Origin of the sequence: Actinoplanes sp. NPDC026670 (assembly GCF_040638175.1) — a bacterium.
Classification (GTDB): domain Bacteria; phylum Actinomycetota; class Actinomycetes; order Mycobacteriales; family Micromonosporaceae; genus Actinoplanes.
Genome location: NZ_JBEZXU010000010.1, coordinates 172401 through 217330, shown reverse-complemented (window position 1 = coordinate 217330; position 44930 = coordinate 172401). Strand labels below are relative to the sequence as shown.

The following is a 44930-nucleotide window of genomic DNA, read 5'->3' as shown; positions in this document are numbered from 1 at the left end:
GCGGCGACCGTCGCCGCCGGGGCCGCCGACGCGGCCCAGCAGGCCGAGACGACCGCCCGCGCGGCCGACGCCGAGCGGCTGCGCACCCAGACCGACGAGGCGGTGGCGGCGGCACAGGAGGCCAAGCAGATCGCGTCCCGGCGACCGGTCACGATCCCGTGGGACGACCCCGAGTCGGTACGCGTCGACGAACGGACCGCGGCCCTGCTCGCGGAGGCCGTCGCCACCGGCACCGACCCGCAGGTCGCGCTGCGCAGCGGACGGCAGGCGGCACTGCGGCTGATGACAGCCGGAGGGCCGTGGAGCCGTTCGGCCGCCGAGTCCGCGCTGGGTGGCACCGAACAGGACCTGCGCCACTGGCTCACCACCGGCCGGGCGCTGGCCGCCGAACAGGACGACCGCAGCCGGGTGACGCAACTGGCCGACAACAGCAACAAGGCAGCGCTCAAGGCGGCCGCCGTCACCGCGCTCGGCGGCACCCACGCCCAGGTCGTGGCGTTCCTCCGGCTGCCGATGTACACGGGCAAGGAGACCGACGACCGGGTCGCGGTCGCGCAGATCATGAGCCGGGGCGGGCAGGCCACCAAGGCCGCGGCGACGGCCGCGCTGCGCGGCACGGTGGCCGACATCCACGCCTTCCTGCGCACCGGGCAGTACGAGGCGGCCGACACCGACGACCGGGTCTCGGTGGCCACCGCGATCGCAGCGGGCGGACCTGAAGTGGACGCGGCCGCACAGATCGCGCTCGCCGGACCGCGGGAGTATCTGCGCCGGTTCCTGACCGTGGAGCTGCCGCGGGCACGCCAGCGCGACCACGATGCCGCGGTGCACGTAGCCACCGTGCGCCGGTACGTGGCGGAGGCCTCCGAGTCCGCCGTCACCGCCCGCAAGGACGCGGCCGAGGCGGCCTACCTGGCGGCGATCGCCCGCCAGGCGCAGGAGGAGGCCGCGCGCTGGGCCGAGCAGGCCCGCCAGTCGGCGGCGCAGGCCGCGGACTTCGCCGAGCAGGCACGGCTGGCCGCCGTGGCCGCCCAGCAGTCCGCGGACCAGGCAGCCGCCTCGGCCACCGCGGCACGCCAGGCCGCCGCGGACGCCGCCCGCGCGGCACAGACCGCCACCAACGCGGCGACCCGGGCGACCGCGTCGGCGGCTCAGGCGAAGGCCTCGGCCGACAGCGCCGCCGGCGCCGCCGCGCAGGCACGTGACTCGGCGATCCGGGCCGGGCAGGACGCGGCCGGCGCTGCCCAGGCGTTCCTGGACACGTACCAGATCTGGGTCGAGAAGCAGCGCGCCGAAGACCTCGCCCAGCTGCGCAACGGGGCGGGCCGGGACGTGGTCACCTACGACGACGGCGACACCGATCCCACCACGCCCGGTGAGAACGGCCCGTTCGGCGGCAAGGACATCCCGTGGGACGAACCGACGGCGGCCATGGAGATGCGAGCCCAGCTCTGGATGACCATCCAGGGGGTGTGCGAGGTCAGCGGCCGCGACGGCCAGGCCTGCGCGCTGTGGTGGCACTACTACAACCGCACCGGCGCCGACTTCATCGCCAGCGTCGACAACTACCTCAAGGACCGGCAGTTCAAGGCGGCCGTCGACGAGTCCCGGGAGCAGATGCTCGCCCAGGCCCGCAGCAAGTGCGTCAGCAGTGGGCGCGCCACCTGCGAGTACTGGATGGACAGCCTCTGGTTCGGGGTCAGCATGACCGAGAACATCGACTACCGGCTCGGGGTACGCGGCGTCCAGCTGCGCCTGCGCGGGCCCATCACGGTGACGGTGACGAATGGTCAGGCCACGGTCAGCGGACAGTACGCCGTCGACGTCTACAAGGACTGGAACTTCGACCACGGTGAGGAGATCTGGGGCATCTCGTTCGACGACTACGCCGACATGCACAGTTACGGCATAGCCCGGGAGTTCACCGTGCGGGGTCGCAGCGCCGTGCAGAACATCTAGGGTCGGTTCCTGTGAAATGGCGTCTTGTCACGGCCCTGGTCGCCGTGGCCGTACTGGTCGCGGGCGGGACGCTGGTGGCCGCCCGGGGGGCCTGGCTGCTTGATCAGCGGGCCTACCCGGGCAGCCGGTTCGGCAGCAGCCTCGACGAGTTGCTCACCCAGTTCGGCCTGCGGCTGCCCGGCTGCCCGGTCGAGGAGCTGCGGTACTGGTCCGGCGACAACATCGAGGACACCTTCTACCTGACGTTCACCGCGGACCCGTCGTGCGTGACGGCGTTCGTCACCGACAACGGCCTGACGCCCGGCGAACCGCTGCCGGGCGACCGGCTGGCCCTCGGCAAGGACAGCCGGGTGCGCGGGTGGGGCTGGCCGTTCACCGGGGCGGGCGTCTACGCCACGTTCAGTGGCGAGCCGAAACCCGAGGTCGATGTGGACGTGGTCGTCGATCCGCCGGGCCGGCGCGTGTTCGTCCACGCCTTCGAGACCGGATAGGACACGCCTTCGAGACCGGATGGGAACAGCGCGGTCGGCGCCCGCATCGGGCGCCGACCGCCTTACTGTTGCCCGTCGCAGCTCAAGACGGGCGAGAGACCTGGTGAAGTGCCAGTGTCATCGATTTCCCGGCGGTACGGCACCGATCGTGCCGAAAACCACACGGACCGGCTCGTTGCTCCCCTCGGGACGTTCTGCCCGGTGCGGTCAGGCCCGGTGGCACAGGCGGCCCACCTGTCGCCGGCGAATACTCGTCCATGGAGGCACGTGGGCCATGGCAAGCCGCGGGAAGGGACGGAGATCGTGATGAAAGCACTGGTCGTCTACGAATCCATGTTCGGCAACACCGCCGAGATCGCCGCTGCGGTTGCTCGCGGCCTCTCCGACTCCTTCGACGTCACCCTCACCGACGTGCACGACGTGCCGCCGGCCGCCGGGGTCGACCTGCTCGTTCTCGGCGCGCCGACGCACGCGTTCGGCATGAGCCGACCGAGCACCCGGGCCGACGCGACGAACAAGGGAGAGGTACGGCCGGGCGCCGAGAAGGTGGGCATCCGCGAGTTCCTGGACCGGTCGCCACAGCTGACCGGGCTGGCCGCGGTGGCTTTCGACACCAAGGTGAACCGGCCGATGACCGGCTCGGCGGCCCGCAAGGCACTGCGACGGCTGCGGGCGCTCGGCTGCCGTACGGTCGCCCCGGCGGAGAGCTTCCACGTGACCGGCATGACCGGCCCGCTGGTCACCGGTGAGGCCGACCGCGCCCGCGACTGGGCCCGGAACCTCGCGGCGTCGCTTGCGTCTCAAGCCGCTTGAGATCGCACCGGCTCGCCGGCATGTCCGACGAGGAGCGCGACAGGTTGATCGACGAGTTCTGGACCGAGGTCACCACGGGCTGGGAGCCGCCGGAACGGATGGTCGAATGGTGGCGCTCGGCCCGTCCGGAACTGCCCGAACACCCGACCGTGGCCCAGCTCGAGGCGTGGATCGATCTGGCCGAACTCGTCGGTGACGCCGGGGTACGGATGGCCGTACGCGATGAGCTTCAGCAAACCTGCACGACCGGCGCCGGACCGCTGATGACATCGCCGCAGATGCTGGACAGCCTGGAGGCGGCCACGCCGATCGGGCAGGCGGCGATGGACGCGGCGCGGGCCGGGGTGTCGCCGTCGTCGCCGACCGCGCGCGAGATCGCCGACCGCTGGATCGGCTGGCTCGCCGGCATCTTCGCGACGCCGGACAGCCCCGGGATGCCCGATACGCCGGAGTTCCGGATCCAGGCGGCCGATCACATGCTGGCCGGCGCCGAATGGGACCGCACTCCCCCGGAGCCGCCGGGCCCGTTCGACAGGTACATGGCACTGGTCGCGGTGGTCAACGGCAAACAGACCGAGCATTTCCCGTACGAGTGGCTGGCCGCCGCCCTACGCGCATCCGCCTGACCAGAATGCTCTCAACTCGAAATTCGATGGCTCGGGGCCGGTGGGTACCGCTACGGTCCAGCCGACTCAGTCGACGAGGTGGGGACGCGCCGTTGTACATCCTGTGAGACATCCCAAGCGCTGATCTGCAGCGCGCCGCGCCAAGCGCCGCGCGCTTCCTTTTGCTGCGGAATCTCTCACTGGAATCGGTGTATCTCCATGTCCATGACCTGGGCCGTCGTGCCCACCCGCATGCCTCTCGTCCTTCGGCGCTGCCATTCGTGCGCGTCGCAGCGGTTCCGGCCGAGCGGCAAGTTTCGGGTCAACGCCAATCACAAGCTCCTCGACGTCTGGATCCTCGTCCTCTGCACCGGATGCGGCGACACTGCGAAACTCACGGTGCTGGAGCGGATGACCGTCCGTTCCATTCCGCCGGAACTGCTGGACCGTCTGCACGACAATGATCTGGCCCTGACCGCCGAACTGCTTCAGGATCCGCACGTGCAGCACCGCAATCGCATCGCCCTCGACTGGGACGGCGCCTGGCGTCTCGACATCGGGGAGGCGGCCTGTTCGGACGACGACGTGATCGACGTCCGGGTCCGTTTCGCGGCGAGGATTCCGGTCCGGCCGGTCCGGTTGATCGCTGAGGGTTGCGGCCTGAGCCGGGCCGAAGTGGACCGGCTGATAACCGAAGGCCGCATCGTGTCGGCGGTCCGGTTGACCGGAAAACTGTCCGGCGATTTCACCTTCACGCTCAAAATCTGATCCGCACCGGAGGGGCCTGCCCGGCGGTCACCGCCGGGCAGGCGCGTGTTCGGCGACATGGATGGCGTACGGGTCCAAGCCCACTTCGGCACGCCGCTGATCCATTCGTTCCGGATCCACACAGGGCCACGGAACGGGCGCACCGTCGACCACACCCGCGATCTGGGTGCCGTAGATCTGCGCGCGGCCCTCGTTGACAAGCACCCGGTCGTGCAGCATGGCCACCTGGGTCCGGTCCTGCGCCGCCTCGGTCATCAGGCTCAGCACCCGCCGTTGCAGGTGTAGCTGCCGGTCGGCGTGCTGCGCCACCAGCCACGCCCGGCGCGCCGCTTCGGGGCCGACGAGTTCCGGGGTGGGCCACCCGTACTCGTCGATGATTTCGGCAAGGCGGTCGCCGTTGCGGACGGTGACCCGCCGGTAGGCCAGTTGGGCGGCGAAGTCGTCGCCGAGCGCGCCGGCTTGCAGTCGCCGGTCCTCGTCGGTCATGTCGATCAGTTCCTGTGCGAGCGCGTCATCGACCATGCTCCGCACGCTAGAGGAACGGAATTCCACGCCTCGCCACCCCGAGCAGGCAATAGACAAACGTCAATCAGGAATACTTGTAGAGGCGGAAGTGTCCAGCAGGGTTCGGAGAAAATCGTTCACCGCCTGCTCGCGAAGGACCAGTCCGGCATACGTGGTCCCGTGCGTGACCGCCAGGAACCGGTCGGTCGTCGACAGCGCCGCCCGCACGAACGCCCGCCCCGAATCCGCGGTCGCGTCCAGATCGGTGGCAACGGTCCGGAGAACCCCGTGGAACAGGTCGTCGAGCCGCACCACGGTCAGCGCTCCCTGCCTTCCGTCCTCCTCGATCTGCCGCAATTCCGTCGCGAGGATCTGCTCGTCGGCATAGGGTCTGCGCCGTTGGCCGTCGAAGACGAGATAAGCGATCTCCGGCCGCACCGGATTGCTGACCGGCGGCGCGGCCTGCGGAGACGCCAGTTCCCAATGCCGTACGGCCACCGCCGCCCGTTCGTGTGCGGCACGGAAATCGGGGCGCATGGCGAGCAGGATGTCGAGAAGCTCACCGGGTTCCGCCCACCCTTTGAACTCCCGTTCCACACCGGGAGCGGAGGCCACGAAAACGATCGCGGTCGGCCGGGCCTGCCGCACCGCGCCCGCACACAACACGAGAAGGCGGGTCTCCCACCAATTCGTACCGTCTTCGAGATCGACCACCGCGACCTCATGACGCGCCGACGCCCGAAGCGTCTCCACAATGGCGACCGTGCCGCTGTCCCCGAGCAGTTGCCCGAACGCCGCGGTGTCCCCGGGCGAAACCACGACCTCCTGCTGGACGTGCTCGTCCGGCGCGAATTCGATCCGTACCCCGAAGGCCTCCACCGCCCCGCCGGAAACGACATTGCCCAGCAGAATCAACAGAAGAGGCAGAAGAGCGAGAACAAGAATCCCGATGAGTACGGCACTCTCGCGCTCGGGTTCAGGCCAGTCAGCCACCGCCCGCGTGATGGCGAACGCGACGAGCAGCACCACGAGCACAACCGGCACCGCGATGACCGCAGCCCGCACACTCCACGGCCACAGCCGCCCACCCGAACCCCTCATCACCCGACTCCCATGCCTTCACTGTCACGCCGTGGCACCCGGGGGTCAACGCCGTCGTGGTGGTCCCTTTCGGTGGAATGGGGAATCCGTGGGGTCGAATCTGAGACAGGACACTCCTGATCACCGGGCGGACGGCGTACAGGTGAGGCCATGGGTCAGAAGGAATCGAGTTCGTCCGCATCGGAACTGACCGACGGGGCGTGTGCGGTCGAGGCGCTCAACGGGTCGTGGCTGCTCGAAGTGCAGCCGGGCAATCCGAACGTTCTCGCGCCCGTGGTCCGTGGCCAGCTGCGGATCGAGGTCGGGCCGGCGGCGCTGCGGGTCTCCGGTGACGTCTACACCCGCCGGGCGGCCCTCACACCGTCGCTGCCGGGTGTCGGGGTCTCCTCGGCGGTGGTCCCGGAACCGGACGACACCGGAATCGTTCCGCCCTGGTATCCGAGTTTCCCGAAGTCCCAGTACTCCTGGTATCTCCGGTCGGCCGGGGCCGCCTACGCCGACGGGGTGCTGACCGTGGCGATCGTGCGGCACCTGTGGAACGGGTCCGCCCAGGAGTTCGCCGCCACCGACACCGGCGCCCTCACCCTGCGCTGCCGCCACAGCCTGGTCGCGGGCCCGCACCTGATGGACGGCACCCTCCAGATCGGCGGCTCCGGCTCGGCCGTCGTGGCCACCAAGACGTCGGAGATGTTCCGTGGCTGCCACGTCGAGGTGGACACCATGGTGAACCGCCGGTTCCCGGTGTCGGCGACGACCGGGTCGGGCGCGGTCGCCACGTTCCAGTCCGTCTACGCCACGGCCGGCTGGGATCTGCGGGTCAGCATCGACGAGATCGACCTTCCGGAGGACGCCGACCTCACCAACGCCGAGCTCCAGGCGTTGCTCACCGGTCACCAGCAGCCGGCGGACGACGAACTCTGGCGGCTCTGGCTGCTCGTCGGCTCCGCCCAGAACCGGCTGCTCGGGATCATGTTCGACGATGACACGGCGCCCCGGCAGGGTGCGGCCGGGTTCGCCGACGCCACCCTGGGCAGCGGCCCGAGCATCGCCGTCGCCGCACGCAACCAGCCGTTGAACAACGTGCCCACCGCGTTCCTGCGCACCCTGGTGCACGAGGCGGGGCACGCGCTGAACCTGTTCCACCCCAAGCACGACGTGCACGCGCCGGCCATCGGCACCGAGATCATGAACCAGACCGGTGACGTCACGGGTTTCGCGAGCGCGGGTGACCCGTACCCGGGAAATGCCTCGTTCTTCTTCAGCGAACACGACCGGCTCTCTCTCGTGCACGCGCCGGACCCGCAGGTGCGGCCTGGCTGGAAGAACTTCGGCTGGGGTCACGGGAGTCTGTCCGCGGGTGTGCCGGACGCGGTCGACGTCGCCGGGCTCGCGACCGGCGACGGTGACGAGGAGCTGGCGCTCACGCTCGGGCTGCCCGCCCAGGCGTATGTCGGGGAGTTCGTCACCGCCGAGGTGGTGCTGACCAACACCGGCAGCGCCGCACGCGACGTCACCGGGCTGCTCACGCTGGCCGAGGGGGACCTGGTGTTCCTGCGCACCTCCCCGCAGGGCCGCCTCGATCACCTGCTCGACGTCACGGTGGGTTGCGGCCCGCGGCCGATGGTGCGTCTCGAACCCGGTGAGTCGGTCACCGGGCGGGTGCAGGTGTACTTCACCAACCAGGGGGTGACCTTCGAACTGCCGGGCCGGCACACCGTGCTGGCCCGCCTGGTCGTCGACCCGGTGACGACGGTGTCGTCGGCGCCGGTGTCCATCGACATCCGGACGCCCGCGTCGGACACCGAGGTCGCCATCTCGGCCCGGACCCTGTCCCCGGGTGTCGGCCGGGCCCTGGCGCTCGGCGACTTCACCCGCGACGAGACGGCCCGGACGATCCTCACCGAGCTGGCCGAGTCGTACCCGGACACCGACACCGGCGCCGCGTCGGCGCTGGTGATGGCGAACTCGCTGGCCCGCTCGTTCACCGATTTCCGGGCCGACACCACCCGGGCGGCCGATCCGGGCGAGGCGGCCCGGTTCCTCGACCTGGCGATCGAAGGACGTTCGGCGGTACGGGCGGTCGAGCTCGCGGTGACCGTCGCCAGCCCGACCGAGAAGGACGCCCCGGTCGTCGCCGGCACGCTGGCCAGGATCCGCCGTCAGGCCGCCCCGGCCGCCGACACCGCCGACGACAGCGACCTCGCCACGGCGGAACGTGTCGCCGAAGACTTCACGCAGGCCCGCGCCCGCTGAACACGGCGGTATCGGGCGTCCCCGTCACGCATTTGATATCGCCGCTACGAGACAGCCTGCCATCGCCAGGAGCGCGCCGGCCGTCGCGTGCCCGATCGCCACGCCCATCACCGTCACGTATCCGGCCGCCGCCACGAGCGACTTCCGCCAGATCGCGAGATCGTCCGGCAGCAGTGCCACCAGCAGCACCGATCCCACCGCCACCGGCAGCCAGTAGTAGCCGAACGCCAGCGGATCGGTGACCACCCGCAACAGGCCGGCCGCAGCCGGCGCTGCCGCGACCGCGACGAGACGTCCGCGCAGCAGCCAGGCGACGGCCGCGCAGCCACCGGCCACGATCACCGCCTGCCCCAGCCGGGTCGCCCACGTCACCTCCCGCAGCCCGAGCAGATACGGCAGCGTTCCCGGATCGACCGGCCACACGTGCCCGAACATCTCGAACCGCCCGCTCACCACGAACGGCACATACCCCACCACCGCGATCAGGCCCGCAACCACCCAGGTCCGCACGGCCCGCACGATCCCGCCCACCGCGTCTCCGGTCCGCGCCGCCGCCCCGCCACCCACCGCATTTCCGGTCGGCGCCGCCGACGATCCGCCGCTCACCGCGAGCATGCACGGAAATCCCAGCACCGCGACCGGCGCGATCCAGACCGATACTCCGAGCATCAGCGCGGCGGCTGGCCACCGCCCCTTCCGATCGACAACGATGGCGTACGCCCAGAGCACCCCCACGATCGACTCGACCGGATGACCCGTCCACGGCATCGGCCCGATCAGCCACAGCAGCGCCAGCACGGCGACGACGACCTCACGTACCGCCCGTCCCCGGCAGGCGGCCATCGCGCCCAGCATCAGCGCCACGTCGATCACGACCATCACGAGCGGATGCGGCACCCCGTCCGCCCCGCCGATCAGCAGAACCCGGCTGAGCACCAACTGAAGCGGCCCGGCCTGGGTGAACGTGCCCGCATAGACCTCATCGAACCGCCCGCCCAGCACCTTCGTACCGAGCGCCGCGAAGTCGACCAGATCCGCCGACGAGGAAGGCGGCACGACCAGCGGAACCAGCGCGGCGAGAATCCCGGCCACCCACCACCGGTGCACGCTCCTCACGTGGATACCTTCGGCGCACCGGCAGGTGGTCCTTACCCGTGAGGGACCACCCACCGACGCGTCGAACGGTGACAAAAGGCGCACAAACCGCCAGCCGTCGCTCACCCCGGAAACGCCGCCCGCATTCCAGCGCTCAGCGACGGCCGACGGCCTCAGCCGTCGCTCACCGCGGCCAAACCACCCGCATTCCAGCGCTCAGCGACGGCTGGCGGTCTCGGCCCTGGCCGGCGCCTCCCGGCCCCGAAAGCGCCCCAGCGGTCGCGGTCCGCCGCCGGTCGGCCTAGGCTGAATCCGATTGCAAAACACAACCAGTTTGGATGATCATGAAATTCGTGACGATCGGGTACGGCGACCAGGCAGGCTACGACGGCACCGAGACGGCCCTGCTCCACGCGGCGCACGCGCACGACGCACGGCTGCGTGACGGCGGAGCGGTCATGGGGATCGCCGGCGAGCCCGTACAGGTCCGCAATCATCAGAACACCGGGACGACCACCCGGTCCGGGGCGTTCCTGGGATCCGATCTGCCGCTGGCCGGGTTCGCCCTGATCGAGGCCCCGACGCTCGCCGACGCCATCGAGATGGTGTCGCATTCCCCGTGCGCGATCGCGAACGGGGTGGTCGAGGTGTGGCCGCTAAACGACTGACGGGGCCCGTTCGGAGATGGCCTCCCGGAGCTCGGCGATGACGTGCCGCGGCGACAACGGCTTGAGCAGGTAACGGTCGGCGCCCGCGGCGAGGCCGGCGGCGATGGCGTCCGGGTGGACGTTGGCCGAGAACATCACGATCGTGGTGTCCCGGTTGGCCGGGTCGTCCCGGACCAGGCGGCACAGGTCCAGGCCGTCCATGTCCGGCATCTCCACGTCGAGGATCATGGCGATCGGCTCGGCGGTGACGATCATCCGGGCCGCGGTACGGCCGTCCGGCGCCCCGACGCACTCGTATCCGGCGTTGCCCACCAGATGCGTCAGCAGTTCACGCATGTCTGCGTCGTCCTCCACGATGAGTACGATCTCCCGGCTCACTGAGCCCCCTCCAGCGCGTCGTCGTGCTTGTCGAATTCGGGCAGGGTGATCCGGGCGGTCAGCCCCTCACCGGGCGGGCTGGTCAGCGACAGCGCTCCGCCGTGCGCGTGGACGATGCCCCGGCAGATCGACAGGCCCAGCCCCAGGCCGGGCACCTGGTCGTCGCGGGCCTGGGCGCCCCGGACGAACGGGGTGCCGAGCGAGCCGAGCTCGTCCGCGCCGAGGCCCGGCCCGCTGTCACGGACGGTGAGGGCGGGCGCCGGTTCGGCGGTGAGGGAGACGGCGACCGAGCCGTCGGCGCCGCTGAAGCGCAGCGCGTTGGCGAGCAGGTGCTCGACCGCGACCTGCACGAGCCGGGCGTCGGCCAGCACCTGGACCGGGTCGCCGGGCAGGCGCACGTCGAGCCGGTCACCGGGGTCGCCGACCGCGGCGGCGGCCCGCGACACGATCTCGGCGAGATCGACGGCGCGCCGCTCGCCGACGAGCTGCCCCATCTGGAGGCTCGCCGCGTGCATCAGGTTGTCGACGGTTCGGCAGAGCCGGTCGGTGTTCCGCCGGATCGCGTCGACACGGCGGTCGGAGCCGGGCACGTCGGCCGTGGTGTCGACCAGCATCTCGGCGAACCCGACGATGTTGGCCAGCGGCGTACGGATCTCGTGCGAGATCGCCGAGACGACGTCGTGGTGGTCGGCCGCCGCCGGGAACGGCTGGTTCGCCGACCGGTGCCGCAGCCTGGTCTCCTCGTCGACCCGGCGGGCGATCGCGGCCAGCAGCCGCCCGGTCTGCTCGCCGTCACAGCGCGGCAGGTCGTCGAAGACCCCGAGAGCGCCCACCACATGGCCCTCGTGACGGAGCGGCGCGGCCACCATGAACCGGCCGTCGTCGATGACGGTGAGCCGGCCGGTGGCCTTCACGTGCTCCCACAGCAGGGCCGGGAACTCCGCCGCGCCGTCCCGCCCGTAGGTGACGACGCTGTCCGCGCCGGTGGTGACCACGATCAGGGCGGTGGGCGCCTGACACGCCTCGGCGGCGAGGTCCAGGATCTGCGGGACCTCCGCCATCGCGGCCCGATATCGGGCGGCGGCCGCCCGGCGGGCGTCCACCGGCCCAAGGGTCGTCGTGACCGTCACAGTTGCTCTCCTCCGCGCCCACATTCGCCAGGAAGCAGGCGGTACTGAGGATCGGCCGGTCCCCGGCAAACCTTAGGAAGGCGGTCAGCCGGCCACGTGCGCGGTGTTGCCGAGCCAGTGCCGGACCAGCTCGGCGTCGCCGTCGACGGTGACGCGGTGGCCGCCGAGCGGGAGCCGCCGGGTCAGGGTCAGCAGAAGCGCGGACGCCGGGCCGGCCACTGTCACGTCGGCCGGCCGGATCGCCTGCTGCCAGTTCGCCCCGTCCGGACGCCGCTGTACGAACCAGGCGCCGTCGATGTCGGTGGCCCGCCATTGCAGGGTCTGGCCGTCGCCCCGGAGCGCGTGCGCCGACTCGGACCGCAGCATGTTCCAGGTGGGCGAGGTGAGCATCGCGAGGTGGTTGCTGACGAGCGCGGCCGCGACGCCGGCGTCGATGTCGGTGGCCCCGGAGACGTCGAAACCGTGGACGACGGTCTCGTTGAGGACGCTGGACATCCAGAATCGTGCCCCGGTCCGCTCGTCACCGGCGGCGTTGAACACCTCGGCGTCGAGCGCCTCCCCGGCGAACGCGTTCGCGACCCGCTCGGCGGACCCGGCCAGCCACGCGGGCCAGTCCTCTGGATCGCCGGGCAGCACGGCCATCCCGGTGGGCAGTTTCGCCGGGTCGGTGATGCGGCGCTCGATGATCTCCGCGACCCAGTGCTGGGTCTGGCCGAGATGTTCGACCACCTCGGTGACGGTCCACCCCGGGGTGGTCGGTACAACGGTGTCCGGCCCGGAGGTGACGGCCGCGTCCGCCATCCGCCTGGTGTATTCGACGATCGCACGCCGGGCCTGCTCAGCGGTGAGCTCGTTCATGGGAGGGTCCTCTCGGTGGCTGGTCTGCGCTGGATAGGACCGGCCGGACCCGCTCAACTCATCGGTGGGCCGCTCCGGCGTTGACCAGGACGGCCGGCAGCAGCCCGGGGAAGCGCTGCTCGACCTCGGTCAGGCGCAGCTCGCACCGGCGGAAACGGCCGACCTGGCTCACCCGTACCAGACCGGCGTCGTTGAGGATCCTCAGGTGGTGGGAGAGCGTCTGGCCGGTCACCGGCACGTCGAAGGCTCCGTCGACCACTCCCCCGGCCGCGGCGAGTTGGCGGACGACCTCCAGCCGGACCGGGTCGGCGAGGGATTCGAGCACGCCGCCGAGCCCGACTTCGGCGAGGTCGGGATGCACCCAGCCACGCGGACGCCGCTGCCGTACCGCATAGGTCATCGGCCACCCTCGCTCTCTTCCGACTGATGAGCCGCCTCAGCGAGGCGATCTGCTTGGTGAGTCGCCTCAGCGAGGCGATCTGCTTGGTGAGTCGCCTCAGCGAGGCGATCAGTTCCCCGTGGATACCGCAACCGCGGTACACCACATCACCGCATCGGGTTGACGATCCGCGACGCCGGCGACGCGACGCTGATCAGGCCCTGTTCGACCGCCTGAAAGGCCACAGCCTTGTCGACCCTCGCACACTGGTGCTCCCGCCGGCGGTTCGCCGTGCTCGGAGCCTGGATCGTCGCCCTGGTGGCCCTCGCCGCCCTCGCCGCCGGGGGCGGAACCGCCTTCACCGACGCCGCCGAACTGCCCGACAGCGAATCCGCGACCGCCTACGCCCTGCTCGGCGAGTCCACCGGGCAGACCGGCACGATCGTCTGGCACACCGACGGTTCCGCCGTCGACTCGGCCCAGGTCAAAGCCAAGGTCGCGGAGATGCTGACCAAGATCAAAGACCAGCCTGGGGTACGGACGATCGCGAGCCCTTACGACAAGGCCGGATCCGCCCAGCTCGACACGACGACGAACACCGCCTACGCCCGGATCGTCCTGGCCGCCGGCGCCGACACCACGCCGGTGACCGAGACGGCGCTCGGCTACGACAGCGCGGGCTTCGACATCGAGACCGGCGGCCAGGCGTTCACCGAGCAACCCGGCGCCTCGCACGGCACCGAGGCGGTCGGCATCATCGCCGCCCTGGTCATCCTGGTGCTGATGTTCCGCTCCGGCTGGGCGGCCGCCCTGCCGATCCTCACCGGCGTCGTCGGGGTCGCCGCCTCCCTGCTGCTGGTGATGGTCGCCTCACACGTGGTCGACCTCGCCGCCACCAGCCTCACCATGGGCGCCCTGATCGGCCTGGGCGTCGGCATCGACTACGCGCTGTTCATCGTCAACCGGCACCGCAAGGGCCTGCTCAGCGGCCGGCCGGTACGCGACAGCATCGCCGACGCCCTGGACACCTCGGGCCGGGCGGTCGTCTTCGCCGGCGCCACCGTGATCGTCGCCCTGCTCGGCATGTTCGTCGTCGACCTCGGCATCCTCACCGGCATGGCCCGGGCCGCCGCGGTGACCGTGCTGTTCACCATCATGGCCGCGGTCACCCTGCTGCCGGCGCTGCTGGCCATGATCGGCCACCGGGTGCTGTCGAAGCGGCAGCGGGCCGCTCTGGCCGCGGGTGCCTACCCGATCGCGTCGCACCGGCCCACCCTCGGTTTCCGGTGGGCCGCGCTGATCGACCGGGCGCCGTGGCGGGCCGCGACGGCGGCGCTGCTGGTGATCGGTGTGCTGGCGGCCCCGGTCACGATGATGCGGGTCGGGGACGCCGACGCGAGCAGCGACCCGGCCGGCACCCCGGCACGGGCCTACTACGACCTGATGGCGCCCGCGTTCGGGGCCGGCTTCGACGCGTCGCTGCTGCTGGTGGCGCAGGCGCCGGACGCGGCCGCGAGCGCGGCGTTCACCGCGCTGGCCACCGAGCTGAAGTCGGTTCCGGGGGTCGCCGCCGTCGCCTCGGCGGGCGGGAACGTGCTCACCGTCGTACCGCAGACGAGCTCTCAGCAGGAGGAGACCGCCGACCTGGTGCACCGCCTCCGCGACGAGGTGATCCCGGCCGCCGAGGCCGGCACGAGCCTGCGGGTGTACGTCGGTGGCGCCACCGCGACCAGCATCGACATGTCCGACGCGCTGCTCGGTACGCTGCCGCTCTACCTCGGCCTGATCGCCGTGCTCGGTTTCCTGCTGCTGGCCGTCGCGTTCCGCAGCATCCTGGTGCCGTTGGCAGGCGCGCTCAGCAACCTGGCCACCATCCTGGTCGGGCTCGGCGCGGTGACCGCGATCTTCCAGTTCGGGTGGGGCTCGCAGCTGCTCGGGGTCGGCTCCGGCGCCCCGATCATGTATCTGATCCCGGTCCTGGTCGTCGGCGTGGTCTTCGGCCTGTCGATGGACTACCAGGTGTTCCTGGTCAGCCGGATGCATGAGGAGTGGACGCACACCCGCGACAACCGCCGGGCGATCCGGGTCGGCCTGACCGAGACCGGGCAGGTGATCGCCGCCGCGGCCACCATCATGCTGTGCGTGTTCGCCTCGTTCGGGTTCAGCGGCGAGCGCATCGTCTCCGGCATCGGCATCGGCCTGGGCATCGCGGTCCTGGTCGACGCGTTCGTGGTCCGGCTGACGCTGATCCCGGCCCTGATGCGCCTGATCGGCCGGGCCAACTGGTCCTACCCGCGCTGGGCCGACCGGATCACCCCGCGGGTGGCGATCGAGGGCCCGGCCGAGACCCCGGCCGAGCCGGAGATGGCCACCGCCCGCCGATGAACACCGGGCGGCCAGCCCGTCTGTGCTCCCCGCTGCTGGACTCCCCGCTGCTGGACTAACCGCTGCTGGACTAACCGCTGCTGGAGATGTCAGCCGGCGGCGGGGAGCAGCCGCACCGTGTCGCCGGGCCGGATCGTTCCGGGGACGACCACCCGGGCGTTGAGACCGCGCAGACGCAGGCTCTTCGCCTCGTCGGTCCAGACGAACTTGTGGGCGTCGCGGCCGAACCGGGCGGCGAACTTGGCGCAACCGGTGTGCGGCTGGTCGGTCACCTCGATCACGGCCTCGTCGCCGATCGCCAGGCGCGAGCCGGCCGGAAGCGCCTCGAAGCTCAGGTCGAAGTCGACGTAGAGCTGGTCGCCGGCGAGCGCCCAGGCGTCCCGGTCCGGGCCGGCGATCAGCTCGACGAACCGGGCGTTCATCACATTGAGCTGCATGTCCGGATGGGGCGTGTGATCGGGGGTGCGGGAGCTCGGGCGCTTGCTCCAGCTGTCCCCGACCAGCCCGGCGACCAGGTCCAGTTCGGCCTGGGCCAGCACTTCCCGGACGTCGGTGTCGGGCCGGCGCACGGCCAGCTCCAGGGTGCCGGCGCCGCGCGGGGCCTGCCGCACCAGGTGGAGTCCGTCCTGGATCTCCGCCAGCGTTCGATGCCGTACTGCGATGGTGTCGTCCACGGCTCGACTCTGCACGTACCCGAAAGTGAATTCCAAGCCGTTTTCCCGAGGGAAAGAATGATCACGTGACGATCCGGGTGCTTCTCGCCGATGACCAGGCCCTGCTGCGGGCGACGTTCCGCCTGCTGTTGGACGCCGAACCGGACATCGACGTCGTCGGCGAGGCCGGCACCGGCGAGCAGGCCGTCACATTGGCCCGCGAGGCGCGCGCCGACGTCATCCTGATGGACATCCGGATGCCGGACATGGACGGCATCGAGGCCACCGCGCGGATCACCGCCGACGACGATCTGGCCGGTGTCCGGGTGCTGGTCCTGACCACCTTCGAGACCGACGAGTTCGTGGTGGCGGCGATCCGGGCCGGCGCGAGCGGTTTCCTGGGCAAGGGCGTCAACCCCGAAGACCTTCTCCAGGCGGTACGGACGGTGGCCGCCGGCGAATCGCTGCTGTCACCGAGCGCCACGACGGCGTTGATCGGACGCTTCCTGGCCCAGCCGGATCCGGCGCTGGTGGCCGTCGCGGCGGCGCTCGGCGAGCTGACCGTCCGGGAGCGGGAGATCACCGCCATGGTCGGCGCGGGCCTGTCCAACACCGAGATCGCCGACCGTCTGACGATCAGTGTCGCCACCGCGAAGACGCACGTGAACCGGGCGATGATGAAGACCGGCGCCCGCGACCGGGCCCAGCTGGTGATCTTCGCGTACGAGAACGGCCTGGTCCGGGCGGGCACCAGGTGAACGGCGCCGGCCGGTACGCGTGGCGGGTCTGGGGGCCGCCGCTGCTCGTCATCATGATCATGATGGCCGCGGTCGCCTACCAGCACGGCCAGGTGGTGCGCTCACCGAGCAGCGCCCAGCTGATCCTGATCCTGACCGGCGCGCTGGCGCTGCTGTTCCGGCTGTGGCACCCACTGCCCGTCACGATCGTGACCGTGCTGGCCGGGGCCGCCCTGCCGTCCGCGGCCGGGCATCTCGTGCTCGTCGACGTGGCGGCGGTCGTCGCCTTCTTCACGCTCGCCACGCTGCGCGACCGCCGTACCGCCTGGATCGCCGGGGTCATCGGCGCCGGGGTGCTGACCGCGGCGGCCTTCCCCTGGCAGGCGGGTGGCCTGTTCGACCTGGCCAACCTGCTCCCGGCCAACTACGTGCTGATCGCGGTCGCGCTCGGGGTGGCCGCCAGCGACCGGCAGGCGCTGCTCGCCCGGATCGTGGCCCAGGGTGAGCAAGACGCCCGCCTGCGGGTCCGCGAGGAACGCGTCCGCATCGCCCGCGACCTGCATGATGTGGTCGCCCACCACATCACCCTGGTCAACGCGCAGGCCGGGGTGGCGCACCACCTGATGGGCGCCCACCCGGACAAGGCTCGCGAGGCGCTGGCCGGGATCCGCGACACCAGCCGCGCCGCCCTCGACGAGCTACGGGCCACGGTCGGGCTGCTGCGCACCGACGACGACCCGCCGGACAGCCTGCGCCCGGCCCCGTCGATGGCCGAGGTGGACGCGCTGATCGACGGGTTCCGGCAGGCCGGCTACGACATCCGGGTGACCCGCACCGGCACGCCCCGGCCGCTGACCGGCGCCGCCGGCCTGGCCGCGTACCGGATCGTGCAGGAGGCGCTGACCAACGCCGGCAAACACGGCACCGCCCGGCGGGCCGACGTGGTGTTCGAACACGGCGATGCCGGCCTGCGGATCAGCGTCGTCAACCCGGCCCGCCCCGGCCACCACGGCGCCGGAACCGGCCACGGCCTGATCGGCATGCGCGAACGCGCCGAAGCCGCCGGCGGCAGCCTGACCGCCGGGATGCGCACCGACGGAACCTACAGCGTGCAGGCCGTCCTCAGTCGTACCGGCTGAGTTCCTGCTCGTCGGGGGCCTCGAACTGGCGGCGCCACACGTCGAGGTCGGACCGCCGGATAGGTGGTTCCTCCCTGGCCCGCGCCCGGATGCGCCGCCACAGCTCCTCGTCCGGAACGTCGAGATACACCAACCGCACCCCGGCCCCGAGCTCACGCGCCCGGGTGCGGAGGGTGTCGCGTTCCGACCGCGCCCACGTTCCCCACTCGATCACGACGGTGTTCCCGGCGAGCAGAAGATCCTCGGCGACGGACCACTGCAGCGCCTCGACCCGCTCACGCATGGCCGAATCCCACAGGTTGGCGCCGAGCGCGGTCATCCAGTCGTCCGGACTGAGCCGCACACCCCGCCCCTCGGCAGCGATCTCCCGCGCCGTGGTGGTCTTTCCACTGCCCGGCAGCCCGCACACGATGACGAGCAACGCCGGTGACATGGCGCTCACCCTAACCGCCGGGCCGGCGCCCCGGCCGATCTAGGGTGGGAGCATGACGACCCTTGCCGGCCGCACCATCGCGGCCCTGCGCGGCGAACAGGACAACCTCGCCGGCCTCGTCCCCGCACTCTCCGCAGAGCAGCTGACCGGCCCGTCCGGGGCCGCCGAGTGGACCGTCGCCGACGTGCTGTCCCACCTGGGCAGCGGCGCCGAGATCACCCGAGCCGGTTTCCGCGCGGCGATCGGCGAGGCCGACGCCCCCGGTCCCGACTTCAACCAGGGCGTGTGGGACCACTGGAACGCGCTGAGCCCCCAGGACCAGGCCACCGGCTCGCTCGCCGCCAACGAGGCCCTGGTCACCGGCCTCGAGTCGGTTCCCGAGTCCGACCACGAAACCCTCCGCGTCCGCACGTTCCTGCCCGACCCGGTGCCGTTCGCCGCGTTCACCGCCCTGCGGCTGAGCGAGGTCGCCCAGCACACCTGGGACGTCCGGGCCGGCCTCGACCCGGCGGCCACCGTCGCCGCGGGTTCGGCCGAGGTCCTGGCCGAGCACCTGAGCGGCAGTCTGGGCTTCCTGCTCGGGTTCATCGGCAAGCCGAAGGAGGCCCCGGAGTCGGCCGTCGTGGAGATCAGCGGCACGCCGTACCGCATCGTCATCGACGACTCGGTCCGCCTCACCACCGAGACCCTGCCGGCGACGGCCACGTTCACCGGTTCGCTGGAGGCCGCACTGCGCCTGCTGTACGGCCGCCTCTCCCCCACCCACACCCCGGCCGGCGCCGACGTGACCGGCAACATCACCCTCGACCAGCTACGCGCCGTCTTCCCCGGCTTCTGAGACCGATCGTCGCGGAGGCGTCCCGGCGACGGACGCCTCCGCGCGGCCCTCGACCTCCCCATCGGACTCTCCTAAGGTGACGGTGACGCTACGACGCGTGACCTGCACTGGAGGTGGCCTTGCCGGAGTCGACTGGGAAACTGCGGCTGGCCCGGCTGGCCGCCTTCCTGCTGGCGGGCGGCTCGATCGTCTGGATCATCGCCCAGGTCGCACAGGGCCAGTTCGACCTGTGGGGACCACTCGGCGTGCTCACCGCCTGGCTGTCGCTGAGAGGCGACTCGGCGGACCGGCGCCGGCAGCGCCTCGCGCCCGGTCCGTCCACGGATGATCTGGCCACCGAACTCGCCGACATCCTCAAACACAAATGCCGAGCCGAGGTGACCGACCGGAAGCTCCTCGCGGAGTCCGGCCTCCTACCCATCGCCTGGACCGAGGTGGAAGCGGGCGCCCCCGGAGTTCCGGTCGACGAGACCCGGCCGGAGCAGCGGATCCGGATGCGTTTCGACGACGCGGCACGCCGGCTGGCCGAACTGTTCCGCAAGGATCCGACCGGCAGCCTGGTGGTACTGGGCCAGCCGGGCGCCGGGAAATCGGTACTGGCCCTCACCCTCCAGGTCGGCCTCCTGAACTCACGGGCCATCGACGAAGCCGTGCCCGCCCTGGTCTCGGTCGCGTCCTGGAATCCACTCGGCGCCACCCTCGACGAGTTCCTGGTCGACGCCCTGGCCCGGGCGCATTACGGCGGCAACCCCGAACATCCCCGGCGACTACTCGAAACCGGCCGCCTGCTGCCGATCCTGGACGGCCTCGACGAGATCCCCGAAATGTCGCGAGGCACCGCCGCCACCGCCGTCAACGAGGCGATCAACCTGCATGGCCGGCCACTCGTCGTCACCTGCCGCCTGGTCGAATACGAGGACCTGATCCAGGGTGGGGCACCGCCACTGCGCAAGGCCACCGTGATCCGGGTTCTACCGATCCGCCCCCGCGAGGCCGTCGCATACCTGACGCCGACGTCGCCCACCGAGGCTCTGGCCTGGGCTGAGGTCCTCACCGAGATCGAACGGCCCGGTGCGCCGCTGGCCCTCGCCTACTCGACACCGCTGATGCTCTCGATTGCCCGCGACGTGTACGGGCGTCTCGGCCGCGACCCGCGCGAGCAACTCGACCCGGCACTGGACTCGCGGCTCGCCGTCGAGAACCGGCTGCTGGACGAACTGGTCGACGCGGCCTATCCGCAGCCGGACGGAACGGAGCCGAACCGACCGCCGCCCGGCAGATGGCCGAAGGAGAAAGCGTCGCGCTATCTGCGGTTCCTGGCCCGCTACCTCTACGACGTGGAGGAGCGTGACCTGCGCTGGTGGGACTTCGCCTACCTCCTGTCCCGCTTCGGAACGGGGACCGTTCTGGGTACGGTGGCCGGCCTCCTGATGATGATCGCCACCTGGTCGTGCTTCGTGGCCGGCGGCGGAACCAGGGATGCGGGTCTCACCATCGGCACATTGGTCGGTTCGATGTTCCTGCTTTTGATCATGCTCAGCTGGTCGGTCGACGCCACACCGCCCAGCCGATTGCCGGTCCGGCCGTTCTCCCCGGCGACGATTCGGGAGGCGATCGCTGTCACACCGGCGCCGATTTCGGCCATTCTGGTCTGGGTCCCATTCGCCTTCTGCTCCGCGATCGCGATCACGGTGGTCGACGGCTGGTCGACCTCCACCACGTCTCTGTTCCTCGGATCGATGGGACTCGGGTCAGCGCTGTTGGTGGCGGTCACCATCGGGGTCGCGGTCCACCGTTGGCTATCGGCCGCGCCCGCCTCAGCCCGGCTGGACTCACCACGGGCCGTGCTGCGCCAGGACCGTGACTCGACGCTCGTCGGCTCGACCGCCGGCGGGCTCGTCGTCGCATTGCTTCTCGCCCCGTTGATGCTGACGACCGTCGTGCTCGGCAGTGTCGTCTACGGTTGGACGACCGGCGGCGCGGGCTGGCTGCGGGGCGCCCGGCTGCCAGACATCACCCGCGCACGTCTCGCCGATGCCGTGCCCGGTCTCTTCCCGTCGTGGCCGGTCGCGATATGGATTCTCATCGTGGTGCCCGGTCTGCTCACCTGCGCCTGCATGCTGGCGTCCCGGGCGTGGTTCCGCTTCCAGATCGCCCGGGCCGTTCTGGCGGGCCGACGCGTCCTGCCCTGGCAGATTCTTGGACTGCTCGAGGACGCCTGCACGCACGAACTGCTACGGCAGGTCGGCGGGACCTACCAGTTCCGGCACCTGCGACTTCAGGAACGGCTCGCCGACGATCAGTCACCCGCATACCGCGCCGAGGTGGAGGCGGCTCAGGCGCGGGCCCGGCGGCGGCGCCGGGTACTCGTACCGGCGCTGATCCTGACCTTCCTGGGCACGCTCGCCGTTCCGCTGACGGTGGCGCCTCGCGACAACGCCGACACCGTGTTGCGGCTGCCCTACGGCACCGCCGCCTACGACCTCCTGGTCAGCCCGGACGGCTTGAACCTGGCCGTCTCCTCGGACGACGGCATCCGGCTGTGGCGTTTGGACGGGGAACTCGAACCCGACGCCCGCCCCTACTTCATCGAGACCGCCGGCAACGAGATCCAGCACTACTTCAACCCGGGCGGTCTGCTGTTCATCGTGCACGACAAGGTCTCGTCGACGGTCGGTCCCAACGCGGATCCCGAGCCCCGCGAACGAGCGTGGCGCTGGGCCGCGCAGGGCTGGGAACCGCTCGGCACCCCGCGCCCACCCGCGGCCGTGATGCTCCTGAACGGCGGCGAACAGGTAGGCATGCTGTCCGCCACCGACGGGCGGGCCGACGCCACACTCACCGTCTACGCCGCCTCCGGCGGACCGGCCCGCTCGATCCACGGCCGTTTCGCCACCGATCTCAGCGACTCCGCTCCGCCCGAGTACGACTCCGACGGCGCACCCGTCGACCTCGTTCCGCAGCGGTTCGTGCTGGCGGGACAGGACAACGGCTCGCTCGAGATATGGGACATCGGGGACGACCACGCCACGGCGAAGGTGATCGCCGAGCCGGGCGGCGGCCCCAACGAGGCACTGCTGGATCCGTCCGGGCGATGGATGGTGGTGCGCACCAGGAACGGTGCGAGGCTCTTCGACCTGTCGCTGGGGACATCGGCCCCGCTGCTGTACCGGGAACCCGGCTCGGCCGACCAGGTCTATCGGGAGACCAAGTCGGAACTGCGCTTCGATTCGACCGGGACCTGGCTCGCCGGTTCGAGCGGAACCAGGGAGAACCAGTCCGACGACGACCGCACCGTGACCGTCTGGAACACGGCGGACGCCCGGCAGCGGGACTCCTGGACACTCGACGAGGACGTGCTCGACGTCGAGTTCGTCCCCGGTACGCCCGCGCTGCTGGTGGAGACCGCGGAGCAGGACTCGAACGACGGCACACTACGGATCCTGCCGGTGGGCGGCCCTGCGTCATCACCGTTGACGAACACATACGACCACTCCCTGTACCGCACCTCGCCGTACCCGGTCCTGGTCGCCGCACGACGCCGGTCGGCCGGGGCGCCGGACAAACGGGTCGACATCGTCGACGCGCGGACCGGCGCCGTGCGGCACACCATCGACCTGCCCGGCGATCCCGACGATCTCGATGCGTGGACGCCCCGCCCCGGTGACCGGGAGGGCAATCCGCCTCCGATCGTGGTGACTTCCGACAACGGCGACACCATGGCCTGGAACTCGGTCACGGCGCAGGAACTGGGCCCCGGCGGGCACGTCGAATGGGGCGGCCACCTGGAGAACCCGCTCGGGACGGTCATCGCCGGCTGGAACAGCGGCCGTCTGACGCTCTACGACGCCAGGACCGGCGCACGTGGGCCGCGCCTGGTCAGTTCGCTCCCGCCCGCGGACGACGCCAACCCCACCTTCAGCGCCGACGGCACCTACCTCGCGGTGTCCGCCGCGGGCGGAGCGATCCAGGTGTGGGATCTCGACAACTCCCGCACCATCGAACTGGAGGGACACAGCGGCGAGGTGTCGACGTTCGTCTGGGGCTGCCATCGGACCCGTGGGATGTTGATCAGCGCGGGCGCAACGGACTCCACGGTGCGACTGTGGAAACTGTGACCGGGACGTCAGCAGGCGGGAACCGACAGGTCCGATCGCCGCGACGGTCGGCGGCCGCGCGCCGTCCTGGCCGGCGGCACCGCGCCCAGTCACATCGGTAAATCTGACGAACAGACTGTCGTACCCGGCCGCTATTCTCCCGGCATGATCGAACGACCCAGTGTGCGCTGGCGGAACCGGATCGCCGCGCAGGAGGCCGAGGTCGCCGCGGGCACCCTCGCGCCGGAGAAGGCGTACGCCGCCGAGCTGTGGCCGGTGGCGTTCACCGCCGCCGTCGACACCGTGCTGGCCTCCTACGAGCAGGAGGTCGCCGACGTCGACCAGAGTTCCGACGAGGCCGTGTGGGCCGCGGTGGAGCGGGCCGTGGTGGGGCTCAACGTCGCCGACGAGTCGTTCGGGGCGATCGAGACGGGTGAGCGTGAGGACCTCGCCGAGTATCTCGATGTGGTCCTGACCAGCGCCGGGGTGGATGTGGCGGCGCTGACCGCCCGCGCCGGCCGGGACCGTGCCGAGCTGACCGACGCGTGGCGCGACTGGTGACTGGCTCGCATCGACCAGAATGATCCTCGAGGCCGTTGCGGTGGCGGCCCTGAGGAGTGCCGATGACCGACATCGAGGACCTGCGGGCAGCTGCCGGGCGGTTGCGCGGGCCGGCGGCGTCGTCGACGGCCGCGGCCCGTGAGCTCGGCTCGATCCTGTATGCGCTCGGCGAGCTCGAGCGGGGCGCCGGCCAGTTCACCGAGGCCGCGGCGACGCTCGACGAGGCCGAGACCACCTATCGGGGGCTCGGCGACAGCGTCGAGGTGGCCCAGCTCGTCGCCGACGTGGTGATCCGCCGGGCAAGGGTGCACGCCCAGGCCGGCCGCCCCCTGTCGGCGGTCGCCGATGTGCAGCAGGCGGTGCTGGGCTGCCTCGACCTGGCCACCGGGCCGCTTCGCTCGCCCGCCCGGCTCGCCGTCGCCCGGATCGTCGCGCACGCCGCCCATGTGCAGCTGATGATCGGCGGCGACCCCGACCTGATCGCCGGCGCGGCCGACTTCGCGCTCCGCGAGATCATCGGCGGGCTGGCACCCGGCGACGGGTTGCAGCTGTCCCCGGTCGACGCGGGCACGCTGGGGCTGGCCGGGCAGGTCGCCGCCATCGTGCACACCGCTGCCGGCCGCCGGCAGCTGGCCGAGGCGGCGCAGTGGCTGGCCGGGATGGTGTCCGGAGGGCCGGTCGCGCCGTCGGCGGACGAGGTAGCGCAGGTGCGTGACGGCCTGCCGACTCTCGCGTCGGTGCTCACCGAGTCCGGCAACGACCGCTATCTGAGCGTTCTCACCGCACCACCGACCGAGGTGCGGCTGCTGGTGCCGGCCATGCGGGTGAGCACGGGTGTCGCGGCCGCTTACGGCGCGGTACTGGGCAAGCTGCAACTGGAGACGAGCGGCTCGGCGGAACGCCTGGTCGGGTTGGAGTCGCACGCCCTGTTCGTGTGGGCGTCGCAGCAGGGCGAGTTCAACATGCGCCACCAGTTCGCGACGTTCGGGCTGGAGTGGCTGACCGCGGTGATCAATTTCGGCCAGCGGTACGCCGAGCAGGAGCTGTGGCCGGCCGCTCTCGACGCGTCGGGCTGGCTGACCGGCATCGTGGCTCAGCTCGCACCCTTCGCCACGTTCGACGACGGCGTGCGCCGCAACGTCGTGGCCGTCATGGAGTGGCAGGAGATGATCTTCAACTCCACCGGCGACACCGCAGCCGCGGCCCGGGTCGCCGAGGCCCGCGCCACCCTGAGCTGATTTTCCCGGCACCGTCTTCCCGTCCGCATCTTCCCATCCGCGGCGGAACTGGGCAGGCTGGGCGGCGGCCCGATACCCGCCAGTGAACGGAGAGACCGATCCGCATCGCCATCGCGCAGACGACGGTCACCGTCGACCCGGTCGCCAACGGCGCCGCGATCAGGGCGGCGCTGCGGCGGGCGGCCGGCGACGGCGCCCGTCTCGTGCAGTTCGCCGAGGGCGCGCTGACCGGGTACGCCGGCGCCGACAAACCCCACTACCGCGGCTGGCGGATCGACTGGGCGCCGGTCGACGACGAACTGGCCGCCACCATGGCCCTCGCCGGTGACCTGGGCGTCTGGGCGGTCATCGGCGGCAATCACCGCCTGACCGGCGATCACCTGCCGCACAACTCGCTGTGGGTGATCAACGACAAGGGCGAGATGATCGATCGGTACGACAAGCGCCTGCTCTCCCACGCGGAGATCTCCGGCCTCTACACCCCGGGCGAGCACGTGTGCACGTTCGAGGTGGACGGGTTCCGGTTCGGCTGCCTGCTCTGTATCGAGGTCAACTTCCCGGAGCTGTGGCGGCAGCAGCACGATCTCGGCGTGGACTGTGTGCTGTTCTCCACCTACTCCGAGGACCCGATCTTCGAGATCATCGCCCGGGGCCACGCCGCCGCCCACAACTACTGGGTCGGTGTCGCCGTGCCCGCCCAGTGCGCCCCGGCCGGTTCGTCGGCGCTGATCGGCCCGCACGGCTACCTGCTGCGCCGGGCCGACCCGGACCGGCCCGACGTGATCTGCGTGGACCTGGACCGCACCGACCCCGACCTGGACTCCGCCCTCAACAAGGCCCGCCCGTGGCGAGCCACCGCCCGCTCCGGCGACGTCTACGCCGCCCGCCGGGTCACCGACGCCCGCAGCCTCGACCGGACCCGCCCATGATGCCGGAACCGTCCCGGCGGGCCTCCGCAATGCGCCCGGGGCGACGGCCGTGAGGCGTGTTGCGGTGCTGGTCGCGTTCGTCGTGGCGGCGGTGCTCGGGCCGGGCACGCCGGCGGCCGCCGCGCTGCCGGACGAGCTCGCGCATGTCGGCGACGCCCGCCAGGTGATCGCGGTGTCCGGGCGGAGCTGGACGTCGACGTATGCCACGGTTCGCGCCTATCAGCGTGGGACGGACGGCCGCTGGCGGCAGAGGTTCGCCACGATGAACGCCCGCACCGGTTACGGCGGCTGGAAGTGGGCTGCGAGCCGGCGCCAGGACACCGGTCAGACCCCGGCCGGGACCTTCACCCTGACCCAGGCCTTCGGGGTCCGGGCCGACCCGGGGACACGGTTGCCGTACCGCAAGGTCGACGGCAACGACTACTGGGCCGGCGACAACCGGGACGCGAAGACGTACAACCTCTTCCAGCCGTCCGCTTCGAAGACCCGCACCTGGCGCATCTCGCAGTCGGAGCGCCTCGCCGCCTATCCCCGGCAATACGCCCACGCCGTCGTGATCAATTTCAACCGACCTTCGGGGGTACGGTGGGACGCCACCCGAAAGCAGTACGTGGCCACCAAGAGGGCGGATACGCGTCTCGGCTCGGCGATCTTCCTGCACGCCAGTGGCAGCGGCTCGACGGCCGGCTGCGTGTCGGTGAGCCGGGCGAACCTGGTCCACCTGCTGCGCTGGCTGGATCCGGCCGCCAAGCCCCGGATCGTGATGGCCCCGGCGTCGGCGATCAGACGGGCCTGACCGTCACGAGGTGAGGTGGCGTTCGAGCCGGCTGAGCAGGTCGGCGCACTGCCGGGCCGCCTCGATGTCGTCGCCCAGCACCCCGGCGAGCTCCCTGGTCCACCCCTCCCGCAGGACCTGGAGGTTGGTCTCGGCGAGCTCGGTCGGATGCACCGCGACGCCACGGCCGGCGGTGGCCGTACGCAGGATCATGCCTTTGCTCTCGAGGGCGCGAAGCGCTGTGCTGACGTTGGTGCGCTGCAATCTGGTGCGCCGGGCGATCTCGCTGGGCGCCGCCCCGGGGTAGAGGTCCACCACCCGCATGACCTGCCGTTCGGTTTCAGTCATCGGGACCACGTGGGGGGCGTCCTCCGGGGTCCGGGCGCGCACCAGCCGGCCGACGTTGAGGATCAGGTCGGCCAGGTCGGCCAGCACGGCGTCGTCAGAGGGCATGGCCCTACCGTAGTGGATTATGCAAGGATAATTATGTGCACATAACAAAGCGCCGGACGCAGCTTGCTCTCGTGCTCGGCTCGCTGAGCGCCTTCGGCGCGCTCACCATCGACATGTACCTGCCGGCCATGCCCGGGATGGCCGGTGAGCTGCACACCAGCGCGCTCCAGGTGCAGCTCACGCTGACCGTGTTCGTCGTCGGCCTCGCCGTGGGCCAGGTGATCGTCGGCCCGCTGTCGGACGCCTGGGGCCGGCGCCGGCCGCTGCTGATCGGGATGGCGCTGTATGTGGCCGGGTCGCTCTGGTGCGCTCTCGCCCCTTCGGTCGGCTGGCTGCTGACCGGCCGGGTGCTGCAGTCGCTCGGCGCGGCCGCGGGCACCGTCCTGGCCCGGGCCGTCGTCCGCGACCTGTTCGAGGGCACCGCGATGACCCGCTTCTTCTCCACCCTGATGGTGGTCAACGGTGTCGCCCCGATCGTGGCGCCGGTGATCGGCGGTCAGCTGCTGACCTTCACCACCTGGCGGGCGGTCTTCCAGGTGCTGGCCGCCGTCGGCGTGATCCTGCTGGTCGCGGTCACGTTCACGCTGCCCGAGTCGCTGCCCGCCGACCGCCGGGCGCCGGCCGATCCGCGGGCCACCCTGCGCACCTTCCGCACCCTCGGCACCGACCGCCACTACCTGCGGTATGTGCTGGCGGCCGCGCTGATGTTCGCCGCCGTGTTCGCGTACATCTCGGGCTCGTCGTTCGTCCTCCAGGACGGTTACCGGCTGACGGCCCAGCAGTTCAGCGTCGTGTTCGGCGTCAACGGCCTCGGCATCGTGGTGTTCGGCCAGGTCAACGGCCTGCTGGTGGGCCGGGTCGCCGACGAGCACACGCTGCTGCGGGTCGCCCTGGCGGTCGCCACCCTGGGCTCGGCCGGTGTCCTGGCCAGTGCGGTCCTGGCGCTGCCGCTGCCGGTGCTGCTGATCTCCCTGTTCACGGTGGTGTCGATGCTCGGCATCGTGCTCGCCGACGCCACGTCGCTGGCCCTGGCCGGCCACGGTTCCGCCGCGGGCGCCGCCTCGTCGTTACAGGGCCTGCTCCAGTTCCTGGTCGGCAGCCTCGCCGCCGCCGCGATGAGCCTGTCCGGCCATGTGACCGCGACCGCCATGGGCGCCACCATGGTGGTCTGCTCCCTCGCCGCCTTCACGCTGCTACTCGGTCGCCGCCCACCTCGATCTTGGGGACTTCCGGCACACCCTCTGTCCCACCGCACTCCACAAGATCGGCGAAATGAGAGCGAGCCGCCACCCCGCGATGGGGTGGCGGCTCGAAGGTGTCAGCCCAGCTTCACGTTGAAGATCGGGTTGGCGGCCAGCCTGCGGAACGCGGCCAGCGACGCCTTGGTGCTGTCGATGCTGATGTCGCGGTTGCCCTCGTCGTCGTTCTTGGTGTCGAAGTGCACGATCGCCTTGATCGCGGGACGCTTGGCCAGCTGCGGCAGCACGCTGTCGTACACGGCGGACTTGTCGGTGGTCCGGCCGATGCGGTGGTAGCCACCCCACTCGGCGACCATGATCGGCTTGCCGGCGTGCTTGGTGGTCGCCCACTCGTAGAAGCCGAGGCCGCCACCCTTGGGCTTACGGTCCAGCAGGTCACCGAAGGTGCCGAAGTGGTAGTAACCCTTCTCCACCGAGACGTACGAGTCCAGGCCGATCCAGTCCACCACGTCGTCGCCCGGGTAGAGGTCCTTCCACCAGGACTGCGCCATCCACTTCTCGTTGCCCATGTAGGCCAGCACGTTCACGACGTTGTCGGCGCCCTGCGCCCGCAGACGCTGGATGGTGTGCCGGTACATGGCGGCGAAGTCCTTCGCCTCCCAGCCGGAACCCTTCTTGGCCACGACATCGTTCTCCGGCTCGTGGTTGAGAACCAGGAAGACCTTCTTGTCGTACGCCTTGATGCGCTGCGCGAACGCGTCGATCCGCTTGTCCTGCTGACCCTTGGCGACCTTGGCCCAGTTCGAGCCGTACGCGATCTTCCAGTTCAGCAGCAGCACCCGCGGCTTGGCCGGATCGTTGGTCATGGCGATCTCGGCCTTGGTCGGGAACGGCTCGTCGCCCTTGTGGTACGTGTGGAAGATCGTCGCGGTCCGGCCGCTCAGCTTCTCCCAGTTCTTGTGCTCCAGGTCACGAGGCTTGCTGGTGAACCCACCGGCCGCGCCACCCCACAACACGCCGCAGGACGGCACGAGGTTGGCGTCGGTGGTGCAGTTCTCACCGGTTCCGGCCGCGGACGCCGCGGTCGGCGCCAGGACGGTGGTGACACCCGCGATTACGGCGGTCAGAGCTGTCAGGAACATCGGCAGCTTGGCGCGTCGCAAAAATCTCTCCCCCTGTTGTCCGGCCTCGTGTCGGCCGGGCATGTGAAAGAGATTCCAGGGTGGCGGTTGCCTGTCGAGTACCCGTACCGGTGCCGCCCGGTAGCGGGATTCCAGACCCCGGGCCGTACGACTCGCCACGGGTGATCGGACGCCTGAACCCCGGGTTTAGCGGGGCAGCCGGTAACCCTCCAGGTGTGGAATCATCCGATCCGTGCTCACTCGTCGTAGTGTCCTGACCGCAGTCGGCGTTGCCGCGATCCCCGCCGCCGTCGCCGCCGGCGCCCGGCCCGCCCATGCCGCCGACTTCTATCCGTCGAACAGTGCGCTCTACGCAGACCCGGAGCTCACCGAGGGAGTCCACTACTCGCGGCGCTTCCGGCGGCACGCCGCGCTCGACGACACCGAGGCGCCGGGCGCCGCCTACCCGGACACCGTGATCGTCGCGCTGCACGGCGGCGGCATCGAGGTCGGGACGTCCGAGCTGTGCCTGGCCGTCGCCGGTTACCACCCGGCCGGCGGCGCCACCGGCGGGCCGGTCTACGACTACTGGCTGTTCGAGGGCCTGCTCTCCACCGGCAACGGCAAGCTGCACGTCACCTCGTCTCACTGCGACGACCCGGCCGCGCTGGCGACGGTCGCCGGCAGCCGCCGGGCGGTGTCGCTGCACGGCTGCACCCCGGAGCAGGCGGGCCTGCCCACCGGCGCCGCCGCCGTCCTGGTCGGCGGCCGCGACACCACCCTGAAGGCGGCGCTGCTCCAGGCCTATCTGGCCGCCGGCGTCCAGGCGATCGACGCGGCCTCGGTTCCCGATCTCAACGGCGACGACCCGGCCAACATCGTCAACCGCACCCTGACCGGCGCCGGCGCCCAACTGGAGATGACCACCCCACTGCGTACGCAGATGTTCGGCGTCAACACCCGGGCCGGCCGGAAGAACTCCACGCTGCCCGCGTTCTGGACGTTCGTGGACGCCACCCGGCAGGCCCTCGCCGGCTGACCTTGCCGGGACTTGCGACCATCGATGCCGTGTCATTCCTCGGTCGGATAACCCCGTTCCTCTGGATCCTCGCCATCATCTGCACCATCGGCGTGATCTCCGAGGTGGTCGGCGTCGTGCAGCAGATTCCCGTGCAACGCGGGATCGACGCGCACACCGTGCGGCTCGACGGCACTTTCGTCGAGCTGAGAATCGAAGGAACATTCGAAGACGACAAGCATTTCATCTCGTACGCCTACAACGACCGTGGCTACCGGACGGCCCTGCGCGGCCTCCCCGGGAATCCGGCCGTCGGCACGAAGGTGTGCGTGGAGATCGACTCGACCAAGCCGGAGAACATCCGCCCCTGTGACACCCGGGGTGGTCTCGGCGACAGTCTGGCCGGCCTGGGCTGGGGCGGCGGCATCCTCAGCATCACCCTGCTGCTGTTGTGGGCCCACAACGGCTTCACGTTCGACTTCCCGGTCGGCTTCGACTGGCGCCCCGGTTCCCGGCGCCCGGAACGCCCCCACCCGTCCAGCCTGCGCCGCAAACCCACCCGCCGCGACCGCAAACGCGCCCGAAAAGCCGAACGAGAGGCCGAGGACGAACTGTTCCGCTGGTGATCAGCCCAGGTCCGCCGTCCACTTCTGACCTTGCCGCCGCGGCGTTAGGCTTCGATGTCAGGGCGAACGGGGGCTCGCATGCTGAACGCGCAGTTGTCCGCCGGTGTCGTCGAGTATGCGGACACCGGTGGCGACGGACCGGTCCTGGTCTTTCTCACCGGCGCGTTCGTCGGCGCCACCCTCTGGCGGCACGTCGTCGCCGATCTGCGCGTCGATCATCGCTGTGTGGTGCTGGAGGTGCCGCTCGGCGCGCATCGCATCCCGCTGCGGCCCGACGCCGATGTCAGCTCACGCGGACTGGCGGCGCTGGTCGCGGAGTTCCTCGACGAGCTCGGCCTGCATGAGGTCACCCTGGTCGGCTGCGACTGGGGTGGCGCGCAGGTGGTCGCCGCCCACCATCCCGAGCGGCTGGCCCGGCTCGTGCTGCTGCCGCAGGAGTCGTTCGACAACTTCCCGCCCGGGGTGCCGGGCCGGCTGCTGTATGTGTCGTCGAAGGTTCCCGGGGCCACCCTGATCGCGTTGCAGACGCTGCGGGTCCGGGGCCTTCGCCGGGCCCCGGTCAACTTCGGGCAGATGTCGAAGCGCCCGGTTCCCGACGACATCATGGACGCCTGGCTGGCGCCGGCGCTCGGTTCCGCAGACATCCGTCGCGACCTGCTCAAATACCTGCGCTCCACCCGGCCCGGCGAGTATCTCCAGGTGGCGGCGAAGCTCGGCGGTTTCCAGCGGCCGGGCCTGGTGTTGTGGGCCCCGGAGAGCCGGATGATGCGCCGGGCGAACGGCCCACGCCTGGCGCAGGCCCTGCCACGCGGCCGGCTGGTCGAGGTGCCGGACGGCTTCACCCTCCTGCCCGAGGACCAGCCTCAGACCTGCGCCACCGAGATCCGCGCCTTCGTCGCCGCTTCGTGAGCGGGGTCATCCGGCCCGGAGCCGGGTGAGCCATTCGGCGGCGAGGCGGCGGCCGTCCGGGAGACGGTCGTCGCGGTCCCAGCGCCAGGCGGTGACCATCGCCAGCGTCAGGGTCCGGCAGTCGTTCAGCAGGTCGGGGTCGGCTCCCGGGTAGTGGTCGCCGACCTCGTCAGGTGCGTGTGCGAGGTCGAACTCGACCGGACCCCGGCAGCACGTCTCCAGGTCGATGAAGAGGGGGCCGTCGCCGGTCCGGAGCAGGTTGCCGGGATGCGGCTCACCGTGCAGGACCTGCTCGGCGTGGCCGCTTCCGGAGACCCTTCGGCGCAGGCGCCGCAGTGTGCGGTCGAGCAGTTCCCGGTCGGTGTCGGTGAGGTCGAGTGAACGCCCGCGGTCGGCCACGAGACGTTGCGCCTGCTCGACCCGCTCGGTGAAGTGCGGCGTGGCGACGTCGAGATCCCGCATCCCGGCGTGCAACCGGTGGAGCGCCGCCGCGTAGCCGGCCGCCGGGATCGGCCCGGCCAGCGGCTCATGATGGGTCCACAGTGTGACCTCGAACCCGTCGCGCTCGTGGGCGCGCGGCGGCACACGCGGGTCGGGGGCCGCCACCGGGCTCCCCGCAGCGGCCAGACGTCGCGCGACCTCGACCTCGAAACCGGCCGCCGCCCCGGCCGGGGACACCCGGGCGAGCACGTCGCACGGCAGCAGCCGCATCGTGATCCGGTTCGACTCCTGGAGAATTGTCGTGGTCTCGGCGACCAGGCCGAACTCCGCGACGACCGACACGGCCACGGCGGCGGCACGGTCGGTGGTCAGCCGGTCGACGCGCACACGCCGATCGTAGGGGCCAGCTCTGGGTTCCCTGCCGCAACCTCACGAGATCGCGGCGGGTCTACCGCGCCGCGGTCGTCAACCGCGGCGGTCGGGAATCGATGCGGTCAGGTCCCAGCCTCCGCCGGGGCGGGGGCCGGCGGTCAGGCGGCCACCCAGGGCGGTCACCCGCTCGTCCAGGCCGGTGAGGCCGAAACCGGTGCCGCGTGCGACATCCGGCGCCGCCGGGGCGGTGCCGTTGTCGCGGACGGTGACGGTGAGCCGGTGCGCGGCGTGACGCAGCTCGACGGTGACCTCGCTGGCGTCGGCGCCGTGCCGTCGCACGTTCGTCAGCGCCTCCTGCACCACCCGGAACGCGGCGACCTGCACCTCGTGCGGCAGATCCGCAGGCACCTCGGGGTACGGCAGAAGCGTCACCACCGGCCCGGCCCGGCTGAAGCCGTCGACGAGACCCGGTAGCGCCGCCAGGTCACCGGCCGTCCGGTTGTTGTCCGCCGCCGTGCCGGGCTCGGTGCGGAGCACGTCGACCGTACGCCGCATGGATTCGAGCGTCTCCCCCGCGGCGCGTTCGATGCCGACCAGGATCGGGCCGAGACGCTCGGGCTGGAGGGTGAGCACCGCCTGCCCCATCTGCGCCTGCACCAGGATGCCCGTCACGTGGTGGGCCACGAAGTCGTGCAGGTCGGCGGCCATCGCGAGCCGCTCGGCACGACGTGCGTCGACCAGCGCGACCCGGCGGCGCCGGTACCGTTCGTCCATCGTGCGCAGATAGCCGCCCAGGCCGGAGAAGATCGCCGCCAGCAGCGCCAGCACCACGACCACACCGAACTGGTCGTCGAGGACTCCCGGATCCTCGGAGCGTTGCCGCAGCGGCAGCGCCACCACCGCGAGCGCCACCACGGATGCGACAGGGGCCAGCCGGGCCGGATGGGCACTACGGACGGTGATCAGCAGCAGGCACAGCAGCGCCAGCGCCTCCCCCGGCCCGCCGAGCTGCGGCCCACCGGACAGATGGTTACCGATGGTGAACGCCAGAGAGCCGGCCGCCGGGACCGCGGCACGCAGCTCCGGGGTCAGCCAGGATGGCCGCCGGGACACCGGCCAGAGCACCGCCGCGACACTCGGGACGAGGATCACCAGCGGCCAGAAGGCGGCGTCGGCCTCCGCGTTCCACACGGCGGTGTCGATGACGGCGAGGATGCACAGGACGGCGGTGCCGATGACCCGCGCGACGCGCCAGAACCCTTTGCGGGGCGGCGCCGGATCATCCTCGCCCTCTGCCACGTCGCCGATGTTACGCTGCCGGACCAGGGTCACGGTCGGAGTCGTTCAGTGAGCATCACGGTCATGGTCGTCGACGATCAGGCGATGGTCCGTGAAGGTGTGGCCGTGCTCCTCGGGCTCCAGCCCGACATCGTCGTGGTGGCCGACGTCTCCGACGGCGGGCAGGCCGTCACCGCCGCCCGCGAGCACGACCCGGACGTCATCCTGATGGACATCCGCCTGCCGGTGATCGACGGGCTGGAGGCGACCCGCCGGATCCTCGACGTCCCGCCGGGCCGGCGCCGGCCGCGGGTGATCATGCTGACCACCTTCGAGCTCGACGAGTACATCTTCGAGGCGCTGCGCGCCGGGGCCAGCGGATTCCTGCTCAAGGGCGCCTCGGCAGCCGATCTGGCGCAGGCGGTCCGGGTGGTCGCGGCAGGCGAGAGCCTGCTTTCGCCGTCGGTCACCCGCCGTCTCATCGAGGAGTTCTCGGCACGTCCGGCACCACGCACCCCCAGCGGTACGGTGGTGTCAGCGCTCACCGCACGCGAAACCGAGGTCCTGACCCTGATCGCCGGTGGGCTGTCGAACGCCGAGATCGCGTCCCGGCTGGTGGTGGCCGAGGAGACGGTCAAGACCCACGTCGGCCGGATCTTCACCAAGCTCGGCCTGCGTGATCGTGCCCAGGCGGTCATCGCCGCCTACGAGGCCGGCCTCGTCGTCCCACGGACCTGACTCGCGGCTTTCGTCGCAGTTCCTCGTCGTCCTGCGCACCTGACTCGCGGCGGCAGTCGCGGCTCCTGGTCGTCCTTCACGCCGGCTCGCGGTAGCACCGCCAGCTGGACGTAGCTCCGTGGAGCTACGCCGGATCCGGCTCTCCGGGGCGACGACCTCGGCCCCTTCCGACGGCGAAACTCTCCGGACCGACAACCCGGAGGAGCCACGATGACCGAGGTCCACCCCGTACTGTCCCCATTCACCCTGGCCGACGCGGTGGACCTGTACCGCGCCTACGCCGCCGATCTGGCCGCCGCGCGAGCCGCACAGCGGGCCCTGCTGGCGCCGGGCGGGCCACGGCTGCACCCGAAACTCGACGACATCGAGGCCGAACTGACCTACCTGCTGGTCCGGCGTCACCGGCCACGCATGGTGACCGAGATCGGCACCTTCCACGGCTGGTCGACGACCTGGCTGCTGCGGGCGCTGCGCGACAACGGCGGGGGCGAGCTCCGGTCGTACGACATCGTCGATCATGCCCGGCGATCGGTGCCCGCCGAACTCGCCGACGGACGCTGGACGTTCCACCACGGTGACGTGCGGCAGGCCGGCCTCACGCCGGGGCTGATCGACTACCTGTTCATCGACGCGGCGCACACCGCACCGTTCGCCCGCTGGTACACCACCGGTCTGCTGCCCCAGTTGCGCCCGAACGTGCCGGTCAGCGTGCACGACGTCTACCACGGGCGGCGGGCCGGCCGGTTCAGCGAGGGCCGGGTGGTGCTCGACTGGCTAGCGGCCCGCGGGCTCGGCCACTTCACGGCGTCGCGGGCCGCCGCTCCGGCCGTCCACGCGGAGATCCTCGCCGTCCGGCGGGAGCTCGGCCTGACCGAGCCGGTGCACCGCGGCGACCACAACCCGATGATCTTTTTCCGCCTGGGCGGGGCCTGACCGATGCCCGCGGCCCGTCTCCCCCGGCTCGACCTGCCCGGTTCCGTCGCGGCGACCGTCCTGCTGTGCCTGTCGTTCACACCGTCGTTGCTGCCGCGCAGCTGGTTCGTGCAGGGCGTCGTCGGTGGCCTGTGCGCGGCGACGGGATACGCCCTCGGCTGCCTGCCGCGTCTCGTGCTGCCGCGGTGGCGGGCCGGAGGCCGAGCGTGGTCCCTTTTCGCCAGCGCGGCCGTGCCGTCGACGATCCTGGCGGCGTGTCAGGGTTGGCGCTGGCAGCAGCAGGTCAGCGCCATGGTCGGGGTGGACGGCCCGTCGGCAATGACGTGGGTGGGCGCCTTACCGACCGCGGCGGCCGTGTTCGCCGCCCTGCTCGCGGTCGCCGGCCTGGTGCGCCGCGGCGGGAGGGCGACTTTCCCGGTCCGGGAACACCGTCCCAGCCCGGCGGGCCTCGCCCTTCGGGACGGCCGCCCCGCTCCAGTGGGCCTCGCCCCTCGGAACCTCCGTTCCGCTCCAGTGCGCCTCGCCCCTCCAGGACGCTGGAGCGGAACGACGGGCCTCATCCCTGAGGGACGATGGAGCGGAACCGCGGGCCTCGCTCTTCGGGGACGATGGAGCGGAACGACGGGCCTCGCTCTTCGGGGACGGCGCCATCCCGCGGCGGCCACTCTGGTCGTGCTCGCGTTGCTGGTCTGCATGCAGCCGCTCGGCGCCCTCTCGACCCTTCTGGACAGCCGGGTCACCGACCTGGCGGCACCGGCCGAGGCGACCCGGTCGGGCAGTCCGGCATCGCTCGTGCCGTGGGCCACGCTGGGGCGGGAGGGCCGGGCTTTCGTCACCGGCGCGCTCGCGGTGCGGCACGCACGCCCGCCGATCCGGGTCTATGTGGGCCTGCGCACCGCATCGACCAGCAAGGAACGCGCCCGCCTGGCCGTCGCAGAACTCCAGCGGACCGGCGCGTTCGCCCGCCAGGTGCTCTGCCTGGTGATCCCGACCGGAAGCGGCTGGATCGACGAGCCGACGTTGGCCGCCCTGGAGGACACCTTCGACGGGGACACCGCGGTCGCCGCTATCCAGTATTCGGCGCTGCCCAGCTGGCTGTCGCTGGCGGCCGAACCCGAACGCGCCGAGACCGCCGCCGGCGACCTGATCGACGAGGTCCGGCGCGGCTGGTCGGCCATGCCCGCCACGACCCGGCCGAAGCTGCTCGTCTACGGGCACAGTCTCGGCGCCCGCGCGGTCCAGGCCCCGTTCGGCAGCGTGGACCGCCTGCTCGACGAGGTCGACGGGGCGCTCATCAGCGGGCCACCCAGCACGGGCCCATTGCGCGAACGGCTGCTGGCCGGCCGCAGCCCGGCCAGCACCGAGATCGCACCGGCGCTGCCCGGCCGGCCGGACATCCGGTTCGCCACCGGCCTGGCCGGCCTGTCCACGGCGGGCGGTACGGCGTACCCCCGCGTGGTCTTTCTCCAGCACGCCACCGATCCGGTCGTGTGGTGGTCACCCGGCCTGCTGTCGCACCGGCCGGACTGGCTGCGCGAGCGTCGCGGCGACGGGGTCCTGCCGCAGGTCCGCTGGTGGCCGATCGTCACGTTCTGGCAGGTGTCCGGCGACCTGCTGACCGCTCAGGACGTGCCCGCTGGTCACGGCCACCGCTACGGCGCCGAGGCCGGTGCCGCCTGGCGACTGCTCACCGGCACCGGCTGGTCGAGCTGGACCAGGCAGGAGAGGCTCCCGCCTGGTCCGGGTGGTGACGCTATCGGCGGGGCGTGGTCGTCGGCGTCCCGATGACGGCCGGGGCGATGGTGATCTTGTCGACGTCCGGCGCGTACGCCTGCGGGTTGCCGAAGATCAGCGACCCGCCGGCGGTCGTCAGCGTGATCGGGATGGTCTTCTCCAGGAAGCTGTTCCACGCGTACGTGTACCGGAAGTACCCGTGCGCGCTGTCGCCACCGGTCTCGGTGACCTCCAGCCGCCGATCGATGACCTGCGGGTTGTAGTCGTGGTGCCCACCCAGCTCGGCGTTGGCATAGGACACCGCTACGTCGTACGGCCCGGGCTTGTCGAAACCGGGACCACGGACGATCTCGAACGTGTTGCCGGCGCCGAGCCCGACGTAGCCGATGGATTTCCCGCCGGAGGCGTTGCTGCCGGACGAGGCGGCGTGCGTGGTGACGCTGACGGCGCCGTGCCGGATGGTGTCCTCGGCCTCGATCGTGACGGCGGCCGTGTCGGCGGCGGCGACCCGGGTGGTGGTGAGCTGCTGCAGCAGGACGCCACGCTTCGAGCGGATCTCGATCTCGTTGACGCCCTGGCTCAGGTGCAGGCGCACGGTCGAGCGCCACGCGCCGGCCCGGGCCGCCGCCACCGTGGCGACCTGGCGTCCGTTGACGGTGACGTCGACGTCGGTGCGGCCGGTGCTGCGGTAGTCGAGGCCGAGGTCGTAGTAGCCGGTCTCCCAGGCCTGGACGTACGCGTCGGCGCGCTGCCGTTTGCCGCGGATCTCGGCGTGGCCGCGGGCCTTCGCCTTGTCGTAGGTGACGTGGGCGCCGCCGTAGTAGCGCAGCGTCGAGGCCGGGTAGGCGGTGGGCTCACCGTCGGTGACGTCGGTGAGCAGGAATTTGTCCAGGGTGATGTCCGAGTTCGGCAGCACGGCGACGCCGTCGAGACTGGCCCGCAGCGACAGGGTGTGCGTGCCCGCGGTCAGCGGGACGGTGAGCTCGGAGCTGCCGCGGTACTGCCAGCGCTGCACGTTCGTCAGGGCCAGGTCGGCGGTGTACTGGACGATCCGCGGGTCCGCGCCGTCGACGAAGAGCGCGTGCCGGCCGGGGACGCCGGGGGCGCCACCGATCACCTGGAAACGGTAGCGGCCGGTGCGGGGCACGGTGACCGTCCACTCGGCCTTCGAGGTGGGGCGGTTGAACGAGCCGACGTCACGGCTGCCGGAGGCGAGGAACTTCCAGCCGCCGCCGGCGAGCGGGTCCTGGTCGTAGACGGTGGCCGCGGTGAGCGCGGTGTTCTCGGCCTCGATCGAGGTGCTCCAGACTGCGGCGGCCACCGGGGTGCGGTCCTGCTCCGGGGTGATCAGCACCTGGTAGGCGGCGTATCTGTCGTAGGTGGGCACGTCCAGGTCGACGGCGCCGCGGTCGAGGCGTACCCCGTCGAGGACCTTCACCACCCGCGGCGTGCCGGCGACACCCTCGGCGCCGGACAGGGTGATCTCGCGGACCTCGATGTCGACACGTTTGCCGAAGACGTCCCGGTCCAGGCCGGACAGGCGCAGCGAGACCGGTTCGGCGCCGCCGCCGTACAGGACGGTGGCGCGCTTGTTGCGTTTGTCGACGGCGGCGATGCCCTGGAGCGTGTCGACGGTGTTCAGCGCGGGCGGCGTGACCGCGACGGTCCGGCTGCCCTCCAGGTCGCCGTACCACTTGAACATCCACCAGCCGGCGTTCGCCGAGTTCGTGCGGGCGCTGTTGTCGCTGAGGTTCCCGGCGTACGCCCAATAGGCGGTCTGGCCGTCGATCTTGAGGTCTTCCATGATGGACAGCCACTGGACCAGCTGGCCCGGAGTGCCCATGTCCCGGAGCATGCCCCACTCGGTGATGTTGACGTGCATCGGCGCCAGCCCGAGCCGCTTCTCCAGCGCCCGGTACTCGGTGTAGTGCGATCGGAAGGTGCGCAGGTTGTCGATGCCGAGCTCGTGCCAGATGAACACGTCCGGCAGGACGCTGTTCTCCTTGGCGTAGGTGAGGAAGTCGGCGGACCGCTCCGGCTGCCATCGGGTGTCGCCGGGGCCGCCGATACGGGCGTGGCCGAGGCCGTGCCGGGCGTACACCTGCTGGATCTTGTCGTAGGTGGCCTTCCAGTCGGCCAGGAAGGTGTCCTTCTGGCTGCCCCAGTTCGGGTACCAGTTGCCGCCGTCGGGCTCGTTGAACGGGATGAACACGTAGTCCTGCGGACGCTTCGAGGTGGTGGCGACCGCCTCGGTCACGAACTCGACCACTTCGAGGTAGTCCCAGATCCCGTTCGCCGGGCTGGTGTCACCAGGGCGGGTGCCGCCGTGGTAAGGCCAGTCCGGGTAGTAGTCCTGGACGTAGATGTACATGTCCTTGCCGTGCTTGTGGAAGAACCCGTCCTCCACCTTGATCGCGTCGCCGCTCGGGTGCTGGGTGCCGTAGGGCGCCTTCTGCGAGGTGTTGGTGATGTGCGCGCCGTCGATCAGCGCCTGGGTCGGCGCGCCGTCGTCGCCGAAGCCGTACAGCGTCCCGGTCGCCCCGCCCCGGAACTCACCGGTGCTCCGCCCGAAGTCGACGCTCAGCACATCGGCCGCCGCCGCGCCGGCCGCGGCCGGCGCCGACAGGACCCCGGCCGCAAGCGTGACCCCCGCAGCCAGCATGGCAAGCCCATTCACAGATTCTCCCCACTCCCGATCCGGTACGCACAGAGACGCCAGTCCATGTGACCGGTCACCTGGACGCGCCCTGGCAGTGTGACCGGTCACACGGATCGCCAGGAAGACTGCGTTACGGATTTGTTACCAGCAGGTCAGGTCCACGTCTCAGCGTTTCCACTCACAGCAGGGCCGCACGCGCCGAACAGGCCGCGAGCCGTCGCCCACAACGGTAAAACCGCTCGCATTCCAGCGGTGAGCGACGGCTGGCGGTTTCGGGCTCCTGACCGGCCACCGCGTCCGTGGTGTGCTGGCCGGGGTCTGGGTGCTGGCCACCGCCGACGGTGGCCCGGGCACCGGGAACGGCGTGGTGGGCGGTTACGCGAGCGTGGCGTTCGGCCTGGTGGCAGTGGTGCTGGGTGGCCTGACGCTGACCCGCGGCAGGTCACAAGGTGGGGAACACCACGCTGAAGAACAGGGCCAGCGCGATCGCCCAGATCAGTGAGCCGACCAGGGCCGTCACCCACGGCTGGCGGCTCTTCACCAGCAGGAACGGCGCGTGGATCAGGAACGAGAAGATCTGGCCGAGGACACCGGTCTCCCTGATCACTTTCAGCAGCTGGTCGGAGACCGTGTCCAGGTGGCTCGCCTGGAGCCCGGCCTCCATCCGCTGCGCCACCAGCCCGTAGTAGCCGAAGACGGCCGGGAAGAGCCAGAACGGCGAGATGCGCACGAGCGTGGTCTCGGACAGGCTGTCGAACGCGACCGTGTAGATCAGCGCGGCCGACCCGAGGCCCAGCACGATGAGGGTCGCGTAGAACACCCGCAACACGCGGGCCGCCGGAGTCGCCGGAACCACCGGGGCGGTCAGGACGGGCTTGTGCGGGTGACCGCACTGCGGGCAGGCGGTCGCCGCGACCGAGATCTGCCGACCACACGCCGCGCAGGCGGTGAACACCGGCGCGGCGGCGGCCGCCCCGGCAGCCGGCTCGTTCGGGCGGCGGCGCCCGGTCGCCAGGACCACGATGCCGCCGATCAGCCCGGCCACCCCGGCCGCGAGCAGCATGTTCCGGTTGTACTCGGCGTCCTGCTGACGCCGCAGGGTGCTCTCCGCGTACTCGCTGAACCGTTCGCGCTCCTGCGGGTCGGCCACGGTGCGGGCCTGGTCGAGCTGCCAGGCCCGCACCCCAGCCTCATCGCTGGCCTCCTGCCAGGACGTGATGCCGAGCAGGAGCAGCGGAATGCTGAGCACGAACAGCACGATCCCGGAAGCACGGCGCGACATGCATCTCCCCTAGGTGGTCCTTCGAGGCCACACACCGTATCCGAGACGCTCAACCGGCCAGCTTGCCCCAGATCTGGTTGCTGGTGCCGGCGCAGTCCCAGAGTTGCAGCTTGGCGCCGTTGCTGCCGTTCCAGTCCTTGATGTCGACGCACCGGCCGGAGGAGACGTTCTGCAGGGTACGGGCGGAGGTGAGGGTGAACCGTTGCACCGGGTTGGCGTTGCAGTCGGCGAGCTGGATCGGGGTGTTGTTGGTCAGGGCTCCGCCGGCCGGGTCCATACATTTACCCATCGCGCGTACCGTGCCGTCGGCTTCGAACGTCCATTTCTGGGCGGCGGTGCCGTTGCAGTCCCAGGTCTGGAGGACGACGCCGGCGGTGGGGACGCCGCCGGGGATGTCGATGCAGCGGCCGCTGAAGTTGGACTGGAGCATGGTCGCGCCGCCGGCCGGCGGGGTGGTGGTGCCGGGGTCACAGTCGTTGGCGGCGACGACGTTGTCGGTGTGTGCGGTGCCGCCGGCCCGGTACGCGCTGACCGCCGCGGTCGCCTGGGCGGGGGTGAGCACCTGCTTCTTGGCGTGGTAGACGTAGTCGACCGATTGCAGCCAGGTGCTGGCGCCACCGGTGTGCCCGGCCAGGTCGATGAACCACTGGTTGAAGTCGATCGACATGTTCTGCCGCGGGTAGACCTTGCCGGAGTGGTCGCCGACGAGCGCGCCGTCGATGTAGTACTTCACGTGGCCGGCGGAGACGGTGGCCATCACGTCGTGCCAGCCGTTGATGCTGCGCGACTGCTGGCTGTGCACGTTGTCGGCGTACCAGGGCTCAGCGACATAGGTGTACCAGGTGGTCTGGTAATTGATCGGGCCCGCCTCGCCCCAGCCGCCGTTGGGCAGGTATTCGGAGAAGTCCATCTCGGAGTAGAGCGGGTCACGCGGGGCGGCGAGCGGGGAGATCGTGTAGAAGGTCTGGTTCACGTGGTCGCCGTCGGCACCGGCGGCCGGGGTGTCCGAGAACTTGATGCGGGCCAGGTAGGTGCCCTCGAAGAAGCGCCGGTTCGGCTGCGAGAACTCGGCGTGCGACGTGCCGGCGGCGGTGCCGTCGGTGACCGCTTTGAGCTGGACGACCTTCTGCCCGTCGACGGTCGGGAAGGACACGTTGTCGGGCAGCCAGCGGGCGCCGCTCACGCCCGGGCCGCCGGTGTTGCTGCGGATGCTCCAGCCGCGGTGGCTCAGGGCCGCGTCGGTGCGTGACGTGTAGGTGAAGTCGTCGAAGAGCACGCCACAGCCGGCGGCGGCGCTACCGCTCGGGGCGGCGGCGATCCCGATGCCGGTCAGGGTGGCCACGGCGGCGGCCACGACCGTACCCATGACGATCTTGCGATTTGGGGTTGGTCCCATGGGGGTGGGCTCCTTCGAGGGTGAGGCCAGAACTGACCACTGGTAAGGGAATCGGCCGCTCGGTTACTGTGATCCGGACCAGTGGTATGCGTCAATAGACTGCGGGAAAGTTTATTTACAGTGGGATTCGGGGGACGCGATGCGCCGCGCTGAGGTGGCCGACCGGCTGCGGGAGCTGATCGACGCGCGGGCGCCGGGTGATCCCCTGCCGTCGGAGCGCTCGCTGTCCGAGTCGCTGCACGCGTCCCGGCCGACCGTGCGGGCGGCCATCGACGAGCTGGTCCGCACCGGCCTGCTGGTGCGCCAGCACGGTCGCGGCACGTTCACCAGCCCGCACAAGATCTCACAGGAGGTGCCCGCTTCCGGAGAGCCCGTCCCGCCCGCCGACGGCGACTGGACCAGCGAGATCCTGGAGTTCCGGACCGAACCGGCGGGCGCCCGGCTCGGCCGCCGGCTGCAGGTCTCCCCCGGCGCCGACGTGGTGTACGTCAGACGCCGCCGGATCGTCGACGGCGAGCCGATGGCCATCGAGCGGATCCGGCTGCCGGCCGTGCTCGTGCCCGGCATCGTGGCCGCCGACTTCGTCTCCGGATCGCTCTACCGCCGGCTGCGCGAGCAGTACGGGGTGAACCCGGCCGAGGCCGTGCAGACCGTCGAGCCGACCGTCACCGACGCCGACGAGTCCCGCCTCCTCGACGTGCCGCTGCACTCACCGGCCCTGCTGTTCGAACGGACCACCCAGGACGACGGCGGGCGGATCATCGAGTTCACGCGGTCGATCTACCGCGGCGACCGCTATCGGATCACCAGCCGTCTGCGGCTCGGCCCGGACTCGGGCTGAGCCACCTATGATCTGCCGCGTGCTGACGTGCAGGGTCCTGGGTCCGGTCGAGATCGAGGTGGACGGCGACCCGGTGCCCATCCGCGGCCCGCTCCCCCGGCGGCTGGTCACCGCGCTGGCCGCCGCCCAGGGCCGGCCGGTCACCGAGGACACCCTCATCGACATGCTGTGGGGCGACGAGCCGCCGGCCAACCCGCGGAACTCACTGTTCTCCTACGTGTCCCGGCTGCGCAGCGGGTTCGGCGCGGAGCGGGAGTCGCTGGTCCGCACCGACGACGGCTATCTGCTGCGCGTCGGCGAGCTCGACGCCGACCGGTTCACCGCCGACGTCGAACGCGGCCGGGCGTTGCTGGCCGAAGGGCACGCGACGCAGGCGGTCCAAGCCCTCACCGGCGCGCTCGGGATGTGGCGCGGCGAGCCGTTCACTGACCTTCCCGAACACGCCGTGCCGTACCGGGCCAGGCTCACGGAGCTGCGGACCGTAGCGGAAGAAGAGCGGTCGGCCGGGCGGCTCGCGGCCGGTGACGCCGCCGTCGTGGTCGGCGATCTGGAGGCTGCGGTACGGGCGGAGCCGTACCGTGAGCGGCGCTGGGAACTGCTCATCCTCGCTCAGTACCGCAGTGGCCGGCAGGCCGACGCGCTGTCCTCGCTGCGCCGGGTCCGTGACCTGCTCGCCGAGGAGCTCGGCCTGGACCCCGGCCCGGCCCTCCAGGACCTGGAACGCCGGCTGCTGCTCCAGGACCCGCGCCTGCTGCTTGATGCGCGCCCGCCGCGCACACCACGGCCGCTGTCGGCGTTCCTCGGCCGCGACACCGAGCTGGCGCTGCTGGGGCGGCTCACGTCCGTACACCGGCTGGTCACTCTCGTTGGACCGGGCGGCGCCGGCAAGACGCGGCTGGCCGTCGAGTTCGCAGCCGATCGCGCCTGGTTCGTCCGTCTCGCCGACGCGGCCGACCCGCTGACGGCGGTGGCCGGAGCGCTGCGCCTGCGCGGGACGACCCTGGACAAGGTCACCGCCGCCCTGGCCGACCGGCCCGGCATGCTGCTGCTGGACAACTGCGAACACCTCGTCGAGCCGGTCGCCGACCTGGTCCTGCACCTGCTCGCGCACTGCCCCGGCCTGCGCGTCCTGACCACCGGCCG

Annotated in this window: 40 protein-coding genes and 2 pseudogenes (1 of these 42 only partly in view); 26 read left to right on the top strand and 16 right to left on the bottom strand. The window is 71.2% G+C overall.

Features of this window, described 5'->3' with window-relative positions:
• The 5 genes and pseudogenes from AB0E94_RS13185 to AB0E94_RS13165 form a co-directional block, all read left to right on the top strand.
• A partial coding sequence (locus AB0E94_RS13185) for an ALF repeat-containing protein (protein ID WP_360325835.1) occupies window positions 1-1959 on the top strand: 1959 nt, incomplete at its 5' end.
• Between the two features lie 11 nt (window positions 1960-1970).
• A complete protein-coding gene (locus tag AB0E94_RS13180) occupies window positions 1971-2450 on the top strand; it encodes a hypothetical protein (protein ID WP_360325833.1) in 480 nt (159 codons plus the stop codon).
• A gap of 306 nt (window positions 2451-2756) precedes the next feature.
• Window positions 2757-3263, top strand: a complete 507-nt coding sequence (locus tag AB0E94_RS13175) for a flavodoxin domain-containing protein (protein ID WP_360325831.1) — start codon at window positions 2757-2759, stop codon at window positions 3261-3263.
• Window positions 3264-3268: 5 nt separating this feature from the next.
• Window positions 3269-3889, top strand: a pseudogene (locus tag AB0E94_RS13170) (MerR family transcriptional regulator); the annotation flags it as partial.
• A 198-nt stretch (window positions 3890-4087) separates the two neighbouring features.
• Entirely contained in the window at window positions 4088-4636 is a 549-nt protein-coding gene (locus AB0E94_RS13165; protein WP_360325830.1) for a DUF1062 domain-containing protein, read from the top strand.
• 27 nt (window positions 4637-4663) lie between these two features.
• Here the strand turns inward: AB0E94_RS13165 and AB0E94_RS13160 are convergent, their stop codons facing one another.
• Entirely contained in the window at window positions 4664-5158 is a 495-nt protein-coding gene (locus AB0E94_RS13160) for a DUF6624 domain-containing protein (protein WP_360325829.1), read from the bottom strand.
• Between the two features lie 63 nt (window positions 5159-5221).
• A complete protein-coding gene (locus tag AB0E94_RS13155; protein ID WP_360325827.1) occupies window positions 5222-6175 on the bottom strand; it encodes a hypothetical protein in 954 nt (317 codons plus the stop codon).
• Between the two features lie 216 nt (window positions 6176-6391).
• On the opposite strand from AB0E94_RS13155, the gene AB0E94_RS13150 reads away from it, so the two are divergent.
• Window positions 6392-8494 carry a hypothetical protein gene (locus AB0E94_RS13150; protein ID WP_360325826.1) on the top strand — a complete coding sequence of 701 codons (2103 nt, stop codon included), beginning with the start codon at window positions 6392-6394 and terminating at the stop codon, window positions 8492-8494.
• 24 nt (window positions 8495-8518) lie between these two features.
• On the opposite strand, the gene AB0E94_RS13145 is transcribed toward AB0E94_RS13150, so the two are convergent.
• Window positions 8519-9610, bottom strand: a complete 1092-nt coding sequence (locus tag AB0E94_RS13145) for a hypothetical protein (RefSeq protein WP_360325824.1) — start codon at window positions 9608-9610, stop codon at window positions 8519-8521.
• Window positions 9611-9927: 317 nt separating this feature from the next.
• On the opposite strand from AB0E94_RS13145, the gene AB0E94_RS13140 reads away from it, so the two are divergent.
• Entirely contained in the window at window positions 9928-10257 is a 330-nt protein-coding gene (locus AB0E94_RS13140) for a hypothetical protein (RefSeq protein WP_360325822.1), read from the top strand.
• Here AB0E94_RS13140 and AB0E94_RS13135 read toward each other — a convergent pair.
• From AB0E94_RS13135 to AB0E94_RS13120, 4 genes are all read right to left on the bottom strand, one after another.
• A complete protein-coding gene (locus tag AB0E94_RS13135; RefSeq protein WP_360325821.1) occupies window positions 10246-10611 on the bottom strand; it encodes a response regulator in 366 nt (121 codons plus the stop codon). The genes AB0E94_RS13140 and AB0E94_RS13135 overlap by 12 nt on opposite strands.
• 20 nt (window positions 10612-10631) lie before the next feature.
• Complete coding sequence (locus tag AB0E94_RS13130; protein ID WP_360325820.1) at window positions 10632-11765, bottom strand: HAMP domain-containing sensor histidine kinase; 1134 nt, start codon at window positions 11763-11765, stop codon at window positions 10632-10634.
• Between the two features lie 84 nt (window positions 11766-11849).
• Window positions 11850-12623 (bottom strand): maleylpyruvate isomerase family mycothiol-dependent enzyme, encoded by a 774-nt coding sequence (locus tag AB0E94_RS13125; RefSeq protein ID WP_360325819.1) that lies wholly within the window; start codon window positions 12621-12623, stop codon window positions 11850-11852.
• Between the two features lie 58 nt (window positions 12624-12681).
• Entirely contained in the window at window positions 12682-13023 is a 342-nt protein-coding gene (locus AB0E94_RS13120; protein ID WP_360325818.1) for a helix-turn-helix domain-containing protein, read from the bottom strand.
• A gap of 228 nt (window positions 13024-13251) precedes the next feature.
• Here AB0E94_RS13120 and AB0E94_RS13115 point away from each other — a divergent pair, with 228 nt between their 5' ends.
• Complete coding sequence (locus tag AB0E94_RS13115; protein ID WP_360325816.1) at window positions 13252-15387, top strand: MMPL family transporter; 2136 nt, start codon at window positions 13252-13254, stop codon at window positions 15385-15387.
• Between the two features lie 89 nt (window positions 15388-15476).
• Here AB0E94_RS13115 and AB0E94_RS13110 read toward each other — a convergent pair whose 3' ends face one another.
• Complete coding sequence (locus AB0E94_RS13110) at window positions 15477-16061, bottom strand: MOSC domain-containing protein (RefSeq protein WP_360325814.1); 585 nt, start codon at window positions 16059-16061, stop codon at window positions 15477-15479.
• Window positions 16062-16126: 65 nt separating this feature from the next.
• On the opposite strand from AB0E94_RS13110, the gene AB0E94_RS13105 reads away from it, so the two are divergent.
• Window positions 16127-16798 carry a response regulator transcription factor gene (locus AB0E94_RS13105; protein WP_360325813.1) on the top strand — a complete coding sequence of 224 codons (672 nt, stop codon included), beginning with the start codon at window positions 16127-16129 and terminating at the stop codon, window positions 16796-16798.
• Window positions 16795-17916, top strand: a complete 1122-nt coding sequence (locus tag AB0E94_RS13100; protein WP_360325812.1) for a histidine kinase — start codon at window positions 16795-16797, stop codon at window positions 17914-17916. Before AB0E94_RS13105 ends, AB0E94_RS13100 begins: the two co-directional genes overlap by 4 nt.
• Here the strand turns inward: AB0E94_RS13100 and AB0E94_RS13095 are convergent.
• Window positions 17900-18349, bottom strand: coding sequence for an AAA family ATPase (locus AB0E94_RS13095; RefSeq protein WP_360325810.1), 450 nt, complete (start codon window positions 18347-18349; stop codon window positions 17900-17902). The genes AB0E94_RS13100 and AB0E94_RS13095 overlap by 17 nt on opposite strands.
• 52 nt (window positions 18350-18401) lie before the next feature.
• Between AB0E94_RS13095 and AB0E94_RS13090 the strand changes: the two genes are divergently transcribed.
• The 6 genes from AB0E94_RS13090 (at window position 18402) to AB0E94_RS13065 (ending at window position 26808) form a co-directional block, all read left to right on the top strand.
• Window positions 18402-19187, top strand: a complete 786-nt coding sequence (locus tag AB0E94_RS13090) for a maleylpyruvate isomerase family mycothiol-dependent enzyme (RefSeq protein ID WP_360325808.1) — start codon at window positions 18402-18404, stop codon at window positions 19185-19187.
• 119 nt (window positions 19188-19306) lie between these two features.
• Window positions 19307-23305 carry a hypothetical protein gene (locus AB0E94_RS13085; RefSeq protein WP_360325806.1) on the top strand — a complete coding sequence of 1333 codons (3999 nt, stop codon included), beginning with the start codon at window positions 19307-19309 and terminating at the stop codon, window positions 23303-23305.
• A 144-nt stretch (window positions 23306-23449) separates the two neighbouring features.
• On the top strand, window positions 23450-23845 hold the full coding sequence (locus AB0E94_RS13080; protein ID WP_360325804.1) for a hypothetical protein: 396 nt from the start codon (window positions 23450-23452) through the stop codon (window positions 23843-23845).
• A 62-nt stretch (window positions 23846-23907) separates the two neighbouring features.
• Window positions 23908-25083 (top strand): hypothetical protein, encoded by a 1176-nt coding sequence (locus AB0E94_RS13075; RefSeq protein ID WP_360325803.1) that lies wholly within the window; start codon window positions 23908-23910, stop codon window positions 25081-25083.
• 98 nt (window positions 25084-25181) lie between these two features.
• A complete protein-coding gene (locus AB0E94_RS13070; protein ID WP_360325845.1) occupies window positions 25182-26012 on the top strand; it encodes a carbon-nitrogen hydrolase family protein in 831 nt (276 codons plus the stop codon).
• 49 nt (window positions 26013-26061) lie between these two features.
• Window positions 26062-26808 (top strand): L,D-transpeptidase family protein, encoded by a 747-nt coding sequence (locus AB0E94_RS13065; protein ID WP_360325801.1) that lies wholly within the window; start codon window positions 26062-26064, stop codon window positions 26806-26808.
• A 3-nt stretch (window positions 26809-26811) separates the two neighbouring features.
• Here the strand turns inward: AB0E94_RS13065 and AB0E94_RS13060 are convergent, their stop codons facing one another.
• Window positions 26812-27240: a MarR family transcriptional regulator gene (locus AB0E94_RS13060; protein ID WP_360325800.1), complete on the bottom strand. Its 429-nt coding sequence runs from the start codon at window positions 27238-27240 to the stop codon at window positions 26812-26814.
• Between the two features lie 35 nt (window positions 27241-27275).
• On the opposite strand from AB0E94_RS13060, the pseudogene AB0E94_RS13055 reads away from it, so the two are divergent.
• Window positions 27276-28412: pseudogene (locus tag AB0E94_RS13055) on the top strand (multidrug effflux MFS transporter); the annotation flags it as partial.
• A gap of 146 nt (window positions 28413-28558) precedes the next feature.
• Here the strand turns inward: AB0E94_RS13055 and AB0E94_RS13050 are convergent.
• Window positions 28559-29602: an endoglucanase gene (locus tag AB0E94_RS13050; protein WP_360325798.1), complete on the bottom strand. Its 1044-nt coding sequence runs from the start codon at window positions 29600-29602 to the stop codon at window positions 28559-28561.
• 211 nt (window positions 29603-29813) lie between these two features.
• Between AB0E94_RS13050 and AB0E94_RS13045 the strand changes: the two genes are divergently transcribed.
• The 3 genes from AB0E94_RS13045 (at window position 29814) to AB0E94_RS13035 (ending at window position 32113) form a co-directional block, all read left to right on the top strand.
• Window positions 29814-30599, top strand: a complete 786-nt coding sequence (locus AB0E94_RS13045; RefSeq protein WP_360325796.1) for a poly-gamma-glutamate hydrolase family protein — start codon at window positions 29814-29816, stop codon at window positions 30597-30599.
• Window positions 30600-30628: 29 nt separating this feature from the next.
• Window positions 30629-31204 carry a hypothetical protein gene (locus AB0E94_RS13040; RefSeq protein WP_360325794.1) on the top strand — a complete coding sequence of 192 codons (576 nt, stop codon included), beginning with the start codon at window positions 30629-30631 and terminating at the stop codon, window positions 31202-31204.
• 78 nt (window positions 31205-31282) lie between these two features.
• Window positions 31283-32113, top strand: coding sequence for an alpha/beta hydrolase (locus AB0E94_RS13035; RefSeq protein ID WP_360325793.1), 831 nt, complete (start codon window positions 31283-31285; stop codon window positions 32111-32113).
• Window positions 32114-32119: 6 nt separating this feature from the next.
• On the opposite strand, the gene AB0E94_RS13030 is transcribed toward AB0E94_RS13035, so the two are convergent.
• Window positions 32120-32941: an aminoglycoside phosphotransferase family protein gene (locus tag AB0E94_RS13030; protein ID WP_360325791.1), complete on the bottom strand. Its 822-nt coding sequence runs from the start codon at window positions 32939-32941 to the stop codon at window positions 32120-32122.
• A 78-nt stretch (window positions 32942-33019) separates the two neighbouring features.
• The gene (locus AB0E94_RS13025) at window positions 33020-34225 is read right to left on the bottom strand and encodes a histidine kinase (protein WP_360325789.1); all 1206 of its coding nucleotides are present in this window, start codon (window positions 34223-34225) and stop codon (window positions 33020-33022) included.
• A 63-nt stretch (window positions 34226-34288) separates the two neighbouring features.
• Between AB0E94_RS13025 and AB0E94_RS13020 the strand changes: the two genes are divergently transcribed.
• The 3 genes from AB0E94_RS13020 (at window position 34289) to AB0E94_RS13010 (ending at window position 37663) form a co-directional block, all read left to right on the top strand.
• The gene (locus tag AB0E94_RS13020) at window positions 34289-34942 is read left to right on the top strand and encodes a response regulator transcription factor (protein WP_360325843.1); all 654 of its coding nucleotides are present in this window, start codon (window positions 34289-34291) and stop codon (window positions 34940-34942) included.
• Between the two features lie 210 nt (window positions 34943-35152).
• Window positions 35153-35875, top strand: coding sequence for a class I SAM-dependent methyltransferase (locus AB0E94_RS13015; RefSeq protein WP_360325787.1), 723 nt, complete (start codon window positions 35153-35155; stop codon window positions 35873-35875).
• 3 nt (window positions 35876-35878) lie between these two features.
• On the top strand, window positions 35879-37663 hold the full coding sequence (locus AB0E94_RS13010) for an alpha/beta-hydrolase family protein (RefSeq protein ID WP_360325785.1): 1785 nt from the start codon (window positions 35879-35881) through the stop codon (window positions 37661-37663).
• Here AB0E94_RS13010 and AB0E94_RS13005 read toward each other — a convergent pair.
• Window positions 37629-40286, bottom strand: coding sequence for a hypothetical protein (locus AB0E94_RS13005; RefSeq protein WP_360325783.1), 2658 nt, complete (start codon window positions 40284-40286; stop codon window positions 37629-37631). The two genes, AB0E94_RS13010 and AB0E94_RS13005, sit on opposite strands and share 35 nt — an antisense overlap.
• Before the next feature lie 286 nt (window positions 40287-40572).
• On the opposite strand from AB0E94_RS13005, the gene AB0E94_RS13000 reads away from it, so the two are divergent.
• The gene (locus AB0E94_RS13000) at window positions 40573-40770 is read left to right on the top strand and encodes a DUF6223 family protein (protein ID WP_360325781.1); all 198 of its coding nucleotides are present in this window, start codon (window positions 40573-40575) and stop codon (window positions 40768-40770) included.
• Here AB0E94_RS13000 and AB0E94_RS12995 read toward each other — a convergent pair.
• Both AB0E94_RS12995 and AB0E94_RS12990 read right to left on the bottom strand, forming a co-directional pair.
• Window positions 40711-41550 (bottom strand): hypothetical protein, encoded by an 840-nt coding sequence (locus AB0E94_RS12995; protein WP_360325779.1) that lies wholly within the window; start codon window positions 41548-41550, stop codon window positions 40711-40713. The genes AB0E94_RS13000 and AB0E94_RS12995 overlap by 60 nt on opposite strands.
• Window positions 41551-41599: 49 nt before the next feature.
• On the bottom strand, window positions 41600-42946 hold the full coding sequence (locus AB0E94_RS12990; RefSeq protein WP_360325777.1) for an RICIN domain-containing protein: 1347 nt from the start codon (window positions 42944-42946) through the stop codon (window positions 41600-41602).
• Window positions 42947-43085: 139 nt separating this feature from the next.
• On the opposite strand from AB0E94_RS12990, the gene AB0E94_RS12985 reads away from it, so the two are divergent.
• The gene (locus AB0E94_RS12985) at window positions 43086-43787 is read left to right on the top strand and encodes a GntR family transcriptional regulator (protein ID WP_360325775.1); all 702 of its coding nucleotides are present in this window, start codon (window positions 43086-43088) and stop codon (window positions 43785-43787) included.
• A gap of 19 nt (window positions 43788-43806) precedes the next feature.
• A protein-coding gene (locus tag AB0E94_RS12980; protein ID WP_360325773.1) for a BTAD domain-containing putative transcriptional regulator crosses the window boundary here: on the top strand, window positions 43807-44930 show its beginning. 1573 nt of this gene lie beyond the right edge of the window; 1124 of the gene's 2697 nt are visible here — the first part of the coding sequence; it begins with the start codon at window positions 43807-43809; the stop codon falls past the right edge of the window.

Bases quoted from the DNA above. Each gene is read 5' to 3' on its own strand.
- AB0E94_RS13060 (WP_360325800.1), bottom strand. From the start codon at position 27,240: ATGCCCTCTGACGACGCCGTGCTGGCCGACCTGGCCGACCTGATCCTC.
- AB0E94_RS13075 (WP_360325803.1), top strand. From the start codon at position 23,908: ATGACCGACATCGAGGACCTGCGGGCAGCTGCCGGGCGGTTGCGCGGG.
- AB0E94_RS13120 (WP_360325818.1), bottom strand. From the start codon at position 13,023: ATGACCTATGCGGTACGGCAGCGGCGTCCGCGTGGCTGGGTGCATCCC.
- AB0E94_RS13080 (WP_360325804.1), top strand. From the start codon at position 23,450: ATGATCGAACGACCCAGTGTGCGCTGGCGGAACCGGATCGCCGCGCAG.
- AB0E94_RS13160 (WP_360325829.1), bottom strand. From the start codon at position 5,158: ATGGTCGATGACGCGCTCGCACAGGAACTGATCGACATGACCGACGAG.
- AB0E94_RS13035 (WP_360325793.1), top strand. From the start codon at position 31,283: ATGCTGAACGCGCAGTTGTCCGCCGGTGTCGTCGAGTATGCGGACACC.
- AB0E94_RS13150 (WP_360325826.1), top strand. From the start codon at position 6,392: ATGGGTCAGAAGGAATCGAGTTCGTCCGCATCGGAACTGACCGACGGG.
- AB0E94_RS13095 (WP_360325810.1), bottom strand. From the start codon at position 18,349: ATGTCACCGGCGTTGCTCGTCATCGTGTGCGGGCTGCCGGGCAGTGGA.
- AB0E94_RS13090 (WP_360325808.1), top strand. From the start codon at position 18,402: ATGACGACCCTTGCCGGCCGCACCATCGCGGCCCTGCGCGGCGAACAG.
- AB0E94_RS13015 (WP_360325787.1), top strand. From the start codon at position 35,153: ATGACCGAGGTCCACCCCGTACTGTCCCCATTCACCCTGGCCGACGCG.
- AB0E94_RS12995 (WP_360325779.1), bottom strand. From the start codon at position 41,550: ATGTCGCGCCGTGCTTCCGGGATCGTGCTGTTCGTGCTCAGCATTCCG.
- AB0E94_RS13140 (WP_360325822.1), top strand. From the start codon at position 9,928: ATGATCATGAAATTCGTGACGATCGGGTACGGCGACCAGGCAGGCTAC.
- AB0E94_RS12990 (WP_360325777.1), bottom strand. From the start codon at position 42,946: ATGGGACCAACCCCAAATCGCAAGATCGTCATGGGTACGGTCGTGGCC.
- AB0E94_RS13125 (WP_360325819.1), bottom strand. From the start codon at position 12,623: ATGAACGAGCTCACCGCTGAGCAGGCCCGGCGTGCGATCGTCGAATAC.
- AB0E94_RS13165 (WP_360325830.1), top strand. From the start codon at position 4,088: ATGTCCATGACCTGGGCCGTCGTGCCCACCCGCATGCCTCTCGTCCTT.
- AB0E94_RS13010 (WP_360325785.1), top strand. From the start codon at position 35,879: ATGCCCGCGGCCCGTCTCCCCCGGCTCGACCTGCCCGGTTCCGTCGCG.
- AB0E94_RS13175 (WP_360325831.1), top strand. From the start codon at position 2,757: ATGAAAGCACTGGTCGTCTACGAATCCATGTTCGGCAACACCGCCGAG.
- AB0E94_RS13020 (WP_360325843.1), top strand. From the start codon at position 34,289: ATGGTCGTCGACGATCAGGCGATGGTCCGTGAAGGTGTGGCCGTGCTC.
- AB0E94_RS12985 (WP_360325775.1), top strand. From the start codon at position 43,086: ATGCGCCGCGCTGAGGTGGCCGACCGGCTGCGGGAGCTGATCGACGCG.